Origin of the sequence: Pseudomonas sp. SJZ078, from assembly GCF_007828255.1 — a bacterium.
Classification (GTDB): domain Bacteria; phylum Pseudomonadota; class Gammaproteobacteria; order Pseudomonadales; family Pseudomonadaceae; genus Aquipseudomonas.
In genome coordinates, this window is sequence record NZ_VIUG01000007.1 from 169,478 (window position 1) to 210,967 (window position 41,490).

Sequence of the window (41,490 nt, forward strand, 5' to 3'; positions counted from 1 at the left end):
GCCTATAACAACATCTTTTCCGCCGTAGTCGCAGACCTTTCCATTGTCAGAGATTTTCTCTGCCTTCAGCTCATACCTGGGATCCAGGAAGTCATCGGCAGTTGATGACACCTGACCCGTCCAGCCACCCGGGGCCGTGTATTGGAAGCCTTCACCATGAGGGGGCGGAAGGTCCGGATCCGTGTAAGGCGTTGATTTGATATCGCTGACTTCTGGACAGGATCCGATATCCGCGGCATGGGCATTACCTATCAGCCCCATTGTCAAAAGCACGCCGGTGAGGATTATTTTGCACATTCGATGTACTCCGTTACTTGGTTACAGCCCGGATGTTCATCGATAGACAGACCCTCGCCTACTGTCAGAGCTGACAGCACTCAAGGCCGATAAGAAATAGGCTCGCTCGTTTTTATATCCAAGTGTCCGTTCCATTTCCTGTCAGGGATGGATAATCCACTTCAAGGCTGGGTTACGGTTGCCGTTTTGACCCGCTCGCAGAAGTCGGGGTAGAAACCCCAGACATTCGTGTCCTGACATTCATGCTGGGCCTGGGTCAGCGCATCCCTGTCGAATGTGAGGCTTCCAGGTGCGCTGGCGAAGGTGATATAGCCATCCCTTTGGGTCTTGATCCCATCGAATCCTCGCATGTCGTAAACCAGTTCAACGTCGTCGTCGGCAAGGAGTCGAGCCTTGACTGTCACTTGGGCGTACTGCTGGCCCCCGGGGGCGTCATTCAGTGCGGCGAGTCCATGACCAACAACGCGTAACAGCCGGGGAACCCAACCCTCGTCGGTCCCGGCGGCGCCCGGGCGATAAGTCACGGTAAGCGTTTGCTGGTCGCGGGTGACCGCGGTCAGGGACGGGTCGTAGCGCTTGATGCGGTGCTCGATGGTCAGCCAGGTCTTCTGCTCCTCGCTGACACCATCGGCCAATTCCGGATTCAGCGGCCCTCTCAGGCATTCGTTGATACCTAGCGCGATCAGCATGCCCGCCAGGATCACCGCGAGGGTGGCGCCACCAATTTTTATGTCCATAGGCAAACTCTTCAGAGGGAGGCGCACTGTACGGTATCAGCGGACTCCGGGTCATCTGCCTGCGGCGGCTAAGCGATAGATCAATCAGAAACTCAGGTTGAAGTCGTCAGCACCAATGAGCTTGCACACCTCAAGGGCAAGATTTTCGCAGCGCCGATTCGTCCACGCTGAAACAGGCGGCTGTATCTGAAGATACTGCAGCGCCAGGTTGACGGATGCGTATGCGCAAGTGAGGGTCGTACTGCCCGGTGTTGTTGGGGCGTCAATGTCATGGAGAGCAAACTCGGCGCCGTTGAGTTTCATGGATGCCGGATCGTCCATGTTAATGACGCTCTGACTTGCCCACTCTCGTTCATCCTGCACTTCGATGGACTTAACCTCCCAGGGTTTGATGTGTTCAGTGATATTCGCAATGGCAGGACAGGTTATTTCGCCGGCCCTGATATGGTCGATAAACAATAGAAGTAACCACGTGCATCCCGTCAGCGTAATTTTCATGTCCAGGCTCCATTGGCTCCAATAGAACATGGTCGTCATTGGCGCCGATCGGGCTACTGTCAATCCTGACAGTTTTTTATGTCCATTCAGAATATGCGGAGCCGTTCATAGCGCTTTCGGCGATGACTGGCATGTGGGCACGCGGAACGATCCTGGCCCTCCTCAGTCCAATCCACGATTTTATGCCGCCCTTATCGGGCGGCTTTTTCATGGTTCAAGAGGGCGTTCGCAATGAAGGTTTCACGCGGTTTCGCACTGTCCTGTCTGCTGTCGCTGGCGGCCGGTCCGGTCTTCGCGCAGTTCAGCCTCAGTGATGCGGCCAATGCGGTGGCGGCCATGCAGGGCGGACGGGGTGAGCAGGGGGAGGGCGCCGTAGCCGCCGCGCCCGAAGCCGCCGGGCTGCTCAACACGTTGGGTTCGGAGCTGAAGATCACGCCGGAACAAGCCATCGGCGGTGCCGGCGCGATGTTGGGGCTGGCAAAGAACCGTCTCAGCGAGCCGCAATTTTCCGAGCTGAGCCAAAGCGTGCCGGGCCTGGACCAGATTGCTGGCAACAGTGCCATCGGTGGACTCAATGGCCTGGGTGGCCTGCTCGGTGGCGGTTCGCAGAAGAATGCCCTGCTCGATGGCCTGCTGGGCAACGTCAAGGACACCAGGGACCTGAACAATGCCTTCAGTGCCTTGGGCATGGACAGCGGCATGATCGGCCAGTTTGCTCCGGTGATCCTCCAATACCTCGGTCAGCAAGGCGTGGCCGGTTCATTGCTGCAGAACCTCGGTGGCATCTGGGGCACTGGTGCCGGCATCTGATCAGCGGCGCTCGTCGAGCAAGGCGACGATGCGTCGGTCTTTTTCGGTCCAGAGCTGGTTGACCCAGTTCTGGATGTGCTGGCGAAACACGGGATCGTTTTCGTAATCGCCTTGCCACAGCGCAGGGTCCAGCGGGCGGGTCTGGATGTCGATGATGACCCTTGGCACAGAACCGCTGATCAGGTCCCAGAACCCCGGAATCCGCGCCTGCGGATACACCACGGTCACATCCAGGATCGCGTCCAGTTGTTCGCCCATCGCTGCCAGCACGAACGCGACGCCACCGGCCTTGGGCTTGAGCAGGTGGGCAAAGGGTGATTGCTGCTGCTGGCTCTTGGCGGCGGTAAAGCGTGTCCCTTCGAGGTAGTTCACCACGGTGACGGGCTGGCGCTTGAACAGCTCGCAAGCCGCCCGGGTGATTTCCAGATCCTTTCCGGCCAGTTCCGGGTTCTTCGCCAGGAAGGCCTTGGTGTAGCGCTTCATGAACGGATAGTCCAGCGCCCACCAGGCCAGTCCCAGGAACGGTACCCAGATCAGCTCTCTCTTGAGGAAAAACTTGAAGAACGGTGTGCGCCGGTTGAGGACCTGGATAAGGGCGGGAATGTCCACCCATGACTGGTGATTGCTGATGACCAGGTAAGAGGTATCGCCACGCAAGCCTTCGCCACCGCGAATATCCCAGCGGGTGGGAATGCACAGGGCGAAGATCAGTTTGTCGATCTCGGCCCAGGTTTCGGCGATCCACATCACCGCCCACGAGGCGTAGTCGCGAAAGCGTCCGGGCAGGATCAGCTTGAGCAGCGCGAACACCATCAGCGGCCCGAACAGCACCAGGGTGTTGAGCAACAGCAGCAGGGTGACGAAACAGCCGGTGAGCAGGCGGCGCATAAATGACTCTTGCAAGCGGGTGGGCGGGCCATGATAAGCAGCTTCGGGCGGCAGGCCAAATTGAGCCGGACGAATGTTTCACCTTCTGACCGGTATGCTGGGTTTCCAAACAGGCTTTGCCATTACCCCAATCGGGGCGCTTCGCTGTTGCGCGGGAGTAAGCTCCCTCGCCCAGACCGAACGAATCCACCGCCCACGGTCTAAAAAACCACCCCCACAGGAGCCCTATTGCATGAAATCCCTTCTCGCCCTGTTTTCCCTGGTGGCCCTTCCCGTGCTGGCCGCCGAACCGACCCTTTATGGGCGTTACGAATACATCGCGCTGCCGGAAATCGGTGGTGAAGTGCTCAAGGCCAAGATGGACACCGGGGCCCTGACCGCCTCGCTGTCGGCCAAGGACATTGAAACGTTTACCCGCGACGGTGATGACTGGGTGCGGTTCCGCCTGGCGACCAAGGACGCGAGCAACAAGGTCTTCGAGCACAAGATCGCGCGTATCAGCAAGATCAAGACCCGTTCCGAGGAGGATGAGGACGAGGACGAAAAGATCGCCCCCACCAAACGTCCGGTCGTGGACCTGGAACTGTGCCTGGGTAACGTCAAGCGTACCGTCGAGGTCAACCTGACCGACCGCAGCAGCTTCAATTACCCGCTGCTGATCGGCGCCAAGGCCCTGCGCGAATTCGGGGCGGCGGTGAACCCGGCCCGACGTTTCACGGCGGACAAGCCCGACTGCTGATTTCCCCGATTGACGTGCCCCGAGGCTTGGGGCACCGTTCCGGCAACTTTACTGTCGGGCTCGCAAGACATGCCTCATATTCTGATCGTCGAAGACGAAGCCGCCATCGCTGATACGCTGGTGTTCGCCCTGCAAGGCGAGGGCTTCGAGACCACGTGGCTGAGCCTTGGCGTTGCCGCGCTCGAGCACCAGAAAAACACCCCCGCGGACCTGATCATCCTCGACGTAGGGCTGCCAGATATCAGCGGTTTCGAGACTTGCAAGAATCTCAGACGTTTCAGCGACGTTCCGGTCATTTTTCTGACAGCTCGGGATGGTGAGATCGACCGGGTCGTGGGCCTGGAGATCGGCGCCGATGATTACGTAGTCAAACCCTTCAGCCCTCGCGAGGTGGCGGCCAGGGTCCGCGCCATCCTCAAGCGGGTAGCGCCAGCGCCTCGCCCGGCCACGGAACTGGGCACGGCGTTGTTCCAGGTGGACAGCGATCGCGTGCAGATCAACTATCGCGGCAAACCGCTGAACCTCACTCGCCACGAGTTTCGCCTGCTGAACTGTCTGCTGGAGCAACCGGAGCGGGTATTCAGTCGCGAACAACTGCTCGACGCCCTGGGCGTGGCCAGCGACGCCGGCTACGAGCGTAGTATCGACAGCCATATCAAGAGCGTGCGCGCCAAGTTGCGCCTGGTCAGGGCCGAGGCCGAACCGATCCAGACCCATCGTGGCCTCGGCTACAGCTACAGCCCGGGGCACAGCTGATGCCGCTGGGGATCCGCATCTTTCTGGTCTATGTGCTGTTCATCGGCCTGACCGGGTATTTCGTGCTAGGCACGGTGATCGAGCAGATCCGTCCCGGCGTGCGTCAGTCCACCGAGGAAACCCTGGTGGACACGGCCAACCTGATGGCCGAGATCCTGCGGGACGATTTCAAGGCCGGGACCCTCAACCAGAATCGCTGGCCACAGTTGCTCAAGGCCTACGGCGAGCGTCAACCGGCGGCGACGATCTGGGGCCTGCCGAAGAACCAGGTCAGCCATCGCATCTATGTCACGGATGCCAGGGGCATCGTGGTACTCGACTCCAGCGGTGTGGCCGTGGGCCAGGACTATTCACGCTGGAACGATGTCTACCTGACCCTGCGCGGTCAATACGGCGCCCGCTCGAGTCGCAGCGTGGCGGATGACCCGAGTTCTTCAGTGATGCACGTCGGTGCGCCGATCCGTGATAACGGCCGGATCATTGGCGTGGTCACCGTGGCCAAGCCCAATAGCTCGCTGCAGCCTTATATCGACCGCACGGAACGGCGACTGCTGCTCTACGGGGTCGGCTTGATCGGCCTCGGCCTGGTACTGGGGGCGTTGCTGTCGTGGTGGCTCAGTTCGGCGCTGCGCCGCCTGACCGCCTATGCCCAAGCCGTCAGCCAGGGGCAACGGGTGGAAGTGCCGCATTATCGCGGTGGCGAGTTCGAGCAACTGGCGCACGCCCTGGAGCACATGCGCACGCAGCTCGAAGGCAAGGCTTACGTCGAGCGCTACGTGCACACCCTGACGCACGAACTCAAGAGCCCGCTGGCGGCGATTCGCGGCGCCGCCGAGCTGTTGCAGAGCGACATGCCCGCCGCGCAGCACCAACGCTTTGTCAGCAACATCGACAGTGAAAGCGTGCGCATGCAACAACTGATCGAGCGTTTGCTCAACTTGGCCCAGGTCGAACAGCGCCAGGGGCTGGAAGAACAGGTCGCGGTGCCGCTGGCGGGGTTGCTGGAGGAACTGATGGAGGCCCGTAGTGGCTGGATCGAACGCCGGCAATTGCGGGTCGAGCGGCACATCGCCGCCGACCTGGCGCTGACCGGCGAGGCGTTTCTGTTGCGCCAGGCCCTGGGCAACCTGCTGGACAACGCCCTGGATTTCACTCCTTCAAACGGGTTGTTGCGCATCAGTGCCGGGCGCAGCGGCAATCGTATCGAGATCCGCCTGTTCAACCAGGCCGAGCCGATTCCCGATTACGCCCTGCCGCGTCTGAGCGAACGTTTCTATTCCCTGCCGCGTCCGGACAGCGGCCGCAAGAGTACCGGCCTGGGGCTCAACTTCGTGACGGAAGTGGTGCAGCTGCATGGCGGTGAGTTCGGTATCGGCAATGTCGAGGGCGGGGTGGAAGTGGTGCTGCGGCTGCCCTGAAAGCCAATCTGTCGGTCAATACACACCTTGTGGGAGCGGGCTTGCTCGCGAAGGCGATGAACCAGTCGACACTGTTGTCACTGACCCACTGCCTTCGCGAGCAAGCCCGCAGGTTCTCCAGTCTCCACACAATCTCCACATTGCCCACATAAACAGCCCACACAGCGCCGCCAGACTCTTCCCATTCGAACAGGGAGAGCCCCACATGAACCGCAGCCTCGCCATAAAACTGGGCATGATCGCCCTATTGATTCTCTTGTTGATGATTCCGCTGTTGATGATCAACGGCCTCATCGACGAACGCCAATCCCTGCGCGACGGTGTATTGCAGGAGATCGCCAGCAGCTCCAGCCACAGCCAGCAACTTATCGGGCCGATGATCGTGGTGCCGTTTCGCAAGGATGTGCGGGTCTGGAACACCAACGAGAAGACTGGTGTGCGTTTCCTGGAAACCGTCGAGCAGAGCGGTGAATTGTATTTCCTGCCGGAGCAGTTCGAACTCGACGGCCAGGTCCGGACCGAGACCCGTGCCCGAGGGATCTACGAGGCGCGGTTGTTCCACGCCGAGAACCGGATCGATGGCCGCTTCAAGGTGCCTGAGCGCTATGGCCTGGCCGCCAAGGATCTGGCCGATTACCGCTTCGACGAACCCTACCTGAGCGTGGGCATCAGCGACATCCGTGGTATCGAGAATGCACTGACCCTGAAACTCAACCAGCAGTCGGTGGATTTCTTGCCCGGCTCGCGGGTCGGCTGGCTGGGGCAGGGGGTGCATGTGCCACTGCCGATGGTCAACGCCCAGAACAGTGCCGAACTGACCTTCGGTTTCGATCTGAGCCTGCAAGGCACCGGTGAGTTGCAGATTCTGCCGGTGGGCAAGACCAGCAAGGTCCACCTGACCGCCGATTGGCCGCACCCGAGCTTCATCGGCAACTACTTGCCTGTCAGTCGCGACATCAACGAGAAAGGCTTCAGCGCCGACTGGCAGACCTCGTTCTTCTCTACCAACCTTGAAGAGGCGCTGCAGAACTGCGTGTCGGGCGAGAGCTGTGAAACGTTTCGCAGCCGTGCCTTCGGCGTGAGCTTCATCGACCCGGTGGACCAATACCTCAAGAGCGACCGGGCGATCAAATATGCATTGCTGTTCATCGCCCTGACGTTCGCCGGCTTCTTCCTGTTCGAAGTGCTCAAGAGTCTGGCGGTGCACCCGGTCCAATACGCTCTGGTGGGTGTGGCGCTGGCCTTCTTCTACCTGTTGCTGCTGTCACTGTCGGAGCACATCGGCTTTGCTCCGGCGTACCTGTTGTCGGCCAGCGCCTGTGTACTGCTGATCGGGTTCTACGTCTGCCATGTACTGCGCAGTGTGAACCATGGCCTGGGTTTCTCGGCGGGGTTGGCGGCGCTGTATGCCTTGCTCTACGGCCTGTTGAGCGCCGAAGACTACGCACTGTTGATGGGCTCGCTGTTACTGTTCGGCCTGTTGGGTGTGTTCATGGTGCTGACCCGCAAACTGGACTGGTACGGGGTCGGATCGAAGCCTGCGCCTGTCATGACTTTCGATCTGGGGGAGGTGAAATGAGCCGGTCGCTGGGGTTGCGGGAGGATCGGCGGGAGCGGGCGAGGCTGGTGGCATTGATTGCCGGGCTGTTTCCTTTGGACTTGTGTCGGCCTCTTCGCGAGCAAGCCCGCTCCCACAGGCCCGGCTCAGATCCTGTGGGCGCGGGCTTGCCCGCGAAGAGGCCGGCACAATCGATACAAACCTAAACCCTGGGTACCGTCTCCAGCATCGAAGGCCGCAAGTTCACCTCGGCAAACCATGCCGCCAGCTGCGGACGGGCCTTGCGCCATTCCAGGTCGGGATGGCGCAGGTCCAGGTAACCCAAGGCGCAGGCGACGCTGATGGACGCCACGTCAAAATGGCTGGCCAGTTCGGCAATCGCCTCGGCTTCGAGCATGTCCAGGGCACGGCGAATCTTGTCCCGTTGGGCATCGAGCCATTCGTCCCAGTGCTTTTCCGTCGGACGCAGGGCGGTTTCATAGCGGATCATCACCGCCGCATCCATGATCCCGTCGGCCAGGGAGGCCAGGGTCAGACGCCGCCAGCGGGTCGCGCCGTCACGGGGGATCAGCGGGTTGCCGACATGCTGGTGGTCGAGGTAATCGAGGATGACGCGGCTGTCGTGGATCACGCTGCCGTTGGCCAGGCGCAGGGCCGGGATTTTGCTCAGCGGGTTGTCATCGATCAGCTTCTGGTCCGGCTTGACGGGCGTGAGCTGGCTGAGCTGCAACGCGACGCGGTCCTGCTGGCCGGTTTCGTGCAGCAGCACCAGGACCTTGCGAACGAAGGGAGAGGCGGGGTTGTGGAACAGCGTCATGCTGGGAACGGACATGGCAACGTCTCGATCAGGGGAGGATATCGCGCAGCATAACGCGATCGTCCAGGCGCAAGGCAGGGGGACCGGGTCGCAGTGACCCGGTCTGTGTCTTGGATCAGGTGGCTGGTTGGAGGGTATGCGGCTCCAGCGGTGCTGGCGTTGCCGGTTGTTGCTTGAGTTCCCGGGCGACGGTCCAGACGATGAACGCGGCAATCACGTCAAAAATCGCCAGCATCACGAACAGCGGGCTGTAGCCGATTTGGGTCACCATCACGCCAAACAACAGCGTGAAGGCCGCAGCGCCCAGGTAACCGAACATACCGCCCATACCGGTGGCGGTGGCGACTTCATTCTTGCCGAACGAGTCGGATGTGATGGCATACAACGCCCCCGACAAGGTCTGGTGGGCAAAGCCGCCAATGCACAGCAGGGCAATTGCGGTGTACGGACTGTCCACCAGGCCGATGCAGGCCGGGCCAAGCATGCAGGACGCGCCGAACAGCAAGACCATCTTGCGGGAGGTGAACAACGACACCTTGCAGTATTTGTGGAAGAGCGGACTCAGGTAACCGCCTAGCACGCAACCCAGGTCGGCGGCCAGGAACGGCAGCCAGGCGAACATCGCGATTTCCTTGATGTTCATGTGTCGCTCGGTCATCAGGTACAGCGGGATCCAGGCGTTGAAGGTCTGCCAGGCCGGCTCGGAGAGGATCCGGGCGCTGGCGATGGCGTAGAAGTTGCGGCTGGCGATGATCTTTTTCCAGCTGCCTTTCTTCGGGTTCTGCTCCTGGAAGTGGGCTTCCTGGCCGCTGATGATGTAATCGCGTTCGGTGTCGCTCAGGCGCTTCTGGTCGCGCGGGTGCTTATAGAGAACCAGCCAGAGAAACGTCCAGGCGATGCCCAGGCCGCCGACGATCAGAAACGCCAGTTCCCAGCCACTGTTCAGAATTGCCCAGACCACCAGCGGCGGAGCCAGGACGGCACCGATCGACGAGCCGATGTTGAACCAGCCGATGGCGACCGAGCGCTCCTTGGCGGGGAACCATTCGGTCGAGGCCTTGACAGCGGCGGGCAGCCCGGCCGCTTCCGTCAGGCCAAGCAGGCCGCGGAAAAATGCCAGGCCTTGCCAGCCCGAGGCCATTGCTGCTGCGGCGCAGGCGATGGACCAGGCAAAGGCGAAAATGGCGAAGCCCATCTTGGTGCCGATCGCATCGATGATGTAGCCGGCCACCGGCTGCATCAGCGCATAGCAGACTTGCCAGGCGACGACGATGTGGGAGTACTGCTCGGTGGAGATACTCATCTCGCTCATCAGGGTCGGAGCCGCTACCGAGAGGGTATTACGGGCCAGGTAGTTGACCATCAGGCCGGCCGTGACCAGGCCGACCATCCACCAGCGGATGCCTTTGATTTTCATCACTTCACCATCAATTATTTTTGGAGTTGGTGTCGCTGTTGTAGGTTGTCGTACAACACTGGCCTTTATAGGAGTGCAAGGAATAATTTGTCAACAAATATGTCAGAGGCTGGGCGCTTTCAGGGCGCCCAAGGGCAGGGGTGTCGTCGTATGACTTGGCGGTGAAGGGGGGCTTTCGATTGCAGCGTTCTGCCAACTCAGCGGCGCGGGACCAGTCCCCACACCGCCACAACAGAAGGGATGCCCAGCCCCAGCCAGCTCACGGCATCCCAGGGGCCATCGCCGAGCAATGCGCTGAACAGCCCGGCTGCGCAAAGAGCGCCGATTGCTGTGGGCATGCCGAACACTTTCCAGAAACTTGACTGTCGGGGCTTCACGAAAGCGCCTCCCTGTCGACAGCCGTGCGCCGGGTCGCTCGACGCCGCGCTATCCAGAGATAAACACCACTGCCAAGGACGATGATGGTCAACACGTCCAGGGTCGCCCAGAAGACCTGCATCGGCCTGCCGCCGTAGTCGCCGAAATGCAGCGGCAGCGACAGGCTCATGACGTCCATGTACCAGGGCCGCTCGGCCACGGCGGTGACATCCAGGGTGCTGGCGTCGATCAATACCGGTGTCAGCAGATGGGAGGTCAGGTGGGTGTTGCCTTTCATGAACACGCCATAGTGGTGCTGGCTGGAAAACAGCGTGCCGGGGAACGCGATAAAGCTCGGCTCCATGTCTGGAGCAGCTTCTCTGGCGATGTCGAGCAGGCGCGTGGCCGGCGCCAACTGAGTCAGCGGCGGGGCGTTGCGGTAGGGTTCGATCATGGTGCTGAGGCTGTCGTTGCGCCAGGCGGCAATGATCAGCTCGGCGCACGCGGCAATCACACCGGTCACGCCTACTGTCAGCGCCCAGACCAGCGTGACCACGCCAATCAGGTTGTGCAGGTCGAGCCAGCGCAGGCGGGTCGACTTGTCCTGGCGTACGGTGGCGAACTTCAAGCGCCGCATGAACGGCAGGTACAGGACCACGCCGGAGATAAGGGCAATCACGAACAGCAGGCCCATGAACGCCAGAAACAACTTGCCTGGCAGGCCGGCGAACATGTCCACATGCAGGCGCAGCATGACCATCATGAAGCCGCCATTGGCCGACGGCATTTCCAGGACCTCGCCAGTGCGCGCATCGAGCATGAAGGTGTGGGAGGCGTTGGGTTCGGTGTCCGGCGTCGGTGCCATGATGGTGATGACGCCGTTGGGGTCGTCTTCGTCCCAGCCAAAATACTGCACCACTTCACCTGGCCGATGGGCCTTGGCTTTCTCCACCAGTTGCTGAAGGTCCAGCTGTGGAGTGTCGGCGGGCATTTCCCGGAATTCGGGGGCATCGCCCAACAAGTGCTCGATTTCGTGATGGAAAATCAGTGGCAGCCCGGTAATTGCCAACATCAGCAGGAACATCGTGCAGATCAGACTGCTCCAGGTGTGGATGAAGGACCAGCGGCGGATGGTTTTGCTTTTCATGGAGGATCCGAATGCGGAAGGTTCATGCAACTAGGTCCAAGTTCATTGTGGCGAGGGGATAAATCCTCTCGCCACAAGCGCCCCCCAAAGGCTAACTGATTACCATTTGTAATTCACGCTCGCGACGACGTTGCGCTGGTCACCGTAGTAGCAATAGAAGCCGTCGCAGGTGGAGAGGTAGTCCTTGTTGAAGATGTTCTTCGCGTCCACCGCCACCGATACGCCTTTGAGGGAAGGGCTCACGCGACCCAGATCGTAATGGGCCGAGGCGTCGTAGACGGTGTAGGAGCCGACATGGCCCCAATCGGTATTGGTGGTGTTGCCGTAGGTGTCACCGACATAGCGCACACCGGCGCCGACACCGAAGCCGTCGAGCGAGCCGTTGTGCCAGGTGTAGTCGGCCCACGCGGTGGCCTGGTTGCGCGGTACCTGGGCCATGCGCTTGCCTTTTTCAGCTGCGGTGCCCTTGGTGATTTCGCTGTCGTTGTAGGTGTAGGAGCCGATGAGTTTGAGGTTGTCGGTCACCTCGCCCGAGGCTTCCAGCTCCAGGCCACGCACCTGCACTTCGCCCACTTGGCGGGTGATGTTGTTTTCACTGACGGCGTTGTTCTTTTGTGTCAGGTCGAACACCGCTGCCGTGAGCAAGGTCTTGGTGCCGGGCGGCTGGTACTTGATGCCGGCTTCGTACTGTTCGCCTTCGGTCGGCTTGAACGCGTCGGTGCTGTTGACGGTTGAGCCCGCCGCCGCCTGGAAAGACTGGGCGAAGGAAATGTAGGGCGTGACGCCGTTGTCGAAGACATAGCTCAATGCTGCGTTGCCGCTGAATTTCTTGTCGCGCTGGGTGTTGGTCGCATCGTTCTGGTTGTGGAACACGGTGCCGGTGTGAATCCAGTCTTCACGTCCACCGAGGGTCAGGCGCCAGTTGTCCAGGGCGATCTGGTCCTGGACGTACAGACCAGTCTGGTTGGTCTTCTGGTTGTAGTCGTACATGGTGAAGTACTGGACGTTGGAGAAATCCTGTCCGTAGATCGGGTTGTGGATGTTGCTGGTCGGCACGCCGGTCGAACCCCAATCCCAACGCGAATTGCTATTGGAGCGTTGGTGATCCAGGCCCAGCAGCAGGGTGTGGCTGAGGGCGCTGGTCTGGAAGTCGGCCTGGAAGTTGTTGTCCACGGCGAACTGGCTGATGTCTTCGTCAATGACACTGGCACTGCGCTTGATGGTGCCATCGGCGCTCACCGCTTCCTCAGGACCCGCCGGCCAGAATTGCCCGCCAGCGGAGATACCCTGGGTCTCCAGGTCGTTCTTGGTGTAGCGCAGGTTCTGGCGGAACTGCCAGGTGTCGTTGAAACGGTGCTCGAACGCATAACCCAGCGCGTAGTAGGTGCGGTCGTAGAACTCCCAGTCCGGATCGCCCAGGTTCTTGTGGTGGGAAATCTTGCCGGCCGGCGAGGACAGCTTGGTGCCTTGCAAGGGCAGGAATTGCCCGGTGATCCCGGTGTCGTCACGGGTGTACTGGGACAGGAAGGTCAGGCGAGTGTCGTCGTCGATGTTCCAGGTCAGGCTCGGCGCGATGTTGTAGCGCTTGTCCGGGATGTGATCGACCTGGGCATTGCTGTCGCGCACGGTGCCGCTGAGCCGATAGAGAAACTGGCCTTCATCGTCGACCTTGCCGGTGCTGTCGAAGTTGATCTGCTTGTGTTCATAGCTGCCGGCCTGCAACTCGACTTCGTGGCTGCTCTCGGCTTGTGGGCGACGGCTGACCATGTCGAGCATGCCGCCGGGTGGCGTCTGGCCGTAGACCGACGATGCCGGGCCACGTAACACGGCGATGCGCTCCAGGTTCCAAGGCTCGATTTTCGGTGTGATGTAGTTGCCCTTGGGCAGTGGCAGGCCATCGAGGAATTGGGTCGGTACGAAGCCGCGCACCAGCAGCCAGTCATTACGCGAATCCGAGCCGTAACCGCTGCTCTGCACGCCGGCTGTGTAGCGCAGGGCGTCATTGAGGTTGAGCACCGAGCGATCTTCCATTTGCTGGCGCGTTACCACCGAGACCGAGCGCGGCAACTCGACGATCGGCGTATCGGTCTTGGTGCCTGCGGCGGTGCGGGTGGCCGCATAGCTCTCGCTCGGGCCCCAGGCGCTTTCGCTCAGGCCGGCGCCGATCACGCTGGTTTCCGGCAGGGCCATGACACCTTCGGGCACAGCCACCAGGCTGTAGGTGCCGGTGCTGCTTTGCAGCAGTTGCAAACCGGTGCCGCGCAAGGCTTCGCGCAATGCGCCCGCGGCATCGAACTGGCCCTGGACCGGAGCCGAGGTTTTGCCTGCGGCCAACGCCGGGTCCAGGCTCAGGGCGAGACCAGCCTGGCTGGCGATCTGGTTCAGGGTGCTGGCCAGTGACGCAGCGGGCAGGTTGTAGGCACGCACGCCGGATGCCTGCTCAGCCGCCAGCAGGGGGCCGCTGGTCAACGGGACGGCAAGGACGATCGCAACGGCCAACAGGCTGGGGCGCAACAAGGTGTCTAGCGGGCGGGACATACGCGGCTCCTGAATGGAAATATTTCTCAATTGCCTGGATGCCGGATGAAAATTGAAAAGTGATAGGGCTGGATGAAAATAATTTAGATTTAGATCGAGGGCAGGGTGATTTATCCGAGTTTTATAGTGAGGCAGATGGCCTCATCGCGAGTAGGGCTCGCCCACAGTGACCGCGTTGTCCGCAATGTTGTGCCCGGCGCCAACCCCCTGTGGGAGCGAGCCTGCTCGCGATAGCCATCTGTCAGACACCTCATATCTCAAGGCTTGGCCTCACCCCTCGGCCCCACTACCACCCACCACCTTGTGTGATGCTCGATCTGCACCGGCAAGGTCGGCAGCAGTGCGCTCAGGGCCAGGTCGGTGTCATGCAGCGGGAAGCTGCCTGTAATGCGCAAATCCGCCACTTTCGGCTCGACACCCAGATAACCACGACGGTAACGCCCCAGCTCCTGCACCAGATCTTCAAGGCGAGCGTTGTCTACCACCAGCATGCCCCGGGTCCAGGCATCGGCGCCGGGACTCAGGGCCAGGGCAGGGCCTAGGCCATCGCGGTGCATCAGCACCTGTTGGCCTTCATGCAGGATCTGTTCTTGCTCCGTGGCCTGTGGATGGGCGGCCACGGCGGATTTCAATACACTCAGGTGCGTGCCGTGGTCCTCGCGCTTGACCAGGAACCGAGTGCCCAGGGCGCGCAGGCTGCCTTCGCGGGTCTCGACGATAAACGGACGCGGGTCGTTGTGGCCGGTCTCCACCAGGATCTCGCCTTCCTGAAGAACGATGCGCCGTTGCCTGTCGTCGAAACGCACGTCGAGGGCGCTGTGGGTATTGAGGTTGATCAGCGTGCCGTCGGCCAGGCGCAGAATGCGCTGTTCGCCGGTGGCGGTGCGTTGGTCGGCCAGCCAGTAGCCCAGCGGCAGGTAACGTTCACCGGCAAACAAGGCCAGACCAATGACCGCGACAATACTGGCCAGGCTGCTGCCGACCTTGCGGATCCGGCGACGGATACTCACCCGCGACTGCAATAGCGCGGCTCGCGCCGGTCCGTTGGCAACGCCGAAGCGCTGATCGAGCATGCCCAATTGCCGCCAGGCCCGGGCATGTTCTTCGTCGGCGGCATGCCAGCGGGCGAACGCTTCCCGCTCCTGGGCGCTGTCGCTGCCTGAATCCAGTGATAACTGCCAGGCAATGGCGGCATCCAATACGCTGACCGAGACCGGCTTGGAATAGGGCGGGTTCATGTCGGCTCCCCGTAGAGTGCGATGTAGCACTGTCGGATGCCCTGGGCCAGATACTGGCGTACCCGCGGCACCGAAACCCCCAGGCGCTTGGCGATCTCGGCGTGGCCGAGGCCGTCGAGCCGGTTGTACAGGAACGCGGCGCGAGCCTTGCTCGACAGCTTGCCGAGCAGGCGATCGATCTGCCTGAGGTCTTCGAGGATCAATTGCTGTTCTTCCAACGACGGCTGTTCGCCCTCGGGAATCAACATCAGTTCGGTAAGGTATGCCTGCTCCAGGGCGGCCCGGCGGAAATAGTCGAACAGCAGGCCTTTGGCGATGGCCACCAGGAATGCCCGGGGTTCGCGGGGGGCCGTCAGCTCATCACGGCCCAGCAGGCGCACGAAGGTATCCTGGCTCAAGTCCTCGGCCCGTTGCGGACAGGCCACGTTGCGCCGCAACCATGCCAGCAGCCAACCGCGATGATCACGGTACAACGCACCAACCAGATCGTTGTGGGGGCCAGGGACTGACGACACGAAGCATCACCGATGTTTTAAGTAACGAGAATTGTTCGCGATTGTGGCAGAGGCGGGGGCGGGAATGCAATTGGCGCCGGTCGGGATGATCCAGTGCACAATTTGGTGGGAGCGAGCAGGCTCGCTCCCACCGGGTAGGGCGTCGCGGAGGAGCCTAAATCGAAGGCGCCTGCCGCCGGCGCTTCCACTGACCCAGACATTGCTGCAGGTCGAGCGGGCTATGGATCTGCTGTTGGCGGGCACGACTGAACAGGATCAGCGCCAGTTCGGCCGTGGCCAGGGCGTCGGCGCTGGCGTTGTGACGATCGGCCACTTGCAGTTTGAAAGCGGTGATCCAGTCATCCAGGCCTGCCTTGCGCAGCGCTGCCTGAGGACAGAGCATCGGCGCCAGGTCGGCTACGTCGAGGAAGGTGTGCTGCAAGCGATAACCCAGGTGGTCTTTCAGGGCGCGGCCAAGCATGTGGGCGTCGAAAGGCGCGTGGAAGGCCAGCAGCGGGCTGTCGCCGACGAACTCCATGAAGGCCAGCAGTGCTTCGGCCGGCTCGCTGCCGGCGGCGATTGTGCTCGGTGCCAGGCCATGGATCAACACGCTCGGCCCGAGCTTCTGTTTCTCACATTGCAAGGTGCGCTCGAACTGTTGGCTGAAATCGATGGCGCCGTCTTCGATCACCACCGCGCCGATGGACAGCACCTGATCCTTGTTCAGATTCAGGCCGGTGGTTTCCAGATCCACTACGACCCAGCGCTGCTCCCGCAGGCTGCGCTCATCCAAGGGCGACGGCGGCGAGAGGTTTTCCAGGCGCCGCTGCGACGCTTGCGGCAACATCGGCGCGGCCGGGCGCAACCAGGAAAACAGGTTCACAGTTGATACCTCAGCGTCAGGCTGCTTTGCAGGCGTTGGGCCTGGCGCAGGGATTCACGCAGGATCCGCCGATCCAGGTGATTGAGGCTGTCGGGATCGACACGGTTGGAGTAGGGCAAGTTCTCGCGGGTCTGCAATTGGTGTTGCTGCATGCGGGTCTGCTGGATGAAGTGGTAGGCCTCCTCATAGGCCGCGCCATCGAGGGGGTCGATCGCTTCCCGGGCGACCAACTGCCGCAGGCGTTCCAGGGTGTTGTTGGCTTCGATGCCATTGGCCAGTGCCAGCAGGCGGGCGCCGTCGACGAAGGGCGTCAGGCCCTGCACTTTCAAATCCAGGGTGGCCTTCTCACCGTTTTTGCGGCTCAGCACGAAATCCCTGAAACGCCCGACCGGTGGGCGATGACGCAAGGCGTTCTCGGCCATCATGCGCTGGAACAGACGGTTATCGCCCACCTGATCGAGAATCTGTCGACGCAACTGTTCGCAACCTTGCTCATCGCCCCAGACCACCCGCAGGTCGAAATAGATGCTGGAGCCCAGCAGGTTTTCTGGCGTCGCTTCGCGAATGAAGGCGGCAAAGCGTCGGGACCATTCGGCGCGGGACAGGCACAGTTCGGGGTTGCCGGCCATGATGTTGCCCTTGCACAGTGTGAAACCGCACAGCGCCAGGCTCTGGTTGATCTGTTGGGCGATGGGCAGCAGCAGGCCGCGGATCTGCGCCGCGTGGGCCGCGTCCCGGGCCTCGAACAGGATGCCGTTGTCCTGATCGGTGTGCAGGGTTTGCTCGCGCCGGCCTTCACTGCCGAAGCACAACCAACTGAACGGCACTCCCGGATCGCCTTTCTCCGCCAGGGTCAGTTCGATGACCCGGCTCACGGTGTGGTCGTTGAGCAAGGTGATGATGTGGGTGATCTGGGTCGACGACGCGCCGTGGGCCAGCATGCGCTCCACCAGTTGGCCGATCTCGCCCCGCAGGGCCACCAGGTTTTCCACCCGTGGGGCGCTGCGAATGGTCCGGGCCAGGTGCACCAGGTCAACCCGTTGCAGGGAAAACAGGTCCCGTTCCGATACCACGCCACACAGGCGCTGTTCCTTGACCAGGCAGACATGGGCAATGTGGCGCTCCGTCATGGCGATCGCCGCGTCGAAGGCGCTGTGATCCGGCGAGAGAAAAAACGGTGCCTGGGTCATGTGCGCCGCGATGGCCTGGGAAAAGTCCCCGGAGCCGTCGGCCACCACATGCCGCAGGTCGCGTAGGGTAAAAATCCCCAGCGGCGCCTTGTGTTTGTCCACTACCACGATGCTGCCGACCTGCTGTTCGTGCATCAGCTTCACGGCTTCGCGCAGGGGGGTATCAGGGCTGCAACTCACCGGATGCCGCATCGCCAGTTCACCCAGCCGCGTATTGAGGGAGTATTGGGTGCCCAGGGTTTGCGCGGATTTCTGCTGGACCTGCTGGTTGACCTGGTCGAGCAGGCTGCTGACCCCGCGCAGGGCGAAATCGCGAAACGGGCCGGACAAGGCAAACAGTTTGATGAAGGCCTGCTTGTTCAACTGCAGGCAAAACGTATCTTCGCCAGCCCGGTGCTCGGTGCGCGTGGCCCGCTCCCCCAGCAATGCGGCAAGGGGAAAACATTCGCCGGTGGTGATTTCGAAAGTGGTCTCGGTGCCACCCTTGGCCGAATGCGGACGCTCTCCTACCACCCGGCCCTGCTTGACGATGTAGAAGTGCTCCACCGGACCATCGGCCGGCTTGATGATGGTTTCACCCGGCGCGTAGAAGCGCAGCAGGCATTGTTCCACCAGGTAGGCCAGGTGAGCATTCTCCATCTGGTTGAACGGGGGGAAGCGCTGGAGGAACTGCAACGTGCCCTGGATGTTCTGCAACACCGCGGTTTTCCCTGCCTGGATGAAGGCGTCCGCTTTTTTCATAACCATTGCGCAATCTTTTTTGAATTGTTGTGGTCGGATCTGTTCCCCATGGTCGACCTCTGAAGAGGGAGTGCCCATTGGACGTAAGTCTAGGTTCCGGCAACGGGGCCAGACCTGCAGAAAAGTCCGGCACGAGCCCTGAAAAAATCTTCATTGAATTTTCTTGGAAAAAAATCCGACGAAGTGCACATTGAAGCGCTGCCGAACGATGTCTGACCACTGTGCCAGGGGATCGATTCAAGGAATGTAGAGACCATCATGTCAGACCACGATATTTTGAGTGACGCCGAGCGCGAAGCGTTGAGTGCCGTCATGCTGGAGCCAGATCTGCCGCCGCAGCGAGTCTTGATCGTCGATGACGACAAAGACGCTCGCGAGCTGCTGTCGGAAATCCTGGCGCTGGACGGTATCCACTGCATGACCGCCGCCAGTGGCGAAACCGCACTCAGGATGCTGGAAACACGGCCGTCGATCGGTCTGTTGATCACCGATCTGCGTATGGGCAATGTCGATGGCCTGGAACTGATCCGCCTGATCCGCGAGTCGGAGCGGGCCGCGCTGCCGATCATCATCGTGTCTGGCGATGCCGACGTGAAGGACGCCATCGAGGCGATGCACCTGAGCGTGGTGGACTTTCTGCTCAAACCCATCGATACGGAGAAATTGCTGGGGTTGGTCAAGCGGGAGTTGGGGATGGATCTCTAGCCTGTGGTGATCGTTCCCACGCTCCGCGTGGGAATGCAGCCTGGGACGCTCCGCGTTCCGAAAAGCCGAACGCGGAGCGTCCGTTGCGGCATCCCCACGCAGAGCGTGGGGACGATCGGTTCCGTGAAGAACCACAAAAAAGGCCCTGATCGCAAGAGCGGGGCCTTCTCATTTATCGCTACCGCTCAATCACAACCCATTGGCCGCCTTGAACTCACGGCGACGACGGTGCAGTACCGGCTCGGTGTAGCCGTTGGGCTGCCGGGTGCCTTCGATCACCAGCTCGACCGCTGCCTGGAAAGCGATGTTGCGGTCGAAGTCCGGTGCCAACGGACGGTATAGCGGGTCGCTGGCGTTCTGACGGTCCACCACCGGCGCCATGCGCTTGAGGCTTTCCATCACCTGGTCCTGCGTGACGATGCCGTGGCGCAGCCAGTTAGCGATGTGCTGGCTGGAAATGCGCAGCGTCGCGCGGTCTTCCATGAGGCCGATGTCGTTGATGTCCGGCACCTTGGAGCAGCCGACGCCCTGGTCGATCCAGCGCACCACGTAGCCGAGGATGCCCTGGGCATTGTTATCCAACTCGTTTTTGATCTGCTCTGGCGTCCAGCTCGGGTCGACCGCCAGCGGGATGGTCAGGATGTCGTCCACCGAGGCGCGAGTCCGCTTGGCCAGTTCGGCCTGACGGGCGAACACGTCGACCTTGTGGTAATGCAACGCGTGCAACGCGGCGGCGGTCGGCGATGGAACCCAGGCGGTGTTGGCACCGGCCATCGGGTGGGCGATTTTCTGTTCGAGCATCGCCGCCATCAGGTCAGGCATGGCCCACATGCCTTTGCCGATCTGCGCACGACCTTGCAAGCCAGTGCTCAGGCCGATGTCGACGTTCCAGTTTTCATAGGCGGCAATCCACTTCTCGGCTTTCATGTCGGCCTTGCGCACCATCGGGCCGGCTTCCATCGAGGTATGGATTTCGTCACCGGTGCGGTCCAGGAAACCGGTGTTGATGAACACCACGCGCTCGCTGGCAGCCTTGATGCAGGCCTTGAGGTTGACCGTGGTACGGCGCTCCTCGTCCATGATCCCGACCTTGAGGGTGTTGCGTGGCAGGTTCAGTACGTCTTCGACACGGCCGAATAGCTCGTTGGTGAACGCGACCTCTTCCGGGCCGTGCATCTTCGGCTTGACGATGTACACCGAGCCGGTGCGGCTGTTGCGGCGCGAGGTGTTGCCGTTGAGGCTGTGGATCGCCGCCAGGCTTGTCACCAGGCCATCGAGAATACCTTCCGGCACTTCATTACCGTCTTTGTCGAGGATCGCGTCGATGGTCATCAGGTGGCCGACGTTGCGCACGAACAACAGCGAGCGACCATGCAGCGTCAGGCTCGAACCGTCGACGGCGGTGTACGCACGGTCGGGGTTCATGGTGCGGGTAAACGTCTGACCGCCCTTGGCGACCTGTTCCGACAGATCGCCTTTCATCAGGCCGAGCCAGTTACGGTAGATCACTACCTTGTCATCGGCATCGACGGCGGCAACCGAGTCTTCGCAGTCCATGATGGTGGTCAGCGCGGCTTCCATCAGAATGTCTTTGACGCCGGCAGCGTCCGTCTGGCCGACCGGGGTGTTGGCATCGATCTGGATTTCGAAGTGCAGGCCGTTGTGCTTCAGCAGTACCGCGGTGGGGGCCGAAGCGTCGCCCTGGAAGCCGATCAGTTGGGCATCGTCACGCAAACCGCTGTTGCTGCCGCCCTTGAGGGCGACCACCAGCTTGCCGTCGACGATCTTGTAACCAGTGGAGTCGACGTGGGAACCGGCTGCCAAGGGGGCAGCTTCGTCGAGGAAGGCGCGGGCGAAGGCAATGACCTTGTCGCCACGAACCTTGTTGTAGCCTTTGCCTTTTTCCGCGCCGTTGGCTTCGCTGATGGCGTCGGTGCCGTACAACGCGTCGTACAACGAACCCCAGCGGGCGTTCGAGGCGTTGAGGGCGAAACGGGCATTCATCACCGGCACTACCAGCTGCGGGCCGGCCATGCGGGCGATTTCGTCATCGACATTTTGAGTCGTAGCCTGGAAATCCGCGGCTTCTGGCAGCAGATATCCAATGTCTTGCAGGAAGGCTTTGTAAGCCACAGCATCAAAGGCCTGGCCGGCCTTCGACTGGTGCCAGGCATCGATCCGAGCCTGGAAATCATCGCGTTTGGCGAGTAGGGCTTTGTTCTTCGGCGCCAGATCGTGAATGACCTTGTCGGCACCGGCCCAGAACTGGTCGGCGGTCAGACCGGTACCGGGGATGGCTTCGTTGTTCACGAAGTCGAACAGGACTCTGGCGACCCGAAGGCCACCGACTTGAACGTGTTCAGTCATTGCTTGCCTCTCACTCTGCTCAGCTATTTCGCTTTTCAGCTCTTCGATTTTGACAATGAAGCCTCGGGACATTTAAACCACAAACCCCGGAACCAGTACATGCCATCGCTGGCGGCTGGGTGGGACCTATCACGGGCGTTAAGCCTTGCTGACGGGGCTTTCAGGGATGCGACTGCGCCTTAAGCAGACATCGGTCCAACATTATGTAGTGCTTGCTGCGGCATACTACATGAACAGTTGCGGTTGTGAAAATTAGACTAATTGCGTCGTTCCGCGACCGACTAAAGCAGTACGGTCACGACGAGGTATTTGATGTTCTCAAAAAACCTATGAATTGTTCCAGATAATTCTACAAGTCGTACACAGGATGATGGCCTGGGAGCGTATCTGTGCGGATGGCGTGGCTTGCCTATACTCTTGCTTCTCACAACAAGAGGGCTGCGCCATGGACCATCTCGTCATCACCGTTTTCGCCCCGGACAAACCCGGGCAGGTCGAGCGCATCGCCCAGTGCATTGCCGAGCATGGCGGTAACTGGCTGGAAAGCCGCATGTCGCATCTGGCGGGGCAGTTTGCCGGGATACTGCGTCTCAGCGTTCCGGCCGAATCCCATGAGGATCTGATCGAAGCCTTGCAGGGGTTGGCGAGCCACGGTATTCGCGTGCTCATCGCAGAAAGCACGATCGAAGAATCCTGCAGTTGGAAACCCATCGCCATGGAGCTGGTGGGCAACGACCGTCCCGGCATCGTGCGGGACATCACCCGGTTGTTGAGTGAGCAGGGGGTCAATGTCGAGCGGCTGGTGACCCATGTCGGGCCGGCGCCGATGAGCAGCGAATTACTGTTTCATGCCGAAGCGATCCTGGGCGTGCCGCTGACCTTGTCGTTGGACACGTTGCAGGAGCATCTGGAAACCTTGGCTGACGAATTGATGGTGGAGCTCAAACTGAGCGATGAAGCGTGAGCCGGTTATCCAAGGAAAAGCTGCACCTGCCTGTGGATAACCTGTAGAGACTCAGCGCCAGCCCACGCCCGGCTTGCCTTCCCCAGCGATGATCAAAAAATCGCCAGTTTTCAATGGCTTGTGCACAAACGGCGGGGATGACGCTGTGGATAACCTTGGGGCGGATCAACGCAGGCCACGTCCGGCGTGGCCTGTAGAGGGGTGTACGATTTTTGATCAGTTGCGTCGGCGCATACTGATCACTGCATCGATGCTGTATACCGCAAGCCCGGCCCAGATAAACAGAAATGCCACCAAGGTGCTGGACGACAGATGCTCGCCGAACAACAGCACTGCCAGCAGCAACACCAATGTCGGTGCGATGTACTGAAGAAATCCCAGTGTGGTGTAGGGCAGATGCCGGGCGGCGGCGTTGAAGCACACCAGCGGAACCAGCGTCACCGGGCCGGCGGCCACCAGCCACCAGGCTTCGGAGGTCGTCCAGAAAGCTGCCTGAGCACTGGTGGCCGTCGGATTGAACAGCAACCAGGCTATGGCGATCGGTACCAGCATCCAGGTTTCCACCACCAGCCCTGGCAAGGCCTTGACCGGGGCTTGCTTGCGAATCAGGCCGTAGAAGCCGAAGGTCAACGCCAACGCCAGGGACACCCACGGCAAACTGCCGACCTGCCAGACCTGCTGCGCTACGCCAACCGCCGCCAACCCCACCGCCAGCCATTGCATGCGCCGTAGCCGTTCGCCGAGGATCAGCATCCCCAGCAACACATTCACCAGTGGGTTGATGTAATAACCCAAGCTGGCTTCGAGCATGCGACCATTGTTCACCGCCCAGACGTAGATCAGCCAGTTGGTCGCGATCAATGTGCCACTCAAGGCCAGGATCGCGAAGCGACGTGGATTGTCCCGCAGCTCGCGCCACCAGCCCGGGTGTTTCCAGACCATCAGCAACGCCGCGCCGAACAGCGCCGACCACAGCGCCCTGTGGATGATGATCTCCACGGCCGGCACGCTGGCGATGGCTTTGAAATAAATGGGGAACAAGCCCCAGATGATGTAGGCACTCAGGCCCAGGATATACCCGCGACGCGGGTTGGCGGCTTGCATGCAGAATCCTTGCTTAGGCAGCTAACAAAGGAGTGATTGTAAGTAGATTTGTCAGGTTGGGGGTGAACCTTTGTAAACAGCGATGCAGATCCCTGTGGGAGCGGGCTTGCTCGCAAATGCGGTGGGTCAGGTCACTCTACTTTGCCTGACCCGCTGCATTCGCGAGCAAGCCCGCTCCCACGACGAATCAGAACAACCTCAACGGCTCTTCATTGAGCGCCGCCAGCTGCTCGCGCAACGCCAATACCTGGTCGCCCCAATAGCGTTCGCTGCCGAACCACGGGAAGCTGCGGGGAAACGCCGGGTCGTCCCAGCGGCGCGCCAGCCAGGCGCTGTAATGCATCAGGCGCAGGGCACGCAGGGGTTCGATCAGCGCCAGTTCCCGTGGGTCGAAGTCATGGAACTCCTGGTAGCCGTCCATCAATTCCGATAACTGGCCCAGGCATGCCTGGCGGTCTCCGGCCAACATCATCCACAGGTCCTGTACCGCAGGTCCCATGCGACAGTCGTCCAGGTCGACGATGTGGAAGATTTCATCGCGACACATCATGTTGCCCGGGTGGCAGTCACCGTGCATGCGAATGTTCTGGTGGGGCGTGGCAGCGTAGATGTCTTCGACACGCTTGAGCAGATCCCTTGCCACCGACTCGTAGGCCGGAAGCAGGCTGCGGGGGACGAAACCGCTTTCCAGCACGGTGGCCAGTGAGTCATGGCCGAAGTTCTTCACCGCCAGGGCCTCACGGTGTTCGAACGGACGGCTGGCGCCTACCGCGTGCAGGCGTCCGAGCAATTGCCCCAGGCGATACAACTGGTCGAGATTGCCTGGCTCCGGTGCACGGCCGCCGCGCCGAGGAAACAGGGTGAAGCGAAACCCCGCGTGTTCATGCAGGCTGGCGCCGTTGTGAACCAACGGAGCCACCACCGGTACCTCGCAATCGGCCAGTTCGAAAGTGAAGCGGTGTTCTTCCAGGATCGCCTCGTTGGTCCAGCGCTGGGGGCGATAGAACTTGGCGATCAGCGGCTCGGCGTCTTCGATGCCGACCTGATAGACGCGGTTTTCATAACTGTTGAGGGCCAGCACACGGGCGTCGCTGAGCAAGCCCATGCTTTCTACGGCATCGAGCACCAGGTCGGGCGTGAGAGTTTCGAAGGGATGGGACATGCTGACTCCTGCGCAGCGGCAGGGCTGCCGCGTTCGGCTCAGCATGGTAGCGCAGACGGAGGCAGATAGGTGGTGACTGTGCTGAAGCCATCGCGAGCAGGCTCGCTCCCACATTGGATCTTCAATGTTGCTGATCCTTGTGGGAGCGAGCCTGCTCGCGATGGGCCTTATCAGCCGCCGATGATGCCGCCATCCTCACGGGTAATCACCATTACCGACGAGCGTGGCTTGCCGTTGGGCAGGTGCTCCGGGAACGTCGAACCGCCGTACTCACCCGGATGTTGGATGCCGACGAACAAAGCCTTCTGGTCCGGCGCGAAGCTGATGCCGGTGACTTCGCAACCCACCGGTCCGACCATGAACCGGCGGATTTCGCCGCTGTCGGGGTCGGCGCAGAGCATCTGGTTGTTGCCCATGCCGGCGAAGTCCCCGGTGTTGCTGACATCGCCGTCGGTGAGGATCCACAGTCGGCCGGCCTGGTCGAATCCCAGGCCATCGGGGCTGTTGAACATGTTCTGCGGGTTGACGTTGGAGGAACCTGCCTTCGGCGTGCCGGCATGTACGGTCGGATTGCCGGCCACCACGAACAGGTCCCAGCTGAAGGTCATGGATGCGTGGTCATCGCGGTCGGTGCGCCAGCGCAGGATCTGTCCATAGACGTTCTTGGCCCGAGGGTTGGGGCCGCCCACCGGTTGGCCGTCTTCGCCGCGCTTGGCGTTGTTGGTCAGGGTGCAATAGACCTGACCGTCTTTCGGGCTGACTACGATCCATTCCGGACGGTCCATTCGTGTGGCGCCCACGGCGCTGGCAGCCAGGCGCGCATGGATCAGCACTTCGGCCTGGTCGGCGAAGCCGCTGCCGGCATCGAGGCCGTTCTTGCCCTGGGTCAGCTCGATCCACTGGCCCTTGCCTTTCGGATGGTCCGGGTTGCCGTCGCCGGCGTCGAAGCGCGCCACATATAAGGTGCCATGGTCCAACAGGTTGCGGTTGGCCTTGGGATTCTTGTGATCGATGCGCTCGCGGCTGACGAACTTGTAGATGAATTCGCCACGCTCGTCGTCGCCCATGTAGACCACGGCATGACCATCCTTGGTTTGTGCCAGGGCGGCGTTCTCATGTTTGAAACGGCCCAGGGCGGTGCGCTTCACTGGCGTCGACTCGGGGTCGAACGGATCGATTTCCACCACCCAGCCGTGACGATTGAGTTCGTTGGGGTTCTTCGCCAGGTCGAAGCGTGGATCGAACAGGTGCCAGTTGATCTCACGGCTGGTGACGGTGGCGCCGTAGCGCTTTTGCGCTTCATCGAACTGCAGATCGGACGTGCTGCTGCCAAAGCAGTCGGTGAAGTTTTCTTCGCAGGTCAGGTAAGTCCCCCACGGGGTCATGCCGTTGGCACAGTTCTGGAAAGTGCCGAGGACTTTCTTGCCGCTCTTGTCAGCGCTGGTTTTCAGCAGTTGATGTCCGGCCGCCGGTCCGCTCAGTTCAATCGGTGTGTTGCCATGGATCCTGCGGTTGTAGCGCGACCCCTGGACGAACTGCCATTGGCCACCCTGGCGCTTCACTTCGATCACCGACACGCCTTCACTGGCCTGGGCCTTGTGCACGTCTTCGGCCGACTGCGGCTGGCCGCCATGGGCGAAGAGGTAGCGGTAGTTGGTGTATTCATTGTTGATCGCCATCAGCGCGCGATTCTCGTCGCCAGGGAACGGGAACAGGCTCATGCCGTCGTTGTTGTCGCCAAATTGCATTTCCTGGTCGCGTGCGGTGCCATTGCCACTGGGGTCGAACGCGGCGGCGTTCTTCTGCAACGGCTGGCCCCAACTGATCAGCACCGAGGATTTGTAGCCAGGTGGCAGGGTGAGGGTGTCGGCCGTGGCGGCAGCGATGCTGTCGAAGCCCAGCAACTTGCTGTTACCTTGGCTGACGGCGGCGGCCAGGGCGCTGCGGCTCAGCAGGTTGCCGCCCAGGAACATGGCCGCGCCACACAGGGCGCCGGCGCCGATAAAGCTACGGCGGCTCAGGCCGACGATCTTTTCCAGGTCGGTGGATTGGTTTTCTTCTAATAGGCTCATCTCAGGCTCCCTGCTGGTTTTGGCAGTCACCTTAAAGCGGGCCGATGAAGCTTTTGTTTCAGTGCGCTTATAGCGGGGTCCCGAGCAACACATTCGTTGCTGAAAACACCACTTGCACTGGTGAGCCGGTGTTCAGGTTGCGCGCTTGCAATTGGAATGGGTCGGCCAGGGCACAAAGGGTCTGGCCATTGGGCAAGCCGATGCGCACTTCGCTGGGACCGTCGGTGGCCGTGGCGATATACTCGATGACGCCTTGCAGAACATTCATGCCCGATGTTTCCAAGGGCCCGCTTGGAAACAGTTCCAGCCAGCCGGCCTTGATCAGCGCAACCACTTCGGTGCCGATAGCCAGCTCCAGGCGTACCGTGCTGTCGTGGGTTATCTGCGCATCGATGACCAGGCCACGGGCCAACTCCAGGCGCACCCGGTCGTTATGGCCCTGGGTTTCGATGCCGAGGACTTTGCCGTGCAGTTGATTGCGGGCGCTGGTGCGCAGCATCAGGCGACTCAGCAGGCCGAAGTCTCCGGCATCTTCGCTCGCTTCCAGCAACTGCGTCTGCAAGGCTTGCAAGCGCAGGTACAGGCGCAGCACACGCTGCCCTGCTTCCGACAGCCTGGCACCACCGCCGCCCTTGCCGCCGACGCTGCGCTCCACCAACGGTTGGTTCGCCAGGTTGTTCAACTCATCGATGGCGTCCCACGCCGCCTTATAGCTCAGGCCTGCGCTCTTGGCGGCACGGGTGATGGAGCCTTGCTCGGCGATGTGCTGTAACAGGGCGATGCGTTGCGGACGCCGGACGATATGCTGGGTCAGGAGCGTAGGTAATGACATGGTGGAAACTGCGCACAGGATGAATGAATGGACGTTGGCGCCTCGGCTCCCGCGCGTCAAGCCGGTTCACCGGGTTTTGGCGTGCGCGCCAGGCAATACACGTCGACCCGGGCGGCACCGCCATCGAGCAGCAATTGAGCCAGTGTCTGGGCCGTGGCCCCGGTGGTGAGCACATCGTCCACCAGGGCCAGGTGGCGGTTGCGCAGCGCTGCATCGGGCGCGAGAGCGAAGGCCTGGCGCAGATTCCGACGCCGGGCCCTGGCGTCGAGTACCTGTTGCGCCGGAGTGTCGTGGATGCGCAGCAGCAGATGTTCTTCGCAGGGAAGCTGCAACGCAGCACCGAGCCAACGCGCCAGCAGGGTCGCCTGGTTGAACCCGCGCTGGCGCAGGCGTCGACCCGCCAGCGGCACCGGGACCAGCGCGTCGGGCTGTTCCAGGCCTTCATCGAATTGATGCTGCAGCGACTGCGCCAACAGTTCACCCATGAGGCGACCGAGGGGCCATTTTGCCTGGTGCTTGAAGCGGGTGATCAGGCTGTCCACCGGGAAATCGTAAGCCCAGGGCGCCAGGACCCGTTCGAAGGCCGGTGGTTGCGCGGCGCATTGCCCACAACGCAGCCCGGACATGGGCAGCGGCAGGGCACAGATGGCGCATTGATCACCGAGCCAGGGCAATTCACTTTCGCAAGGCGTGCAGATCGGCTGCTGTGTGTCGGTGACGTCACCACACAATAGACAAGATTGTTTGTTTTTTAACCAGATGTAAACTGACCCTTCGTATCGTGGTTGACAGCGCATGACTCTTCCTTAAATATGCCGAACATCCGTGTCGCGCCTGTGGGTATTGCGTGCCCCCAGTCGCCAGCCAAGCATAATCAAGGAAATACCCATGAGCGCCAGCACCACTGCCAACCTGCGTCATGACTGGTCTTTGGCCGAAGTCAAAGCACTCTTTGTCCAGCCGTTCAATGACCTGCTGTTCCAGGCGCAGACCGTGCACCGCGCGCATTTCGACGCCAACCGCGTCCAGGTTTCCACGCTGCTGTCGATCAAGACCGGTGCCTGCCCGGAAGATTGCAAATATTGTCCGCAGTCCGGCCACTACAACACCGGGCTGGACAAGGAAAAACTGCTGGAAGTGCAGAAGGTCCTCGAAGAGGCCGCGCGCGCCAAGGCCATCGGTTCGACCCGTTTCTGCATGGGCGCGGCATGGAAGCATCCATCGGCCAAGGACATGCCGTACGTGTTGGAAATGGTCAAAGGCGTGAAGGCCATGGGCCTGGAAACCTGCATGACCCTGGGGCGTCTCGACCAGGAGCAGACCGAGGCACTGGCCCAGGCCGGCCTGGATTACTACAACCATAACCTCGATACCTCGCCGGAGTTCTACGGCAGCATCATCACCACCCGGACCTACAGCGAGCGCCTGCAAACTCTGGCCTATGTGCGTGATTCCGGGATGAAGATCTGCTCCGGCGGCATCCTCGGCATGGGCGAGTCCCTGGACGACCGCGCCAACCTGCTGATCCAGCTGGCGAACCTGCCGGAGCATCCGGAGTCGGTGCCGATCAACATGCTGGTCAAGGTCGCCGGCACGCCGCTGGAAAATGCCGAGGACGTCGACCCGTTCGATTTCATCCGCATGCTCGCCGTGGCGCGGATCCTGATGTCCAAGTCCCATGTCCGTCTGTCCGCCGGTCGCGAGGCGATGAACGAACAGATGCAGGCCCTGGCGTTCCTGGCCGGCGCCAATTCGATTTTCTACGGTGACAAACTGCTGACTACCGCCAACCCGCAGGCCGATAAGGACATGCAATTGTTCGCACGCCTGGGCATCCAGCCCGAAGCCCGTGAAGAACATGCCGATGAGGTGCACCAGGCCGCGATTGAACAGGCGCTGGTGGAACAGAAGAGCAGCGAGCAGTTCTATAACGCGGCGGTGTAAGTCGACGCGGAGTTAAATGTGGGAGCGGGCTTGCTCGCGAATGCAGTGTGTCAGGCAACCTTGTTTCGCCTGACACGCCGCAGTCGCGAGCAAGCCCGCTCCCACAGGGAAAACCTTCAGTCTTTAAATAGCGTCACCGAGGCCAGCATGCCCTTCGATCTCGCCGCACGCCTGGCTGCCCGTCGTGCCGAAAACCTCTATCGCCAGCGTCCGCTGCTCGAAAGCCCACAGGGGCCGGAGGTGGTGGTGGATGGCCAACCGTTGCTGGCGTTCTGCAACAACGACTACCTGGGCCTGGCCAATCACCCGCAGGTGATCGAAGCCTGGCGTGCCGGGGCGGCTCGCTGGGGAGTGGGTGGCGGTGCTTCCCACTTGGTGATCGGCCATAGCGGTCCGCATCACGCCCTGGAGGAAGCTTTGGCCGATCTCACCGGTCGTCCGCGGGCGCTGCTGTTTACCACCGGCTACATGGCCAACCTCGGTGCTGTGACCGCGCTGGTCGGGCAGGGCGATACGGTGCTGGAGGACCGGCTCAATCATGCGTCGTTGCTGGACGCCGGGCTATTGTCCGGCGCGCGTTTCAGCCGTTATCTGCACAACGATGCGCAAAGTCTGGCCAGTCGTCTGGAGAAGGCCACCGGTAATACCCTGGTGGTCACCGACGGGGTCTTCAGCATGGACGGCGACGTTGCCGATTTGCCGGCCCTGGTCCATGAAGCCAAGGCCAGGGGCGCTTGGCTGATGGTCGACGATGCCCACGGTTTCGGTCCGTTGGGTGCGAACGGAGGCGGTATCGTCGAGCACTTCGGTCTCAGCCAGGAAGACGTGCCGGTGCTGGTCGGCACACTGGGCAAGGCCTTCGGCACCGCCGGTGCTTTTGTGGCTGGTAGTGAAGAACTGATCGAGAGCCTCATCCAGTTTGCCCGCCCCTATATCTACACCACCAGTCAACCGCCGGCCCTGGCCTGCGCCACGCTCAAAAGTCTTGAGCTGCTGCGCAGCGAGCATTGGCGACGCGAGCATCTGCAGGTGTTGATCCGTCAGTTCCGCCATGGCGCGGAGCAGATCGGCCTGCAACTGATGGACAGCTTCACGCCGATCCAGCCGATTCTGATTGGTGACGCCGGTCGAGCGATGCGCCTGTCGCACATGCTGCGCGAACGAGGGCTGATGGTCACTGCAATACGGCCACCCACCGTGCCGGCCGGCAGCGCCCGTTTGCGCGTGACCCTGACGGCCGCCCACAGCGAGGCCCAGGTGCAACTATTGTTGAATGCACTGGCCGAGTGTTTTGCCCGACTGGGACCGGAGGCAAGCCATGCGTGATCGATTGATATTGCTGCCCGGTTGGGGGCTGGGCGTTTCCCCGCTGGAGCCGTTGGCCGCTGCGCTGCACGGGCTCGATGAGCATCTGCGGGTGGAAATCGAACCGTTGCCGGCCCTGACCACGAGCGATCCCGAAGAATGGCTCGACGAACTGGACGCCTGCGTGCCCCAGGACGCCTGGTTGGGTGGCTGGTCCCTGGGCGGCATGCTGGCCTCGGAGTTGGCCGCGCGTCGGGGCGAGCGATGCTGTGGATTGTTGACCCTGGCGAGCAACGCAGCGTTTGTGGCCCATGAACAATGGCCGAGCGCGATGGCCGGTGATACGTTCGACGGCTTCCTCGCCGGCTGTGCCGCCGATCCACGCCAGACCCTCAAACGCTTCAGTTTATTGTGTGCCCAGGGTTGCAGCGATCCCCGCGGGTTGGCGAGGCTGCTGCTGGCCGGCGCACCGAACACTGCGCCGGAGGTGTCGATGGCGGGTCTGCAATTGCTGGCGCAGTTGGATACTCGTGCCGCTTTGCAGCGCTTCCGTGGTCCGCAACTGCATCTGTTTGCCGGGCTCGACGCCCTGGTGCCGGCCGAGGCCGCGAGTGAATTGCTGGCATTGTTGCCGGATGTCGAGATCGGCCTGATCGAACAGGCCGGTCATGGATTTCTCCTGGAAGACCCGCACGGTGTCGCGGGGGCGATCCAGGCCTTCTTGCATGAGTCCGGTGATGACTGATCTATCCCTTCCCAAATTGCCCGGCGCCTTGCCTGACAAGCGCCAGGTGGCGGCTTCGTTTTCCCGGGCGGCGGCCAGCTATGACAGCGTGGCCGAATTACAGCGCGACGTGGGCCAGCAGTTGCTGGCGCAGTTACCTGCCCCGTCCATGCCGGGACGCTGGATGGACGTGGGTTGCGGTACCGGTCACTTCACCCGGGCGCTGGGCGCGCGCTTCGGCATGGCGGGCGGCGTTGCGCTGGATATCGCTGAAGGGATGCTCAATCATGCCCGGCCTCAGGGCGGGGCTGCGTATTTCGTGGCCGGTGACGCGGAGCGCTTGCCTCTGCAAGCGTCGAGCTGCGACCTGGTGTTCTCCAGCCTTGCGGTGCAGTGGTGTGCGGATTTTCCCTCGGTGTTGAGTGAGGTGCATCGTGTACTGAAGCCGGGCGGGGTTTTTGCTTTCACCAGCCTCTGCATTGGTACGTTGTACGAATTGCGCGACAGCTGGCGCCAGGTAGACGGCCTGGTGCACGTCAACCGTTTTCGGGAGTTCGAAACCTATCGACAGCTGTGCATGGAAAGCGGGTTGAAGGTCGTCAGCCTCGAGAACCGTCCCCATGTGTTGTATTACCCGGACGTACGCAGCCTGACCCATGAATTGAAATCCCTTGGCGCCCATAATCTGAATCCCGGCCGCCCGGGTGGGTTGACCGGCAGAGCGAGGATCCTGGGGATGATGGAAGCCTATGAGCAATTTCGTCGGGCAGAAGGGTTGCCCGCGACCTATCAGGTGGTCTATGCCGTGCTGGAGAAATCCCTATGAGCCAGGCTTACTTCATCACCGGCACCGACACCGATGTGGGCAAGACCACTGTTGCGGCCGGCCTGCTACACGCAGCACGACAGGCCGGGATGAGCACCGCCGCCGGCAAGCCCGTGGCCTCGGGTTGCGAGGTCACGCCCAAAGGCCTGCGCAATGCTGACGCCCTGGCCCTGCTCGCGGAATGTTCGGTGCCACTGACGTATGCCCAGGTCAACCCGGTGGCGTTCGAACCGGCCATCGCACCGCATCTGGCGGCCCGGGAAGCCGGCGTGGCATTGACGGTGCAGTCGTTGTTGGGGCCGATGCGTGACGTACTGGCCCTGCAAGCCGATTTCACCTTGATTGAAGGCGCGGGCGGCTGGCGTGTTCCGTTGGCCGATCAGGACAATCTCTCGGATCTGGCAATGGCCTTGGGTCTGCCGGTGATCCTGGTGGTAGGGGTACGGCTGGGCTGTATCAGTCATGCGTTGCTCACCGCTGAAGCCGTCGCCCGGGACGGCCTGCAACTGGCCGGTTGGGTGGCGAATATCGTCGATCCCAAGACGTCGCGCCTGGAGGAAAACCTGGCCACGCTTGCCGAACGCCTTCCGGCACCGTGCCTGGGCCGGGTGCCACGAATCAAAGGCGTGACGGCGGAAACCGTGGCTGGGCACCTGCATCTGGACCTGCTGGATTAGGGTTTGCCTATAACAAGGCACTGTGCCATTAGTGTTTTTGTCGGGCCTTTTCCTATTGCTTCTGATTCAATGGCTCCGTCAGACCCTTCAAGAAACGAGCCTTGCCATGGAAATCTCAGGAAATACCGCATTCTATGCCGGTCTGAGCACTATTCAGACAGGCCAGAACCGCGTCGATCAGGCCTCCTCCCAGATCGCTAACAACACCATCGAGCGTGCGGTTACCAGCCAGTCGTCCGAAGTTCAGGTCGATCGCCTGCGGTCGGTGGATCGCAGCCAGCAATCGGACCTTGCCAGCAACATGGTTGAAATGGCCCAGGGCAAGTTCCAGGTACAGGCGGGCGTGAATGTGGCCAAGGCATCCGATGAGATGCTGGGTACGTTGATCGATACCTTCGCTTGATCTTGAATCTCCGATTTGCCAAAAACGCCGCGACTATTCGCGGCGTTTTCGTCTCTAACTCCTTCACGCTCAACTAATCTTTTCTTCACGCGCTGTGGGCGTACAGCGCGCAGGACGCACTTGTCTGACATTTTTCGATGTGACGATGACGAACGGCAAAAGATCGGCGCTTGACAAGATTTAGGCGTAAACGTATGTTTCAAACAACTGTTTGACCGTCACAATAAATCTACGCGGTCGTTCATCCCCGGTTACATCAGCAGAGGTTATCGCTATGCCTGACTACAAGGCCCCCTTGCGTGATATTCGCTTCGTTCGTGACGAACTGCTTGGCTATGAAGCGCATTATCAGAGCCTTCCGGCTTGCCAGGACGCAACTCCGGATATGGTTGACGCCATTCTCGAAGAAGGCGCCAAGTTTTGTGAGCAGGTGCTGGCTCCGCTGAACCGCGTGGGTGACACCGAAGGTTGCACGTGGAGCGAGTCCGGTGTGAAAACCCCGACCGGGTTCAAGGAAGCCTACAAGCAATTCGTCGAAGGTGGCTGGCCAAGCCTGGCCCATGACGTCGAGCATGGCGGCCAAGGCCTGCCGGAGTCGCTGGGCCTGGCGGTCAGCGAAATGGTTGGCGAAGCCAACTGGTCCTGGGGTATGTACCCGGGCCTGTCCCATGGCGCGATGAACACCATTTCCGAGCACGGTACGCCCGAGCAGCAAGAGGCTTACCTGACCAAGCTGGTATCCGGTGAATGGACCGGCACCATGTGCCTGACCGAACCCCACTGCGGTACCGACCTGGGCATGCTGCGCACCAAGGCCGAGCCACAGGCCGACGGTTCCTACAAGGTGACCGGCACCAAGATCTTCATTTCGGCCGGCGAACACGACATGGCCGACAACATCGTCCACATCGTGCTGGCACGCCTGCCGGACGCTCCGGCCGGTACCAAGGGCATTTCGCTGTTCATCGTGCCCAAGTTCCTGCCTGAGGCCGACGGCACCATCGGCCAGCGCAACGCGGTGAGCTGTGGTTCGATCGAACACAAGATGGGCATCCACGGCAACGCCACCTGCGTGATGAACTTCGACGCGGCCACCGGTTTCCTGATCGGCCCGGCGAACAAAGGCCTGAACTGCATGTTCACCTTCATGAACACCGCACGCCTGGGCACCGCCTTGCAAGGCCTGGCCCACGCTGAAATCGGTTTCCAGGGCGGCCTGAAGTACGCTCGTGACCGCCTGCAGATGCGCTCCCTGACTGGCCCGAAAGCGCCGGACAAGGCTGCCGACCCGATCATCGTGCATCCCGACGTGCGCCGCATGCTGCTGACCATGAAGGCCTTCGCCGAAGGTAACCGGGCAATGGTTTACTTCACTGCCAAGCAGGTCGACATCGTCAAGTATGGCGTCGATGAAGAAGAGAAGAAAAAGGCCGATGCGCTGTTGGCGTTCATGACGCCGATCGCCAAGGCGTTCATGACCGAAGTCGGCTTCGAATCGGCCAACCACGGCGTACAGATCTATGGCGGCCACGGCTTCATCGCCGAGTGGGGCATGGAGCAGAACGTTCGCGACAGCCGCATCTCGATGCTGTACGAAGGCACCACCGGCATCCAGGCTCTCGACCTGTTGGGCCGCAAAGTCTTGATGACCCAGGGCGAAGCGCTCAAGGGCTTCACCAAGATCGTCCACAAGTTCTGCCAGGGCAATGAAGGCAACGAAGCGGTCAAGGAGTTCGTTGGACCGTTGGCCGCGCTGAACAAGGAGTGGGGCGAGCTGACCATGAAGGTCGGCATGGCAGCCATGAAAGACCGCGAAGAAGTCGGCGCGGCCTCGGTGGACTACCTGATGTACTCCGGCTACGCCTGCCTGGCCTACTTCTGGGCCGACATGGCGCGTCTGGCGGCGGAAAAACTGGCTGCCGGCACCACCGAAGAAGCCTTCTATACCGCCAAGCTGCAGACGGCGCGTTTCTACTTCCAGCGCATCCTGCCGCGTACCCGTACCCACGTGGCTGCCATGTTGTCGGGTGCCAATAACCTGATGGACATGAAAGAAGAAGACTTCGCACTGGGTTACTAAGCCTCAGGCGGTTCGTCACCAAAGCCGCTGCCTCCTTCGGGACGCAGCGGCTTTTTCATGGCCGTCATACAAACTTGTGGGAGCGAGCCTGCTCGCGATGCTGTGTGTCAGTCGACAAAGATACTGTCTGATATACCGCTATCGCGAGCAGGCTCGCTCCCACAGGGTTACGCGGTGATTCTGAAACAATATTCATCCAACCGGCCCCTAAGAAAAAATCTCCTCCTGCCGTTACAGCGATGGCAGTGTGACATCTGTCACATCTCTCGTGCCTTATTGCCCTGATAGCAGGCACAATGCCATCTTTGATCAGCCGGGTTGGAGCTTTACCCTTGCCGCGTTCTTCCGCTGTACGTTTCAGTCATTTCCTACCTTCGCTGCTGCTGTTGCTGGCGGGGCTTGCGGCTGCCTACGTCAAGGATCTCAACGTCTTCTTCACCTCGTTGTTCAACGTTCTTCCTACCCTGGTGCTGCTGTTGGGCGGCGCGTACTGCGCGGTTTACCGACGCCAGCGCGAGCTGTTCTTGATGGTTACGGTGTACATCGGCTACTTCCTGTTGGACACCCAGACCGATTTCTACCGGGACAACGGCAGGGTGCGCGAAGACGCCGCCGTGGTGTTCCACCTCATCTGCCTGTTGCTGCCGCTGTTGTTCGGCTTGTTCGCGGCGTGGCAAGAGCGTACCCACCTGTTCCAGGACATGGTGGCGCGTTTTGCGGTGCTACTGGCTTTTGGCGGTGTAGCCCTGGCCTTGGAGCAGAGCTTTCCCCAAGCCTTGTTGCTGTGGCTTTCGGAGATCCGCTGGCCGGCGTTGCATGGTGCGTGGATGAGCCTGATCCAGTTGTCCTATCCGGTGTTCATCGGCGTATTCCTGTTGCTGTCATGGCAGTACTGGCGTAATCCCCGGCCCCTGCACGCCGCGCAATTGGTGGGCGTGCTGGGGCTGTTCTGGATGTTGCCGAAAACCTTCATCCTGCCATTCACCCTGAACATCATGTGCAGCCAGGTGATGCTGATGATCGCTGCGGCGGTTGCCCATGAGGCCTATCAGATGGCGTTTCGGGATGAGCTGACCGGCCTGCCGGGACGGCGGGCGCTGAATGAGCGCATGCAACGGCTGGGTCGCAACTATGTGCTGGCCATGAGCGATGTGGACCACTTCAAGAAATTCAACGACACCCACGGTCACGACGTGGGCGACCAAGTGCTGCGCCTGGTGGCCAGCAAACTGTCGAAGATCGGTGGCGGTGGTCGGGCTTATCGCTACGGTGGCGAGGAGTTTGCGTTGGTATTTGCAGGCAAAACCATCGATGAGTGTATGCCTCATCTTGAGGTCATCCGCCAGTCCATCGAGACGTACGTCATTCAACTGCGCAATCCCGACAGCCGCCCCCAGGATGACCAACAAGGCCGCCAGCGCCGCTCCGGGGCGGGTGCATCCAGCGTGTCGGTAACGGTCAGCATTGGCGTCGCGGAGCGCCTCGAGCAGCGTACGCCTGAAGAAGTCCTCAAGTCCGCCGACCAGGCCCTCTATAACGCCAAGAGCGCCGGACGCAACTGTGTGGTTGCCTTTGGTCAGAACCGCCGTGGCGCGGTACGCATGGAAGCCGCCGCGGGTTGAGTGATGACGGCGCATTCAGCGTCTGGACTGTGATTGTGAGCCCCGGTGGCCGGCAGTAGGTTTGAACGATCTGCTACCGGAGAAAATCACCATGCCCGAGTACAAAGCTCCCCTGCGTGACATGCGCTTCCTGATCGACCACGTTTTCGATTTCCATGGCCGTTATGCCGAACTGGGGGCCAGCGATGCCAGTCCGGACATGGTCAACGCGATCCTCGAGGAAGGTGCACGCTTTTGTGAGAACGTACTGGCGCCGCTCAATCGTTCCGGCGACGAAGAGGGCTGTCATTTCGACAACGGTGTGGTGACCACGCCTACAGGTTTCAAAGAGGCTTTCGCACAGTACGTGGAGGGCGGCTGGCACGGGTTGGCCGCCGATCCGGCCTATGGCGGCCAAGGCCTGCCCGGTTCCCTGGGCCTGGTCATCAGCGAAATGATCGCCTCCAGCAACACGTCCTGGGGCATGTACCCGGGCCTGACCCACGGCGCCATGTCGGCCATTCAAGCCCACGGCACCGAAGAGCAGAAACAGACTTACCTGAGCAAGCTCACCGCCGGCCAATGGACCGGCACCATGTGCCTGACCGAAGCCCATTGCGGCACGGACCTGGGCATCATCAAGACCCGCGCCGCGCCCCAGGCCGACGGCAGCTACAGGATTTCCGGCAGCAAGATCTTCATTTCCGCCGGTGAACACGACATGAGTGAAAACATCGTTCACCTGGTGCTGGCCAAACTGCCGGACGCTCCCGCCGGCACCAAGGGCATCTCGCTGTTCATCGTGCCCAAGTTCCTGCCTGACGCCACGGGTGAGGCGGGAGAACGCAATGGCGTGACCTGCGGTTCGATCGAACACAAGATGGGCATCAAGGCTTCCGCCACCTGCGTGTTGAACTTCGACGACGCCAAGGGATTCCTGATCGGTGAGCCCAACAAGGGTCTGAATTGCATGTTCACCATGATGAATCATGCCCGGCTCGGCACCGGCATGCAGGGCTTGTGCCTGGGTGAGACGAGCTTCCAGGGCGCGATCAGATACGCCAACGACCGCTTGCAGATGCGCTCGCTTACCGGCCCCAAGGCACCGGAGAAAGTCGCGGACCCGATTATTGTCCATCCCGACGTGCGCAGGATGTTGCTGACCATGAAAGCCTTTAACGAAGGCAATCGGGCGTTGACCTACTTTACTGCGCAACTGCTGGACACGGCGCACCTGGGCGCCGCCGAAAGCGCCCGTCAGGAGGCTGAGGATCTGTTGGCCTTTCTCACTCCGATCTGCAAGGCCTTCATGACAGAGACAGGGCTTGAGGTGACGAATCATGGCATGCAGGTGTTTGGCGGCCATGGCTTCATCCGCGAATGGGGGATGGAACAGTTGGTGCGGGACTGCCGCATCGCGCCGATCTATGAAGGCACCAACGGTATCCAGGCCCTGGATTTGTTAGGGCGCAAAGTGCTGGGCAGCCAGGGCAAGCTGCTGCGAGGGTTCACCAGGATCGTCCACACATTCTGCGCCACGAATACCGCGCACCCACAGCTCAAGGACTACGTCGCACAACTCGACGGGCTCAACCGGCAGTGGGGCGAACTGACCACCCGGGTCGGCATGGCCGCCATGAAAAATCCGGACGAAGTGGGCGCCGCTTCTGTGGATTATCTGATGTACAGCGGCTACATCATCCTGGCCTATCTGTGGCTGCGCATGGCATTGGTGGCCCAGGCGCAACTTGACAGTGGTAACGGCGATGCCGATTTCTGCCGAGGCAAACTGGCGACCTGCGAGTTCTACTTCAAGCGCCTGTTGCCGCGCACGGCTGCCCATCGGGCCGCCATCGAGGCGGGGAGTGATTGTCTGATGAGTTTGCCTGCCGAGCTGTTTGCCCTTTGATTTAGAGGGAGTGCCGACAAGGATCGCAGGCTTCGCCAGCTCTTACAGGGAATACGCATTTTCATGTAGGAGCTAACGAAGGCTGCAATCTTTTCTGGTGACTAAAAATAACAAAATAGTCATGGGTTGACCCTATGTGTCGCAAAAGTTGTTGAGGTACACTCCGACCATTGCAAAAACCGTTTTCCCACGGACCAACTGTTTAGATCCTACGAGGTTTGCCATGGCTGACTACAAAGCGCCCCTGCGCGATATGCGCTTCGTCCTCAATGAAGTGTTCGAGGTCGCGAAGCTCTGGGCCGAACTGCCGGCATTGGCCGAGACCGTCGACGCTGAAACCGTCGAAGCGATTCTGGAAGAAGCCGGTAAAGTCACCAGCAAAAGCATTGCGCCCCTCAGCCGTGCCGCTGACGAAGAAGGCTGCCATTGGGCGAACGGTGCCGTCACCACGCCGGCAGGTTTCCCACAGGCCTACCAGACTTACGCTGAAGGTGGTTGGGTCGGCGTTGGCGGCGACCCTGTCTACGGTGGCATGGGCATGCCCAAGGCTGTTTCGGCCCAGGTCGAGGAAATGGTCAACTCTGCCAGCCTGTCCTTCGGTCTGTACCCGATGCTGACCGCAGGGGCTTGCCTGTCGATCAATGCTCACGCCAGCGAAGAATTGAAAGCGGCGTACCTGCCGAACATGTACGCCGGCATCTGGGCGGGCTCCATGTGCCTGACCGAGCCCCATGCCGGTACGGATCTGGGGATCATTCGCACCAAGGCCGAACCCCAGGCCGACGGCTCCTACAAGGTCAGTGGTACCAAGATCTTCATCACCGGCGGCGAACACGATCTCACCGAGAACATCATTCACCTGGTGCTGGCAAAATTGCCGGATGCGCCGGCCGGCCCGAAAGGTATTTCGCTGTTCCTGGTACCCAAGTTCATGGTCAACGCCGACGGCAGCCTGGGTGCGCGCAACGCCGCCAATTGCGGGTCGATCGAACACAAGATGGGCATCCAGGCGTCTGCCACCTGCGTGATGAACTTCGACGAAGCCGTCGGTTATCTGGTCGGCGAGCCGAATAAAGGCCTGGCGGCGATGTTCACCATGATGAATTACGAACGCCTGGGTGTTGGTATCCAAGGTTTGGCGTCCGGTGAGCGCTCCTACCAGAACGCTATCGAATACGCCCGTGATCGCTTGCAGAGCCGTTCGCCTACCGGCGCGCAGAACAAGGACAAAGTCGCTGACCCGATCATCGTCCACCCCGATGTGCGGCGGATGTTGCTGACCATGAAAGCCTCGAACGAAGGCGGTCGGGCATTTTCCACCTATGTGGCGATGCAACTGGACACCGCCAAGTTCAGCGAAGACCCGGCCACCCGCAAGCGTGCCGAAGACCTGGTTGCGTTGCTGACGCCAGTGGCGAAGGCGTTCCTGACGGATCTGGGCCTGGAAACCACCGTGCATGGCCAGCAGATTTTCGGCGGCCATGGTTACATTCGCGAGTGGGGCCAGGAGCAGTTGGTGCGTGATGTGCGCATCACCCAGATCTACGAAGGCACCAACGGTATCCAGGCGCTGGACTTGGTAGGGCGCAAGATCGTCGGCAGTGGCGGCGCGTTCTACAAGCTGTTCGCCGACGAAATCCGCCACTTCACCGCCACCGCGAGCAGCGATCTGGCCGAGTTCACCAAGCCATTGAATGATGCCATCGGTACCTTGGATGAGCTGACCGACTGGGTGCTGGACCGGGCGAAAAGCAACCCGAACGAAATCGGCGCGGCTTCGGTGGAGTACCTGCAGGCGTTTGGTTATACCGCCTACGCCTATATGTGGGCGTTGATGGCCAAGGCGGCGCTGGGCAAGGAAAGCCAGGATGACTTCTACGCCAGCAAACTGGGGACTGCGCGGTTCTATTTCGCCCGCCTGCTGCCGCGAATCCATTCCTTGAGCGCTTCGGTGAAGGCAGGTAGTGAGTCGCTGTTCCTGCTGGACGCAGCGCAGTTCTGAAAACAGCGTAATGTAAGCAAATGCTTACATTACGTGATGCCGATTTCCCTCTATCGGTCAATTGGATCCAAGGCTAATCTACTTCACATGGACGTCGCGCAGGATGCGCAGAGCAACAACACGGACACGTAGGATTCCGCCAGGATGGCGGAGTGAAAGGGATATCAGGGAAACAGTCTGCAAAGCCCCGCTTCGGCGTAATGCTGTTCACTTAAGCATTTGAGTCCAAGCCGGGCTTTCTAGAAAATCCGATACCAGTCCTCTGGTATCGGATTTTTTATGCCCATTCA

General features: G+C 61.0%; 36 protein-coding genes (1 of these 36 running past the window's edge). 17 read left to right on the top strand and 19 right to left on the bottom strand.

Annotation, left to right across the window (positions count from 1 at the left end; genetic code table 11):
* The 3 genes from FBY02_RS09520 to FBY02_RS09530 form a co-directional block, all read right to left on the bottom strand.
* Positions 1-297, bottom strand: partial view of a hypothetical protein gene (locus FBY02_RS09520; protein WP_178112008.1) — the 5' portion only. 42 nt of this gene lie to the left of the window's left edge; only the first 297 of its 339 coding nucleotides appear in the window; the start codon lies at positions 295-297; the stop codon falls past the left edge of the window.
* 161 nt (positions 298-458) lie between these two features.
* Positions 459-1,034 (bottom strand): hypothetical protein, encoded by a 576-nt coding sequence (locus tag FBY02_RS09525; protein ID WP_144926457.1) that lies wholly within the window; start codon positions 1,032-1,034, stop codon positions 459-461.
* 84 nt (positions 1,035-1,118) lie between these two features.
* Positions 1,119-1,532 carry a DUF3757 domain-containing protein gene (locus FBY02_RS09530; protein WP_144926460.1) on the bottom strand — a complete coding sequence of 138 codons (414 nt, stop codon included), beginning with the start codon at positions 1,530-1,532 and terminating at the stop codon, positions 1,119-1,121.
* Between the two features lie 231 nt (positions 1,533-1,763).
* Between FBY02_RS09530 and FBY02_RS09535 the strand changes: the two genes are divergently transcribed.
* The gene (locus FBY02_RS09535) at positions 1,764-2,342 is read left to right on the top strand and encodes a DUF2780 domain-containing protein (RefSeq protein WP_144926463.1); all 579 of its coding nucleotides are present in this window, start codon (positions 1,764-1,766) and stop codon (positions 2,340-2,342) included.
* On the opposite strand, the gene FBY02_RS09540 is transcribed toward FBY02_RS09535, so the two are convergent.
* The gene (locus FBY02_RS09540) at positions 2,343-3,230 is read right to left on the bottom strand and encodes an acyltransferase (protein ID WP_144926466.1); all 888 of its coding nucleotides are present in this window, start codon (positions 3,228-3,230) and stop codon (positions 2,343-2,345) included. It abuts the gene before it with no gap.
* Positions 3,231-3,462: 232 nt separating this feature from the next.
* Between FBY02_RS09540 and FBY02_RS09545 the strand changes: the two genes are divergently transcribed.
* The 4 genes from FBY02_RS09545 to creD all read left to right on the top strand — a co-directional run bounded on the left by FBY02_RS09545 (position 3,463) and on the right by creD (position 7,722).
* Positions 3,463-3,969 (top strand): ATP-dependent zinc protease, encoded by a 507-nt coding sequence (locus tag FBY02_RS09545; protein ID WP_144926469.1) that lies wholly within the window; start codon positions 3,463-3,465, stop codon positions 3,967-3,969.
* A gap of 69 nt (positions 3,970-4,038) precedes the next feature.
* The gene (gene creB, locus FBY02_RS09550) at positions 4,039-4,725 is read left to right on the top strand and encodes a two-component system response regulator CreB (RefSeq protein ID WP_047702340.1); all 687 of its coding nucleotides are present in this window, start codon (positions 4,039-4,041) and stop codon (positions 4,723-4,725) included.
* Positions 4,725-6,143: a two-component system sensor histidine kinase CreC gene (gene creC / locus FBY02_RS09555; RefSeq protein WP_144926472.1), complete on the top strand. Its 1,419-nt coding sequence runs from the start codon at positions 4,725-4,727 to the stop codon at positions 6,141-6,143. The genes creB and creC overlap by 1 nt, the downstream gene beginning before the upstream one ends.
* 205 nt (positions 6,144-6,348) lie before the next feature.
* Positions 6,349-7,722 carry a cell envelope integrity protein CreD gene (gene creD, locus FBY02_RS09560; RefSeq protein ID WP_144926475.1) on the top strand — a complete coding sequence of 458 codons (1,374 nt, stop codon included), beginning with the start codon at positions 6,349-6,351 and terminating at the stop codon, positions 7,720-7,722.
* A gap of 181 nt (positions 7,723-7,903) precedes the next feature.
* On the opposite strand, the gene FBY02_RS09570 is transcribed toward creD, so the two are convergent.
* The 9 genes from FBY02_RS09570 to FBY02_RS09610 form a co-directional block, all read right to left on the bottom strand.
* Positions 7,904-8,533 carry a glutathione S-transferase gene (locus FBY02_RS09570; protein ID WP_144926481.1) on the bottom strand — a complete coding sequence of 210 codons (630 nt, stop codon included), beginning with the start codon at positions 8,531-8,533 and terminating at the stop codon, positions 7,904-7,906.
* A 100-nt stretch (positions 8,534-8,633) separates the two neighbouring features.
* The gene (locus FBY02_RS09575) at positions 8,634-9,935 is read right to left on the bottom strand and encodes an MFS transporter (protein WP_144926484.1); all 1,302 of its coding nucleotides are present in this window, start codon (positions 9,933-9,935) and stop codon (positions 8,634-8,636) included.
* A gap of 197 nt (positions 9,936-10,132) precedes the next feature.
* A complete protein-coding gene (locus tag FBY02_RS09580; protein WP_144926487.1) occupies positions 10,133-10,312 on the bottom strand; it encodes a hypothetical protein in 180 nt (59 codons plus the stop codon).
* Positions 10,309-11,439 (bottom strand): PepSY domain-containing protein, encoded by a 1,131-nt coding sequence (locus FBY02_RS09585; RefSeq protein ID WP_144926490.1) that lies wholly within the window; start codon positions 11,437-11,439, stop codon positions 10,309-10,311. The genes FBY02_RS09580 and FBY02_RS09585 overlap by 4 nt, the downstream gene beginning before the upstream one ends.
* A gap of 99 nt (positions 11,440-11,538) precedes the next feature.
* Positions 11,539-13,977, bottom strand: a complete 2,439-nt coding sequence (locus FBY02_RS09590; RefSeq protein ID WP_144926494.1) for a TonB-dependent siderophore receptor — start codon at positions 13,975-13,977, stop codon at positions 11,539-11,541.
* Positions 13,978-14,234: 257 nt separating this feature from the next.
* Complete coding sequence (locus FBY02_RS09595) at positions 14,235-15,215, bottom strand: FecR domain-containing protein (protein ID WP_144926497.1); 981 nt, start codon at positions 15,213-15,215, stop codon at positions 14,235-14,237.
* Positions 15,212-15,730, bottom strand: coding sequence for an RNA polymerase sigma factor (locus FBY02_RS09600; protein ID WP_144926501.1), 519 nt, complete (start codon positions 15,728-15,730; stop codon positions 15,212-15,214). Before FBY02_RS09600 ends, FBY02_RS09595 begins: the two co-directional genes overlap by 4 nt.
* Positions 15,731-15,884: 154 nt before the next feature.
* Positions 15,885-16,592 carry a PolC-type DNA polymerase III gene (locus tag FBY02_RS09605; protein ID WP_144926504.1) on the bottom strand — a complete coding sequence of 236 codons (708 nt, stop codon included), beginning with the start codon at positions 16,590-16,592 and terminating at the stop codon, positions 15,885-15,887.
* Positions 16,589-18,529 carry a putative nucleotidyltransferase substrate binding domain-containing protein gene (locus FBY02_RS09610; RefSeq protein WP_144926507.1) on the bottom strand — a complete coding sequence of 647 codons (1,941 nt, stop codon included), beginning with the start codon at positions 18,527-18,529 and terminating at the stop codon, positions 16,589-16,591. Before FBY02_RS09610 ends, FBY02_RS09605 begins: the two co-directional genes overlap by 4 nt.
* A gap of 252 nt (positions 18,530-18,781) precedes the next feature.
* Between FBY02_RS09610 and FBY02_RS09615 the strand changes: the two genes are divergently transcribed.
* A complete protein-coding gene (locus FBY02_RS09615; protein WP_047702329.1) occupies positions 18,782-19,228 on the top strand; it encodes a response regulator in 447 nt (148 codons plus the stop codon).
* Positions 19,229-19,417: 189 nt separating this feature from the next.
* Here FBY02_RS09615 and FBY02_RS09620 read toward each other — a convergent pair whose 3' ends face one another.
* Positions 19,418-21,595 carry a malate synthase G gene (locus tag FBY02_RS09620; RefSeq protein WP_144926510.1) on the bottom strand — a complete coding sequence of 726 codons (2,178 nt, stop codon included), beginning with the start codon at positions 21,593-21,595 and terminating at the stop codon, positions 19,418-19,420.
* 445 nt (positions 21,596-22,040) lie between these two features.
* Between FBY02_RS09620 and FBY02_RS09625 the strand changes: the two genes are divergently transcribed.
* Positions 22,041-22,559 (top strand): glycine cleavage system protein R, encoded by a 519-nt coding sequence (locus tag FBY02_RS09625; RefSeq protein WP_144926514.1) that lies wholly within the window; start codon positions 22,041-22,043, stop codon positions 22,557-22,559.
* 216 nt (positions 22,560-22,775) lie between these two features.
* Here FBY02_RS09625 and rarD read toward each other — a convergent pair whose 3' ends face one another.
* The 5 genes from rarD to FBY02_RS09650 all read right to left on the bottom strand — a co-directional run bounded on the left by rarD (position 22,776) and on the right by FBY02_RS09650 (position 28,526).
* Entirely contained in the window at positions 22,776-23,663 is an 888-nt protein-coding gene (rarD, locus tag FBY02_RS09630; protein ID WP_144926518.1) for an EamA family transporter RarD, read from the bottom strand.
* Between the two features lie 187 nt (positions 23,664-23,850).
* Entirely contained in the window at positions 23,851-24,825 is a 975-nt protein-coding gene (locus tag FBY02_RS09635; protein WP_144926521.1) for a serine/threonine protein kinase, read from the bottom strand.
* Between the two features lie 170 nt (positions 24,826-24,995).
* The gene (locus FBY02_RS09640) at positions 24,996-26,897 is read right to left on the bottom strand and encodes a PhoX family phosphatase (protein WP_144926523.1); all 1,902 of its coding nucleotides are present in this window, start codon (positions 26,895-26,897) and stop codon (positions 24,996-24,998) included.
* 67 nt (positions 26,898-26,964) lie between these two features.
* A complete protein-coding gene (locus FBY02_RS09645) occupies positions 26,965-27,729 on the bottom strand; it encodes a TOBE domain-containing protein (protein WP_144926526.1) in 765 nt (254 codons plus the stop codon).
* 56 nt (positions 27,730-27,785) lie between these two features.
* Complete coding sequence (locus tag FBY02_RS09650) at positions 27,786-28,526, bottom strand: ComF family protein (protein WP_144926529.1); 741 nt, start codon at positions 28,524-28,526, stop codon at positions 27,786-27,788.
* 91 nt (positions 28,527-28,617) lie between these two features.
* On the opposite strand from FBY02_RS09650, the gene bioB reads away from it, so the two are divergent.
* From bioB to FBY02_RS09700, 10 genes are all read left to right on the top strand, one after another.
* A complete protein-coding gene (gene bioB / locus FBY02_RS09655) occupies positions 28,618-29,673 on the top strand; it encodes a biotin synthase BioB (protein WP_144926532.1) in 1,056 nt (351 codons plus the stop codon).
* 147 nt (positions 29,674-29,820) lie between these two features.
* On the top strand, positions 29,821-30,999 hold the full coding sequence (gene bioF, locus FBY02_RS09660; protein WP_144926535.1) for an 8-amino-7-oxononanoate synthase: 1,179 nt from the start codon (positions 29,821-29,823) through the stop codon (positions 30,997-30,999).
* Positions 30,992-31,723 (top strand): alpha/beta fold hydrolase, encoded by a 732-nt coding sequence (locus FBY02_RS09665; RefSeq protein ID WP_144926538.1) that lies wholly within the window; start codon positions 30,992-30,994, stop codon positions 31,721-31,723. The genes bioF and FBY02_RS09665 overlap by 8 nt, the downstream gene beginning before the upstream one ends.
* Positions 31,716-32,528 (top strand): malonyl-ACP O-methyltransferase BioC, encoded by an 813-nt coding sequence (bioC, locus tag FBY02_RS09670; protein WP_144926541.1) that lies wholly within the window; start codon positions 31,716-31,718, stop codon positions 32,526-32,528. Before FBY02_RS09665 ends, bioC begins: the two co-directional genes overlap by 8 nt.
* Positions 32,525-33,205 (top strand): dethiobiotin synthase, encoded by a 681-nt coding sequence (gene bioD, locus FBY02_RS09675; RefSeq protein ID WP_144926544.1) that lies wholly within the window; start codon positions 32,525-32,527, stop codon positions 33,203-33,205. The genes bioC and bioD overlap by 4 nt, the downstream gene beginning before the upstream one ends.
* Before the next feature lie 106 nt (positions 33,206-33,311).
* The gene (locus FBY02_RS09680) at positions 33,312-33,608 is read left to right on the top strand and encodes a pyrroloquinoline quinone biosynthesis protein PqqE (protein WP_144926547.1); all 297 of its coding nucleotides are present in this window, start codon (positions 33,312-33,314) and stop codon (positions 33,606-33,608) included.
* 274 nt (positions 33,609-33,882) lie between these two features.
* Positions 33,883-35,688 carry a phenylacyl-CoA dehydrogenase gene (locus FBY02_RS09685; RefSeq protein WP_144926550.1) on the top strand — a complete coding sequence of 602 codons (1,806 nt, stop codon included), beginning with the start codon at positions 33,883-33,885 and terminating at the stop codon, positions 35,686-35,688.
* 332 nt (positions 35,689-36,020) lie between these two features.
* On the top strand, positions 36,021-37,310 hold the full coding sequence (locus FBY02_RS09690; RefSeq protein ID WP_144926553.1) for a diguanylate cyclase: 1,290 nt from the start codon (positions 36,021-36,023) through the stop codon (positions 37,308-37,310).
* 91 nt (positions 37,311-37,401) lie between these two features.
* Positions 37,402-39,198: an acyl-CoA dehydrogenase C-terminal domain-containing protein gene (locus tag FBY02_RS09695; protein WP_144926556.1), complete on the top strand. Its 1,797-nt coding sequence runs from the start codon at positions 37,402-37,404 to the stop codon at positions 39,196-39,198.
* Between the two features lie 223 nt (positions 39,199-39,421).
* Positions 39,422-41,200: an acyl-CoA dehydrogenase C-terminal domain-containing protein gene (locus FBY02_RS09700; protein ID WP_144926559.1), complete on the top strand. Its 1,779-nt coding sequence runs from the start codon at positions 39,422-39,424 to the stop codon at positions 41,198-41,200.
* The last annotated feature ends 290 nt before the right edge of the window (positions 41,201-41,490 follow it).

Excerpts from the sequence above, each read along its gene's own strand:
- FBY02_RS09525 (WP_144926457.1), bottom strand. The coding sequence starts at position 1,034 with ATGGACATAAAAATTGGTGGCGCCACCCTCGCGGTGATCCTGGCGGGC.
- FBY02_RS09530 (WP_144926460.1), bottom strand. The coding sequence starts at position 1,532 with ATGAAAATTACGCTGACGGGATGCACGTGGTTACTTCTATTGTTTATC.
- FBY02_RS09535 (WP_144926463.1), top strand. The coding sequence starts at position 1,764 with ATGAAGGTTTCACGCGGTTTCGCACTGTCCTGTCTGCTGTCGCTGGCG.
- FBY02_RS09540 (WP_144926466.1), bottom strand. The coding sequence starts at position 3,230 with ATGCGCCGCCTGCTCACCGGCTGTTTCGTCACCCTGCTGCTGTTGCTC.
- FBY02_RS09545 (WP_144926469.1), top strand. The coding sequence starts at position 3,463 with ATGAAATCCCTTCTCGCCCTGTTTTCCCTGGTGGCCCTTCCCGTGCTG.
- creB (WP_047702340.1), top strand. The coding sequence starts at position 4,039 with ATGCCTCATATTCTGATCGTCGAAGACGAAGCCGCCATCGCTGATACG.
- creC (WP_144926472.1), top strand. The coding sequence starts at position 4,725 with ATGCCGCTGGGGATCCGCATCTTTCTGGTCTATGTGCTGTTCATCGGC.
- creD (WP_144926475.1), top strand. The coding sequence starts at position 6,349 with ATGAACCGCAGCCTCGCCATAAAACTGGGCATGATCGCCCTATTGATT.
- FBY02_RS09570 (WP_144926481.1), bottom strand. The coding sequence starts at position 8,533 with ATGTCCGTTCCCAGCATGACGCTGTTCCACAACCCCGCCTCTCCCTTC.
- FBY02_RS09575 (WP_144926484.1), bottom strand. The coding sequence starts at position 9,935 with ATGAAAATCAAAGGCATCCGCTGGTGGATGGTCGGCCTGGTCACGGCC.
- FBY02_RS09585 (WP_144926490.1), bottom strand. The coding sequence starts at position 11,439 with ATGAAAAGCAAAACCATCCGCCGCTGGTCCTTCATCCACACCTGGAGC.
- FBY02_RS09590 (WP_144926494.1), bottom strand. The coding sequence starts at position 13,977 with ATGTCCCGCCCGCTAGACACCTTGTTGCGCCCCAGCCTGTTGGCCGTT.
- FBY02_RS09595 (WP_144926497.1), bottom strand. The coding sequence starts at position 15,215 with ATGAACCCGCCCTATTCCAAGCCGGTCTCGGTCAGCGTATTGGATGCC.
- FBY02_RS09610 (WP_144926507.1), bottom strand. The coding sequence starts at position 18,529 with ATGGTTATGAAAAAAGCGGACGCCTTCATCCAGGCAGGGAAAACCGCG.
- FBY02_RS09615 (WP_047702329.1), top strand. The coding sequence starts at position 18,782 with ATGTCAGACCACGATATTTTGAGTGACGCCGAGCGCGAAGCGTTGAGT.
- FBY02_RS09620 (WP_144926510.1), bottom strand. The coding sequence starts at position 21,595 with ATGACTGAACACGTTCAAGTCGGTGGCCTTCGGGTCGCCAGAGTCCTG.
- FBY02_RS09625 (WP_144926514.1), top strand. The coding sequence starts at position 22,041 with ATGGACCATCTCGTCATCACCGTTTTCGCCCCGGACAAACCCGGGCAG.
- rarD (WP_144926518.1), bottom strand. The coding sequence starts at position 23,663 with ATGCAAGCCGCCAACCCGCGTCGCGGGTATATCCTGGGCCTGAGTGCC.
- FBY02_RS09635 (WP_144926521.1), bottom strand. The coding sequence starts at position 24,825 with ATGTCCCATCCCTTCGAAACTCTCACGCCCGACCTGGTGCTCGATGCC.
- FBY02_RS09640 (WP_144926523.1), bottom strand. The coding sequence starts at position 26,897 with ATGAGCCTATTAGAAGAAAACCAATCCACCGACCTGGAAAAGATCGTC.
- FBY02_RS09645 (WP_144926526.1), bottom strand. The coding sequence starts at position 27,729 with ATGTCATTACCTACGCTCCTGACCCAGCATATCGTCCGGCGTCCGCAA.
- FBY02_RS09650 (WP_144926529.1), bottom strand. The coding sequence starts at position 28,526 with ATGCGCTGTCAACCACGATACGAAGGGTCAGTTTACATCTGGTTAAAA.
- bioB (WP_144926532.1), top strand. The coding sequence starts at position 28,618 with ATGAGCGCCAGCACCACTGCCAACCTGCGTCATGACTGGTCTTTGGCC.
- bioF (WP_144926535.1), top strand. The coding sequence starts at position 29,821 with ATGCCCTTCGATCTCGCCGCACGCCTGGCTGCCCGTCGTGCCGAAAAC.
- FBY02_RS09665 (WP_144926538.1), top strand. The coding sequence starts at position 30,992 with ATGCGTGATCGATTGATATTGCTGCCCGGTTGGGGGCTGGGCGTTTCC.
- bioC (WP_144926541.1), top strand. The coding sequence starts at position 31,716 with ATGACTGATCTATCCCTTCCCAAATTGCCCGGCGCCTTGCCTGACAAG.
- bioD (WP_144926544.1), top strand. The coding sequence starts at position 32,525 with ATGAGCCAGGCTTACTTCATCACCGGCACCGACACCGATGTGGGCAAG.
- FBY02_RS09680 (WP_144926547.1), top strand. The coding sequence starts at position 33,312 with ATGGAAATCTCAGGAAATACCGCATTCTATGCCGGTCTGAGCACTATT.
- FBY02_RS09685 (WP_144926550.1), top strand. The coding sequence starts at position 33,883 with ATGCCTGACTACAAGGCCCCCTTGCGTGATATTCGCTTCGTTCGTGAC.
- FBY02_RS09695 (WP_144926556.1), top strand. The coding sequence starts at position 37,402 with ATGCCCGAGTACAAAGCTCCCCTGCGTGACATGCGCTTCCTGATCGAC.
- FBY02_RS09700 (WP_144926559.1), top strand. The coding sequence starts at position 39,422 with ATGGCTGACTACAAAGCGCCCCTGCGCGATATGCGCTTCGTCCTCAAT.